The following is a 52,884-nucleotide window of genomic DNA, read 5'->3' on the forward strand; positions in this document are numbered from 1 at the left end:
ACGAAGATGGAAACTATGAAATGGGGAGGGTTTTCGGTGGGATTGAAGATGAAGACTTAGAGAGTGTGAAGGAAGAATTTGAGACAAACAAGGATTTAGAAAGATATGAAGACTTCCATAATCCATCAGAAGGAAAAGGGTATGACGGACAATGGTATACAACAATTAAAACAGGTAGTGAGTTGTTAAAACAATATTTTAATTAGGCAGTTACATAAAAAGAGAGATGGGATCATTTTAAAAAACTTTATCATCAACATAAAGATGATGGGTTCTAGTGCAAAAACTTCAAGGTAATTACAAGTAATCTGTAAAACTTGGACATACTGATACCTCTAGAAGCAGTAGCCAAAAATACAGACTTCACAAAATATCCTACAGGTTTTGATGAGGTTATTAAATATGTAAAAGAACATAAAAAATTACCGGATAATTATATTACCAAAGAACAAGCTAAATTTTTAGGGTGGAAGCGTCGGGAAGGTAATTTACATGAAGTAGCTCCTGAGAAAAGTATGGGTGGCGATATTTTTTGAAATAAATACAAAGGAAGGCTACATGAACCGGCATTTTTTCTCACATATCTCAAAAATCAAGAATACTCTTTGTTTTGAGATATGAGACATTTTTAGCTTAGAATTAAAACTTTCTACCTATTAATATATTAATTTAATAATGTAAATCTTAAATAACAGAAGTGAATTTTTTTTAGTAAAAGATTCTGTGACCATCCTAGATCGATTTACTGCATTACGCTATCCATAACATAAACCTGAAAATGAGCAAATTCCCATTTCCCGTCTCAATGACACAAGATTACTATTCATTTTGAGATAAAGATTTGATGAGATTCTCAACTACCGATAATATATGTTATGTAAACTAGAAAATTATCACCATTTGTTCATCCAATATCGGATTTGCTTTTCCTTCCCTTACAAGTTGTTTAAAGTCTGGAGTAAATATTTGCCCAATCCCCCTGCTCCTAATTGCGGATTTGCATGTGTCATTCCTCGAGCTGAAGGTAAATCATCAAGCTTTTTAAAACCAATAATTGTATAGGTGTACTTTCTTAATATAGATGAGTACTGTCTATGAACACATAAAAAAGGAAGAGAACTTTAAAAATTCTCTTCCTTTTTTATGTTCATTAGCCGTTTAGTATATCGAAAAATGCTGTAGAATTTACCTCTTCTATTATAACAGTATAAAACATGATTTTAAGATGTAATATTGCATATTAAAATGTATTGATGCAAATTAATACACTTAATATAATGAGAGTATAAGATTTACTACATCATAATATTAAAAAAGGAGGAAATGATTATGGAAATCGCAATGGCAGTTTTAAAATTCGTAGGTGGAGCAATTCCATTAGTTCAAGAACTTTTAAAAGCATTTATGTAAGTTTATTACGCCGCAATTATTTATATAAAATTATCAGACAAATGATCTGTATATCAAAAATAAATTGATATGCAGATCATTTGTCTGATAAAATTTAAAAAAAGAAAGAGAATCCCAGAAATCATAAGGGATTCTTTTTCTTTATGTGTAATTATAGCTGTACCCCATGCCCATTAACTTAAGAAAACAAGTTACCCCAAAAAAGAGAAAAATAAACTTGGATGCTATAAAAACACAAAATTTCCATTAAGGGGATACTTTAAAATCTTAGCTTGATGGGTATGTGTTATAACCCCCTCTTTTATTTTATCGCTTTCAACTTTTTATCTACTTCAAGTAGTAATTTAGAAACTTTATCCATTGATTCCGAACCCTTTTGAACTAAAGTTTCGTCTTTTAGGTTTAATCCTTGACCTATTAAAATTGTACCAGTCTTCGCATTATACATAGCATCCTGTACAGTACTTTGTACGTCTTTATACTTCTCGCCAGGGTCTAATTCACTTAATTTATCTGCTGTTTCTTGCATAGGTTCAGACTTCTCTCTGTACGCATCTGCTTTTTCAATTATTGGTTTATCACTAGTCAAAATATCACTTAATTCTAATGCTTGCTTCGTTATATCCTCTAATAAAGAGTTTAATTTTGAATTGTACTCTTTCTCTGCTTTAGTCTCTGATACGTCTTTGTTACCTGATTTTTCTTTACCTTTTGATACTTCTTGACTATCTGCTTCTGCTACTTGCAGACTATCAGTCTTCTTATCTTCTGCAACGTCTTTATTTGAACATCCTACCCCTGCTACTAACATAATTGGTAACACTACTGCTAATAGTTTCCGTTTCATTGTTATATACCCCTTTGTTTGTGATCCTTGTTTCTTTGCTTTCATTTTGAATACCCTTTAATATATTGTTTCTTGTATGTAAACAGGCTACCTTTTGACCAGTAACCTGTTACAACCTATTGTTTACATTACTTCGTTCTGTTCCAAGCACCTTTATAATGACTTATACTATATTATTTACGTTTTTGTACATCAATTCTGTTACCTTTTGCGTCTACCATATTTAAGTAATCAGCAAAGAAAATTTCTACTGTATAGCTTACTGATTCTTTCATTTGACTCACATCCACCTTTTGACCGTCTTTTACATACTCCCCAATTGTCATTGTGAATTGTTTTGAGTCTGGTTTGTAAGACCATTTACCTGTCATATGGTTGTCTTCGAATGAGGTTTTACCTTTATCATCGAATATTATATATGTACCATCTTCCTTAAAGTCTAAAGCCTTAACAAAGTTAGAACCTTCCAAATGACCCCATTCTCCTACAAATGGTTTACCGTCTGTGGGGAATTCGGATGGTTTCTGATTCTTTTGCTGTTCTTCTAGTTTCTTCGCTGATGATTTTGTTAATGCATCAGACAGTTGGTCGTCATACCCCTCTTTGAAGTAATCATTTCCTTTTAGCATTAAGTCTTTCGACTTTTCAACCTTTTCTTTCGTAATAGAACCACTCTTAGCTGATTTAAATTGTGATTCAAATGCTTCGCTATAACAGTCTACTCCTTTTAGAATTGTTTTATGCTCTTTCTCAAACTCTTTAGGAGGTTCAATTTTACGGAAATTAGAAACTATTTTCTGTATCTCTTCTCCTTTTTCAAACATTTCTTTGTTTAACTCTTTGATGTCATTACTCTTATCTTTCGTTTTACCTGCTATTACTTTTAGGTCATCAATTGTAAGTTCTAACTCACTCTTTAACTTGTACATATGGTCAGGATACTTGTCTAACTCTATCTTTTCCTTTGTTACTGCTTTTTCTTCTACTTTATCCTTTGCTTTCGTCTCTGCTTTATCTGTAGCACAACCACCTAGTAACATGATTGGTAATGCTAACGTTATCAGTCTCTTAGATTTCATTTAAAACTACCCCTTATAATGATTTTATTGTGATAATACTTTACCGTATTCTTTACCCAGTCTTTCAGATGTTTCTACCCAAAAGTTACCTGCTTCTGTTATAACCTCTATAGCTTTATTTGTATCTTTAGGGTTTGGATGTTTTACATAGTCTATTTGATATTGAAAACCCTTACTGTACATCTGCATAGCTTTATCAACGTCTTTATGTATCTCCGCAAACTCTTTCGGTACTTTTAACTCCCTAGCTTGTACTGACAAGTCTATTAATTCTTCTGCTAATTTTAAATACTTATGCTTGTTATGGAATGGAAGGTCTTCTCCTACAAGTAAGTTATCCATCTCATTTACCTTATCCTCCATCGTTAAAGCTATGTCTGAAAGAGAATTAATATACTCTTCTACTGAATAGTTACCTACATCCATAGGTTTCACTTTATCTACCTTACTTTCTTGTAGTGGTTTGCTCTCTGACTTAGTGTTTACTTTGTCAGAGGAACAACCACCAAACAATAAAAGGACTGGTAGGGTAACACCTATTAGTCTTTTTATTCTCATTTCCGAATACCCCTTTTTGATTGACTCTGAATTGTTATCTTGTTTTTCTATCAATACTGTTTATTGCATCCATCCAGTACTTATTACCTTCTTGTACTTCAATTATGGCTTTATCTACCTTTGTTTCATCCATATCATTTAATGCATCTATCATTAATTGGAAACCTTTACCGTATAAATCCATTGCTTTTACGATGTTCTTTTGGTCTCCCTCAAATCCAGTTGGTGCTTTTAGGTCTCTTAGTTTACCTAAGTGAACTTTTGCCCCTCCTAGACTTAAAGTCAACTCACTTTTCTTTTGTTGATAATCTTTCGAACTTGAGTTTGCAATCTTATCTACAAGGTCTAATGTATTCGCAACTTCAGTAGAATAAGTTATAATGTTTGACATGTACTTCTTCGTTTCTGAATTAACTGGACTAGAAGTTTTAAAGTTAGGTGCATAATTCGAGTTTATTCTTAATGACTCACCGTTTTCCCCTCTTAGTAAAGAATTAGGTTCTTCAAAATTACTACTACCACTACTAGAGTTACTTGAAGAACTGTTTGAGTTACTGTTAGAAGAACTATCAGAGTCTATTCTTAACGATTCACCGTTTTCCCCTTTCAATAAAGGATTATCCTCTTTTGAAGAACTACTTGAATGACTCTTCTTGTCTTCCCCTTTTGCTACTGTTAAGCTATCTTCTTTCTTAGTATCCTTTTCAGTAGTCTTACTTTCTTTTTCTACCTTACTCGTTTCTTCCTTCTTTGGTTCTTCTTTCTTACTTGTTTCAATTGTTACACAACCACCTAACAACATAATTGGTAATGCTAACGTTACTAGTTTCTTTGCTTTCATTTCCATCTTCCCCTTTACTATTTTATATTTATTTAGAAACAGGTTACCTTTTACAAGCAACCTGTCATACCCCTTACACTATTCTTATTTTCTTCTTTCTGCTTCTATCTTGTTTCCTTTATCGTCTACCATATGTAAAGAACCTGCTCTTAGGAACTCAACCTTATAGTCTACTGCTACTTTCATTTGTTTTGCATCTATTTTCTGACCATCTTTTACAAATTCTGTTGGCATGATTGTCACTTTCTGCGTTTCAGGATTATAATGCCATGCACCCTCCATATGGTTGTTTTCATAGTCTGTTTTACCAGAATCATCATAGAATGTGAATGTTTCATCTTCACGGAAGTCTAAACCTTTGTGGAATTCAGAACCTCTGTAACTACCCCATTCACCCATTAACTCTTTGCCGTTTTGCGATATTTGAACATTACTATCTTCAGATGTAGAAGTTGAAGGGCTATCGAATTTTACCCCTGTTTTATCACTAAGAGAGTTTGCTTGTTTTACAGTAGCGTCTTCAATTGGCTTATACCCTGTTTTCCAATATCCGTTACCTTCTTTGATTAACTCCATAGACTCTTTTACTTTGTCTTTATCCGTATCTTTGCTTTCATTATGCATACTCCTTCTTAACAGTGTTGTAATTGACTAACATATGGAACTGTAACATAAAATAAATAAACAAATATAAGCTCATTTTTTTGTCCTTAAAGGAAATTTTAGGAATTTTAATAATATGATAACATGTATTACGGTTGTAGAGAATCCCCCCTCTGCATGCTTCTCTTCCCAATTTACCCTTATTCGACCTCTAATGTTTAGCGTTTGGAGGCTTTTTTATGCGGTTCTGGTGCAATGATTGCATCTATTCTTATGCAGCTATTCCGAATAGTTGATGAATAAACCTCATTACATTTTGGACACACTTGTCCCGTAAAATAAGTTGGCCTTTTTTAATGATATGCATTGCTTCTATTCCTGAAAGAATAGATTTAGCTGTATGAAAAGATTTCAATCCTAACATTGAACGAACTCTCTTTTTAATAAAACGATGATCTTGCTCTACAATGTTATTAAGGTATTTTATCTGCCTTATTTGGATGCCTACAGGCATCTTTTTCTCTTTCTTCAACTCTTCAATCGCTATAGGATAGGCCGGATTTTCGTCTACTGTAATCACACGGGGCTTTGAAACATGAAAAGGCTGCAAAGCTTTCTTGAAAAAACACTTTGCAGCCCTGTGATCTCTTGTTTTGCTTAAATGAGAATCAATTGTATTTCCTTTTGAATCAACAGCACGATATAAGTACATCCATTGACCTTTGACTTTCACATACGTCTCATCGACTCGCCAAGAATCATTGGTTGATTTAAGATGACGTCGTACGCGCTTATCTAATTCGGGACCATATTGATGAACCCATCGCATAATCGTTGTATGAGCAAGGGATAGCCCACGTTCTTCCATCATTTCGACTAAATCACGAAAACTGGGGTTGTACCGTAGGTACCATCTCACGATTAATAAAATAATATCCGGTTGATAATGTTTCCACTTGAATAGATTTTGCTTTTCCATACCAATCACATCCTTTTTTAGAGTACTAGTATCAATTTCTATTTAGTATTACTGATAGCAGTTAAACTAACTGGGAGCTACTGTTAACTAAGTGAAAATCTAACTTTAACAGAATTCATATAAAAAAGGTGTTTTCAGGCATGGAAAGCACCTTTTCAGTCTACAACTATTTTTTAATAGTCTAATACTTTTTTCTATAGGTTAAAACATTTTTTTAATGGAACAATATGAGTCGTATCGCCAAGATTTTAACGAAAACATACGCTAAGCAAAAAATATAATAGCTGCCCATATGGACAGCTTATTTACATAATTTTCGTTAGCGGAAGTCAATTAAAGTGTTACAGATGTATTAAGATGTGTAGTATCTCCTTCTAGTTGTATGGTGTAACCTTCATCTTTAATTTCTAAAATAGTTAAACTAGTACCATGTATGAAGGGCGGATCCCATAAGTTTGTAATAGATTCCCCTTTAACATGCATAAGCAATGTTTTTAAAAAAATTGCATGGGTAACAATTAAAATATTTCCTTCTTGATGAGTTGAGATAATGGTATTAAATACTGAAACAACTCGGTCTACAAATTGTTTAAGCGTTTCCCCTCCAATTGGTTCATAGTAAATTGGATTTTCCCAAAAATTTTTGTACTGTGCTGGGTGAGCTTTTTTTATTTCTTCATGTGTTTTCCCTTCCCAAGCACCCATATTGATTTCTCTTAAATCTGGATTTAATATCAAACTAGTATCGTTTTGTTTACTAAGTAATTTTGCTGTATTTACAGCTCTATTACTTGTACTTGTATAGATTGCATTAAATTCTATGTTTTTTAGTGAATTCCCTAAAGAAATAGCATTGTTTATTCCTTCGGGAGTTAATGCTGAATCTTTCCAACCTTGCATTCTATTTTCTATATTCCATTCTGTTTGTCCATGTCGGGTTAAGTAAATTCTCATTATTCTGGACCACCTTAATTTTTTCTTTATTGTATCATTTAGAATAATTGATTTGTTGTAAAAATTAGATGTATATTCCATTCATGTGAGGTTAACATAACGTCTCATTAGCGGAAGTTAATATATGTAATTTACCTACAAAAATTATCATTGTCAGACTGAAATTATGCCTTCTAACTCGGTAATTTCCTCATTAATTAACTGTTTTATTTTTTTTATAAAATCATCAATTTGATTAAGTTCCGTAAGAATAAACAGATTTGAACGCATCCAATAAGGCTTTGATTGCTTATTGTCAGCTACTACCTCTATACCCACAATTCCTCTTCTATCATGTAAGAAGAATCTCATGGATAAGAAATGGGTTATATTGTCTATATCCTTACCTGAAACCCATTGAAACTCATGTAATTTAAAAGTGGAAAACTTGATTATTCCCTTTTTTAAATCCTCGAGTTCTTCATTGGTGGTATATATGTTAATGCTCGCAGTGCCATAAAATCCAGTAAAGTCAAAATTCAATTCATAGAAATCGGTATCTTCCCATATCTTTTTTATTTTTATATTTGGTTCAGGCATTGTGGTCTATCCTCCCATAAATTGCACTTTCCAATTGAGAATATTATAAGGGGTACCGTTCCTTCTTTTTCATATGCATAAATAGGATTTGCTTCTGTGCTTGTGTTACCATCTCCAAAGTCCCAAAGGTAAGAAATAATTTTTCGATCTTCAGCTTTTGAACTATCGCTCTTAAACTGAATTGCGTTATTTGCTTCCCCGTAATATGCTTCTTTTCTCTCTACAATCATTCCTTCATTTGAGCCTTCATCTGTTGCAATGCCGTGGAAAACAATATCATACTCAAACTGATTTTCATTATTTACACGATAATTTACAAAATATGCTGTTACTGTTTTATAACCGCTCCATCCTTTTTGTGACAGCTTTTCTAATGCTTCGTTCACTTGTTTACTCATCGTTTTCCAGTCTTCAGATTCACCTTTCGTTGTACCGCCTGTGTACGTACCTTCAACTGTAAATGTATTAAAGAATTGAGACTTATGCTTTGTAATTTTTGCATCTTTTACATTCGCAACATCTGCAATCTCTTGTTTCACTTCCGCTAGTGCCTTCTGTGCATGACTTACTACATAATCATCTGATACTTGCAGCACATTATATTTATCTATATTATCAATTAATTGCTGCATATATGTTTGATATTCTTTATTCAATTGTGCATCTTTACTTAACGCCTCTCGGTATGCATCATAACCTTTCACATCATTTGCACTAATTAAATCTTGTATTTTATCGAACTCATCAAATTTGTTAGTATACATATAAGACTGCAATGCATAGGAATAGTGATAAAATCCCATGATCCATATTTTGAAAACAATGTTTTTTCTGCTGTAAAGCGATCTGCTGGTTCGTTTGATAAACCACTTATCATACTCTTACGCGGTACTACATTATTTGTACGTGTCGATCCGGCAAATAATTCCGCATTTTCTTCTTGATACCATGTCAAACGTTCATTTTGCTGTATATCTCCTCTCCAAAATAATCCAGGCACTTCATATCTTCCTTGCAAATAGTGCGTAAATTCATGACGGAACAACTCTTCTAAACTATAAATACTTTGCTGCGGTGTACGTTCGTATGTAAAGAATGTTCCGATTTGTTCAATATACATACCACCATTATCTGTTCCATATCCGTACAACTGCTGGTTAAATTTATATTCACTTGGCGTATTATAAATCACGACTGTTAATACATCATCGGGATTCCCTTGTTCTAATGCTTTATCATTTCCAATTACACGATGATATTGTGCTTTTACTTCTTTCGCAGCCCAGTACATTCTTTGGATCTTTTCCTCTGTCACTTTATCTCCCGTTTTAAAGACAATTGCTCCGTCATCAAACGTATACGTTTTCGGTAAAAGTTTCTTCTTACCCTCTTCTCGAAGTTGATCTAAATTTACTGCTTTTCCATTTGCATCTACTCCGCCGTAATTTGTAGCAATCTGTGCTGCCGCACCAAAATATTGCTCTCCTAAATATGGATACATCTGCATCGCTTGGGTAACAACGTCTAACCCCTTCTTCGGATTGCTATGAAATTTCCCTAAACGTCCTGTATAGTAAATCCCATTATTAATGAGCCAACTATTTTCATCCTTCACATTACGGATAAGTGCCATTTTATTGATTTCATTTATATAACTAAAACAAAATAACATATTATTTAAATGATCCAAATTAAATATGCAAAATTGCATACTATTGTTGGGGTACGACAACGATTCTTTCTTTTTGGAGCCACTCACAAAATAAAAACAAGAGGAAAAGCGATATTTACTATTTAACCTTCTTGTTTTTTTATTAATTTATCAATCTACCTGAAGTAGATATTTTTAAGGTCTCTTCACCATTTTCTGTGGTTTACATATAATCCTGGGTGTGTTTAACGTTAAGTCAATCCTTTGAATCGTCTATAAAAGTATACTTTTATAGACATAACAAACGTTCTTCACTTCTTTGAATACGTAGTGATAGAAACTAAACCACAAGGTGTACCTTTTGAAGTGATGAGATGTATTTTAGGGGTATTAAAGTTTCTTAAGTTGATTGCATGTATAAGTGCTCTCTTTTTTTAAAAATATATATTAATAAAATCAGGTAATACTTTAGAAATTCTTTAAATTTATTTAACTTTACTTATCCTTATATATTATTTAATATATTTAAAGTAAAAGTATTGGATTTAATATTATTAAAGCGGAGGTTTACATGAGCAAAGGAAAGCCTAATAAAACAAAGAAAGATAAAGTTACTTTTAGATTAAACGCACTGTTTTTTTGTGTGTTTTTACTATTTTCAACTATTATTCTTCAGTTAGGAAAAGTACAAATCGTTGATGGAGAATCTTATAAAAATATAGTTGAAAAACAAGAAAACGAAACCATTAGTGTCCCCGTTCCACGTGGACAGATTTTTGATCGAGAAGGTGAAAAGGTTGTTAACAATAACGCTATTCGTGTCATAACGTATACAAGAATGAAAGGTATACAATCCGATGATATTCTGAAAGTAGCTAAAGACCTTTCAAATATAATTGAAATATCCGAAGAAGATATAAATAAATTAACTGAAACAGATAGAAAAGATTTTTGGATGCAAATGAATAAAGAACAGGCCCAAAAAAAAATAACGAAACAAGACGAGGAAAAACTTAGAGCAAAAAATATTGAGGGAAAAGGGTTTGATAATAAAATAGAAAAATTGAGACGAGAACGTGTCACTGATGAAGAACTAAGTAAATTAACGCCAGAAGACCTAAAAGTATTAGCTATTAAAAGTAAAATGAGTTCAGGATATCAAATGACACCTCAAGTTATAAAAAAGAACGCAACCGAGAAAGAATACGCAATAATAAGTGAGAATTTAGAAAGATTCCCAGGGGTAGATGCAACAACAGACTGGGATCGTAATTATGTAAATGGGGATTTATTCCGTTCGGTATTAGGAAATATTACAAGTGCTGAAGAAGGGCTTCCAAAAGAAAATTTAGACTCTTATTTAGTGCGTGGTTACAATCGTAATGATCGCATTGGAAAAAGTTATATTGAACAACGGTATGAAGACGTATTACATGGAGAAAAAGCTGAAGTTCGAAATATTACTGACAAAGAAAAAAATATTACTCAAACAGAAATGATTTCCAACGGGAAGAACGGAAAAAATTTAACATTAACAATCAATATGAAATTACAGAAGCAGGTTGAAGAGATTATTGAAAAGCGTTTAAAAGAGTTTAAAGGTTCAGAACCACTATTAGACCGAGCGTTTGTGGTAATGATGGATCCAAAAACAGGTCAACTTTTATCCATGGCTGGAAAAAAATTAGTGAAAAAAGATGGGAATATAAAAGTAGAAGATTATGCTTTAGGTACATTGACTAGCTCTTATGAGCTTGGATCTACCGTAAAAGGAGCTACACTTTTAACAGGATTTGAGACAGGTTCCATAACGCCAGGAACATATTTTCATGATGCACCAATGTATTTTAAAGGAACAAAACCCAAAAAATCTTGGAAGGATTTTGGAAGTATTGATGACCTACGAGCGTTACAAGTTTCATCAAATGTTTACATGTTCAATACAGCTTTAAAAATTGCAGGCATAAATTATGTACCTAATGGCTCATTAAATATTACAGCAGCTACATTTGATAAAATGAGATATTATTTTGGACAATTTGGTTTAGGTGTTCCAACAGGTATAGATTTACCAAATGAAGATATTGGACAAATGAGTAAAGAAAATTATCAGCCAGGTTTCTTACTAGATTTAGCTATTGGACAGTATGATACGTATTCACCATTGCAGTTAGCACAATACATTTCTACTATTGCAAATGGGGGATATCGAATGAAACCACAGATTGTGCAAGAAATTCGAGAGCATACAGTGAAAGAAGAAGAGATTGGAAAAGTTGTACAATCCATGGAGCCAGTTGTATTGAACCGTGTAGATATGAAAAAAGAATATATTGATCGAGTACAAGAAGGTTTCAGAAGAGTATTTCAAGAAGGTGATGGAACAGGTGTGCATTATTTCCAAAAAGCTTCTTATAAACCGGCTGGTAAAACAGGAACAGCACAAACAGTTTATGGAGGAGATGATCCTGTTGGTAGAGATGAACAAGGGAAAAGAATCCGTTGTTATAATTTAACTTTAGCAGGATATGCTCCATATGATAACCCGGAAGTCGCATTTTCTGTTGTTGTACCATGGGTATATGATGATAAAGGTGGAATTAATTCAATGATTGGTAGAGACATTTTAGATGCATACTTTGAATTAAAAAAGGATACAGGGGATAATACCCCTTCTCAAACAAACTAAATAAAGCGAATGAAGATAATAAAAAAATGCCCCCTGCATTAAAACTTAGTAGGCGGCATTTTTTATGAAATTATTAATAAGGAATGGAACCATATGTTATCTGAAGAACAAGAATATAATCTTAATTTAAAGTTTTTTCTATTTGGTATGTTGATGTTTTTGTTGTTATTTTTCAATTTTGATTTTTATAAAGTAAAAGGAAATTCCATGTACCCCACTGTACAAGATCAAGAATATATATTAGTAAATAGAGCAGCTACAACAATCTGCCCATTATATCATGGGCAGATTGTTGTTATAAAAATACCGAACGATTCCAATTATTACATAAAAAGGATAATTGGTTTGCCCAATGAAACAGTTAAAATGGTTAACGATTCCGTTTATATAGATGGGGAGAAACAAGAAGAACCTTATGTTTACAAAGATTTAATTAATAAAACTGAATTTTTCTCCAACTTTAGCGAGAGGAAAGTGCCTTCAGGCAAATTATTTGTAATGGGAGATAATCGTTATAAAAGTATGGATAGTCGAAACGGTCTAGGGTATATAGATAAAACTAGTATAGTAGGAGTGTTAGCTTGCAATTTTTGGCTTTTATAAAAAGTACATGGTGTTCCCAGAAAAAAACAGGGGTTTAAATAGTATAAATCTTGGGTGAATAAATGAATCCTTGCTAATATACATGAAGACAACAACAATAGCAGCACCCTGTTAATATAGTTAAATTATTATTAATATTGAATTTGAAAATAAAAAGAACTTGTAGGTATCTCTACAAGTTCTTTTTTAGATAATGAAAAAAAGTGAAATAAACTATCTCATAACTTGAATCGGAGCAAACACTCTAACCACGGGTTGATTTTATTATATATCAAATCTTAACATATCCACTTTTGATATTTGAAAATTATGTTAATTATGACTGTATGGTTTCAACTAACTGCAACTTTTTAATCAATTCTTCAGTTGATAAAACTGTGGCAAACTCATCATCTAAAGTTGCTAATGATACATTATGTATTTGTTCAGCTGAATAATATGTGTCGTCTGCGCCTTTTATTGCAAATGCAGCTGTTGCATCAGATACTAGGTAAGTTTCAAAGCCTAAATTACCACTCATTCGAGTAGTAGTTGATACACAGTGAGGAGTTGTTAATCCTACTATTACGGCTTTTTTTATTTTATTTTCTTTCAAATGTTCTTCAAGTCCAGTTCCTATAAATGCGCTGTTTACTTTCTTCTTAAAAATCGTTTCATCTTTGATTGGAACTACAATATCTTTAAAACCTGAACTTTGTTTACTAGGGTGGAAAATAGATTGATCGTTATCAGATAAGTGCTGAATATGTATAATTGGATATTCTATTTCTCTCCACATATTTAAAAGAATTAGAATATTCTCTTCAGCATTAGGGTTATTTCTAGTACCCCATTTCTCCTCTTCAAAAGCTTTTTGAACATCAATTATAATTAATGCTGTATTGCTGAAATCTTCTCTCATATGCATTTCTCCTTAAATCTTTTTGTATATTTTAACATTTTCGTTAGATTGGTGTATTAAAAGTAGGGATTTTATTTAAATTTCCTACAATGAATTTTATTTCGTCAATCCTTATAATAAAGCTGATTTTTATGTTTTCAACTTAGGCAGGCATCGTAATCAAAATAAGAAATTCATTGTTCCCTAAAACAAAAACAGATTGGATCCTTACAAATAACTAATTATAGAAAAGTAAAATTTCGTTTAGGGGATGCTTTAAAATCTTAGCTTGCTGGCGATGGGGTACCGCCAGCATTTTGAAAAAAACCCACGCTAAGTAAAAAAACAATAAGCTGCCAATATGGACAGCTCATTTACATAATTATCGAAAGCGGAAGTTAAAAGTTTTTAGTTTCTTGCTCAATTAAAGCACCCGTTAGTTAAAGATTATGGATAAATAATTTGAAAGTGTTTTTATCTAAATACACCTTTTCTTTTGGAAAGCCAATCTTCTAAGGCATCTTCGTGTAGTTTTGTGAATAATTTCGGTATTTGATCTATTGGGAAGTATTTTAAATCTAAAGTCTCAATACCATCTACAGTAAGTTCCCCGCCAATTGGCTTGCATTGAAAACAATGAGTGATAGTCTGAGCTTTATCTCCGTTCGGAAACTCACCAGAATATTTAGAGTAGACACCTATAAGATGTTCAACCTCAACATTTAATCCTGTCTCCTCAAGTATTTCTCGTTTAGCGGTGTCTTCAAGAGATTCTCCAAGTTCCATAGCACCACCTGGAAGACCCCACTCATTTCTATCTCCCCGTTTTTGTAAAAGGATTTCATTTCGTTCGTTATAAACAATACCTCCAGCAAAATTAAGAAATATTAAATCGTGCCCTACTTTTTCCCGAATATAACGAATGTAGTCTTTATTTGAAGTCATAAATTTCCTCCTATTTATATATAAAATACAAATTAATTATATATAAAAATAGAATAAAATGGTAATAAAAATGATATTATTCCTTATTCAACTAGCCTGCCATTTAATTGAATAAGGAACAGTATATATCCTATACATGTTAGGTTGACATAACGCATCATTATCGGTAGCAAGAAAAAGGCGGATTCTTACTCTCACAAGGAATCCCTTTTTTCTTTTTCTATAACTCTATTCATTTTTTATACATTCCTATCCTGGCGTGGGTTTTAGGGTTCCTATTTGTTACTGAATTAACTGGAAAACTGTGTAAAATCTCGCATGCTCTTAGCGGTTCCGGGGCAAAAACTTTGAAGTATATGAAAATGGTCTATCAAACTTGGACATACTGATACTAGTACTCTAAAAAAGGATGTGATTGGTATGGAAAAGCAAAATCTAATCAAGTGGAAACATTATCAACCAGATATTATTTTATTAACCGTGAGATGGTACCTACGGTACAACCTCAGTTTTCGTGATTTAGTCAAAATGATGGAAGAGCGTGGGCTATCTCTTGCTCATGCTACGATCATGCATATGGTCCCGAATTAGATAAGCGCGTACGACGTCATCTTAAATCAACCAATGATTCTTGGTGAGCCGATGAGACGTATGTGAAAGTCAAAGGTCAATGGATGTACCTATATCGTGCTGTTGAGTCAAAAGGAAATACAATTGATTTTCATTTAAGCAAAACAAAAAATCATAGGGCTGCAAAGCGTTTTTTCAAGAAAGCTTTGCAGTCTTTTCATGTTTCAAAGCCCCGTTTGATTACAGTAGAAAAAAATTCGGCCTATCCTATAGCAATTGAAGAGTTGAAGAAAGAGAAAAAGATGCCTGTAGGCATCCAAATAAGGTAGATAAAATACCTTAATAACATTGTAGAGCAAGATCATCGTTTTATTAAAAAGAGAGTTCGTTCAATGTTAGGATTGAAATCTTTTCATAAAGCTAAATCTATTCTTTCAGGAATAGAAGCGATGCATATCATTAAAAAAGGCCAACTTATTTTACGGGACAAGTGTGTCCAAAATGAAATGAAGTTTATTCGGAATGGCTGCATAAGAATAGATTCCATTAGGAATCTATATACCTCTTTCAAATAGATGCAATCTTTGCATCAGAACAGGTTCATGAATATGGAAATCTCATCTATCAAATTTGGAACTAACTTCTTCCGAAGCATTGTTCCTCATTTACCAACCTGTTTATGTTTTTTTCAAACTTTGCAACAGAGCCACATTGTTTTAATTGAATTTCATGTTATACTTCTATAGGCATCTGATTTTTATTCTATATAAAAGTATGTGAAAAGCCCTTATCAATTCGATAATGGCTTTTCTATTTTTCATGAAGATCGATTATATGGTATGAGCAATAAATTTAAAGGAGAATTATAAAATGATTTTTCCAAGTAACATCAATACGTCTTATGAGTATTCAATTATAGAAATTCAATGTTTACCTTGTATTTCTACAGCACCCGATTTTTATGATAATTTTGTACTTATTTGTAGTACTTATCTTAACAAAAATGATAAAGCACATGGTCATACTACATTTGAAATTCAATCTATAAAAGAACTGTCTTATAATAATCCAAATGTAAAAAATGCTAAGAAGTTTGTATACCAAGGTGGGTCTTTGAAAATAAATGATTTTGTAACAATTACTCAAGCGGAATCAGACTATGATACGAAATTCATAGCGAGACTTTCCTATCAATATCATAGCGATCAAGAGAGGGAATATATACAAGAGCAAGATTTACTCTTATTTTCCATTTCTGAAGGGCCAAAGGGGCAATTGTCTAATATTCCTTATTTATATCTTCCTCCAGATTTTAAGAAGTATATAGAATATTATCAGGCTAAGCACGATTCTGAAGTTCTTCACACTGCTTACTCAATATTAGAACATTTCATAAAAGAACATGATTGTTCAGAATCTTTCATTAATCAATTTGAAATTTTAAAAGAAAAACAAAAGAATAAATCTCTTATCTTGTATGATAGCCTTTTACGGAATCAATATAGGAAAATTTAATTTATTTTCATAGAAACATCAAAAACCCTTTAAATATTATACAAAATATGCCTATTGGTTTAAAAAAATGAAGAAAATGCATAAATGCATAAAACTATATATGTATTTTATAGTATCCTAGACTGTATCTGTCTAAAAGTCTTTCATAGTACATTTTTGACACTCCCACCCCTAAAGGGGCAAGCTGACATACGTCAGTGGGATTCTTGCTACCAAAGGCGAAGTCCATTTCTGGTATCGCTGACGTGCAAGATTGCAATTTGCTATCACCACTCCCAGGACAGACCGTATAGGTTCATGGGTTAAGGTGCTGTTGCCATACCGTACAGATTGTTTGGTTCTCCTTATGTTTTAGAGTCTTTTGCAGGACTTTGAGGCCATTTTAATATGTTTTGCTACGCAAAAGCGATACTTTCATCCCATGCTTAAAGGTGGACTTAAGTTCTGCAGGGGCTTTCTCGTATCGTAAATCTGTAAATTTTAATTAAAAGATACCAATTGTTTAATAAACTTAGTGAAGTAAAGTTAATTACTTTAATATATTATTAGGAGAGAATTTATGAGTAAAAAACTATTAAAATCAATAACATCATTAACGATGGTAGGAGGTGCATTGTTAGGAACAAGTAGTGATCCCGTAAAAGCTGAAGTCCAGTCAGGGGGAAATTCAGTTGTATTTAATGATGTTCCCAAAAACCATTGGGCAAATAATGCCATTACGAGCTTAGCTAATCGTAATATTATCGGAGGATATGGAAATGGAATGTTTGGCCTGGGAGATAATGCTACTCGTGAACAGGTGGCAGCTTTAATTTATCGTGTGCTAGCTCCTGCTAAAAAAGGAGGCACTCTTAATAAGGACAACTCTTTTTATATTATGCAAGATGGGTCTCAGCTTAAAAATCCATATAAGGACATTAATAAAAACTCAACAATGTTCCTAGAAGAGATTCTATTTTTGACAGACATAGGAGTCTTTAAAGGGGATCAAAATGGGGAATTTCGACCAAAAGAATCGTTAAGTCGTGCAGAAATGGCACAGGTCATCAAGACTGCTTTTAAAGTTCCTGTGTTAAGTAAACATACTTTTAATGATGTACCAGATAATTCATGGGCAAAGGACGCTATTAGTGCCGTACAGTCGAATAAAATTGCATCAGGTACAGGTAATGGAGGTTTTGAACCAAATAAAACTGTAACTCGTGAACAGTATGCACAGTTTTTATTTAATGCATTAAATTATAGGGAACAATTAAATACACAAAATCCTGATGTGACGAAACCAAATAATGAAGATACGAGTGTACAAACTGAGGTACAACTATTAGAAGCTTATAAAAAAGACATGAAAAATTATATTAATAATCATGAAGAAGATATAACTATAACATATAAATCTAAACAATCTAATATTAGAGAAGTTATGGATACGCTTGTTAAAGCATATGATGAGACAGTTGATTCAAATGAATACATGAAATATAACATCTCAAATACACAATATTCTATTCGTGGTATTCCAGGAGATTATGTATTTACATTAAAAATTACATACCGTGAATCAAAAGAGCAAATGAACTATGTAAAGACACAAGCAAAATCAGTTATCACTTCTATTGTTAAAGCTGGTATGGATGAACATGAAAAAGTAAAAGCGATTCATGATTATGTCGTAAAACATGTTTCGTATGATACTTCTTTCCAGGCTTATACGGCATATGAAGCTTTAGCAAACCGTTCTGCTGTTTGTCAAGGCTATGCATTATTAACTTATCAATTATTAAAAGAGGCAGGAGTAGAAGGTCATATTGTAACAGGGACTGGAAATGGACAACCTCATGCTTGGAATCTAGTGAAAATTGAGGGGAAATGGTACCATCTTGATACAACCTTCGATGATCCAATTCCAGATGTAGAAGGACGTGTAACTTATTCATACTATAATTTATCTGATGAACAAATTGCTAAAGATCACCAATGGGATCGTAATCAATTTGCGAAAGCAACAACAATCTATAATAATGAGTTAACAAATAAAATTCAGATCGGTAGCCCGAAAGCAATGGGATATCAGAAAATATTAACGGATATCAAACGCTAAAATGAATCTATGTAGTTTATTAATAAAATAAAACAATGCACAAACAATTAATTGAGGTCTGTGTAACAATGGACCAGTACTAGATGAAAAAAGAATCCCATAAACATATATGATATGGGATTCTTTTTTTTATTTTAGTTGTTTTGTTCATCTGATGTGTATATTTACAGCATGTAATCATTTTAACTAAATTTAGGTAATTCCTCTCTCTCTTCAATTTGTATGTAGGCACATGGCACCAACAAATAGGTGGGAGATGAATTACTTTTTTTCATAATAAAACATACGTTTTATTGTTATCATCTAGTTATGAAGTGTCCTTAACAAGTGATTATATAAGGTTGAGTAGACAAAGAAACTGCGAAAACCAAGAAAATTCTTCCACTCGTAAAATAATCAAGGTATCTAAAGAATCTCCATTCGTTGAATATCTAAGGCAGGAATAGTCCGAAGTAACGCCCAGCCAGATGAAAGAGTACTTTCGTCATGGAACTGAGTGTCACTTTATCTATAAATTGGCCTTAAGTTAATTATTAACCCATAAGCTGACCGTGAATTTCACAAAACAATATAAAATGTGCTTTATATATCATTTTCGTTTTTGGTAAAATAAAATAAAGTCCCTTTGTTATTCGATTGTAGAATATATTTTACATTAAGCATTCTAGATATATCTTCAATTATTTTTAATCCAAGCCCCACATTTTTACTATTAGTTTCAAAACCAATTCCATTATCCCTAATGGAAACAACACTATTTTCAATGGTTACCTCAAGCTTTTTAGCCTTTGAATGTTTTAACGTATTCTGAAAAATGTTATCAAATAACCTTTGAATCCATAAATCGTTACTAATCCATATCAAGTCTTTATTTAGTGGATTATATATTAATTCAATATCATGAATACTATACAAATAATCCCACTTTTTAACCATAGCTTCTAATAAATCATGTATATTCACCTCGTGATTTAAAATATAAGAATTCTCTAATGTATTAGTGTATTCTAAATTTAACTCACTGGTTAATTCAGCAATATACTGTATTTGTTGATATAACGATTCTAATATTGGTGCTTGGTCATTATTATATTGACCTTCTAAGTAAAATAATTGTAACCTGACAGCTGTTAAAGGCGTATTAATATCATGCCTTAATTTATTTAAAAGCTCCTTCTTCATTTCCTCTTGCTGTTTAAGTTCTAATTCTCGATATGTAGTTCTTTCAATTAATAAATTTACTGACCTGATTAGTTCTCCTATTTCATCATCACTTTTAACGTCTAATTTATTCGGAATCTTTTTATCACTAGCTAAATTTCGAATGGTTTTATTTAATATATCTATTTTATTTAATAGTGAGTTAATCGATTTTGAAAATAAAAAGGCTAATAACAATATTGATAAAAAAAATACAACTAGCATTGTAGGATACGCAAAAGACTCATGAAAAGGAATGTCATTATTTTCTGCCTTAAAGGCACTATTATAAATTATTGACATAAAGATACTAATCAACAGTAATAAAAATGGTACGCTTATAGCAGCAGAAAATAACAATAACTGATATTTTTTCTTTAATTTCATTTCTTTATATAGGTATTTAATCTATACCCTTCTCCATATATATTTTGGATAATTTCACCCGTTTTATCATTGATTTTTGTTCTTATTTTTTTTATGTGCACATTCAAGATATTTTGATCTCTATCTTCGAATTTCCATAAATAATCAAAGAAATGTCCTTTCGTTAAAATACGATCCCTATTTTCATATAAATAGAAGAATATTTTACGCTCAATCGCAGTAAAGACCACTTCATTATGCAAGTTATTATTGAAAACTTTTTTATGCTCAGCATCAATATATAAGTGTTTGATTTGCGTAAAAGTACCATATCGATTATCTAACATTTTCTGCATCCTTAGTAACAACTCTCTAGGATCAAAAGGCTTTATCATATAATCCTCCCCGATTGTCAAACCTTGGAGTTTGCTGTCCATATCACTTCGGGCGGATAGAAAAATAATTGGAATATTTAATCCTAGATTTTTTATTTTCTTTGTTATTTGATAGCCATCTTTACCTGGTAACATCACATCCATTATAACTAAGTCCATTTTATGGATGATTCCAAACACTTCTTTTCCGTCTGTTTTCCAAATTACATTGTATCCTTCGCGCTGCAAAATTTTTTGCAACAGATCACCAATCATTACATCGTCTTCAACTATTAAAATATGATATCCCTTCATCATGCAAACCTTCATTTCACTTTTTTATTGATAAATTCCTTAGAAAGCTTATATATTTCATCAGCCTGGTATAAATAAATGCTGTGTGTCCCCCTCAATTTTATAACATCTGCTATTTCAAGTTGTTCTGCAAATTCTTTATAATCTTTGTAATGTTGTTTTGTATATTTCGAGTTTTTATTTTGATCAGCAACTGCATCTAAAAATAATATAGGTGTTTCTTTTGGTATCGGAAGGTTAACGGATTTTTTACTGTTTTCGTAAGAATGTAAGAGCTCTTGTTTCATATCAACATTAAAAAACTGTTTATACGATATTGCTTTATAAATTTCTTTTTCATGTTTAGTTAAAAAAGATTGTCGAATCACTTCAGGATTATAAGTAGTAGAAGGTAGAAGTCGATGAACACCCATTTCCGTTAAAATATTCATTCCTCTTATTTTTAATGTTGACTTATCCACTTCGCTTTTATATTTCACATACTGCTGAGGTAAACCAATATCTAACGCAATAATTCCTTTGATTTCCTCCGGATATTTTTGTGCCCAATAAATAGCCTCTATTCCCGATATTGAATGCGGAACTAAAATATAAGGAGGTTTATGTCCACTTTTAATAAGTGCTTCTCTCGTTTGTTCTAATATTGTATCAATATCCCTTCCATCGTTAAAAACATCACTGTTCCCATAACCAGCTCTTTCTACAACAGCAATCTTATTTTCTTTTGAAAACTTACTATATACTCCTTTCATTTCATAAACAGGAGCAGCAATCCCAGAGCCAGCCATAAATACATATGTATCCTTACCGTTTCCCTCACTATAAACATTCATTTTTTTATTATTAATCTTAACGATTGTTCCCTTACTTTTAATAAGATCTGATTCCTTACTTAATTGATAGTTATGGTATATAAAAACAGATACTAATATAAGTAAGATAACCGCAATAAACATAATAAATATATTCTTTAATACTCTAAATAATTTTCTCATAGGGTTCTCCTTTCAAGTTATATTGAAAGGATACGATATAAAAATAAATTTCTAATAAATTTTATAGTAAATAATTTTTTCTCTTTGTTTCTAAATAGAATTCAATTGTTCAGCTCGAATGGTTGAGATAATATTCTTTTTAATTAGAGATTTAATCACTTTTCAATTTCAGATGTTCCTTTTTGAACACCCCCTATGATAATCATAACCAAATGAGGTGAAGCATCACAACTTTTTTACAAACGTCATGACTTTATTTCAAAGAAGCATAAGTTGACGGTAAACTAAAAGAAGCATAAGTTGGCCAAAACGGCCATCTTATGCTTCTTGTTACACTGAGAAGCTCCCAACTCTAAGCGTTAGCATAGGTGGTGAGTAGTTCACCGAACTATATAAACTAACGAGATAGCCTAATCCATGATTAGTTCTTGCACTTGTATAGAAATAAACACGCAAGATAGGTGAATTTAGGAAGCGATCACTTCTAAACAAGCTGGAAGTGGGGATAGTTTACGAAATTCATTTAGTCCTTATATGTATTTTGTAAATAACGATCATATAAATCTTTTTCTAAAATACTTTGTTTATCTTGTAGTTCCTTAAATTGTTCAATGAATTCACTATCTTCTTTTGTGCTTCGACACAAAGTATAAAAAGCATCATGGAGAATTTTAGATTCTTGATGAGCATCATAGTAGTCCATGTAGGTCTTAAATTCTGGTGGTAGATAAAGATAAGGGACGTTAGAAAAAGAACCTTTGATTCCTACTGAAGTAGAAAATAGGAGTAAGTCTTTATTTTGTATATATTCCATCTCTTGATCTTTAGAATATTGGTAAGAAAGGTTTGCTATAACCTTTGTATCATAATCAGTTTTCACCTCAATTATGTTTACAAAATCATTAATCCTTAAAGTACCACCTTTGAATGCAAACTTTTTGGCTTCTTTAACGTGTGAATTATTATAAGATAATTCTTTTACAGATTGGATTTCAAATGTAGTATGACCATGTGCTTTATCATTTTTATTAAGATATGTACTACAAATAAGAACAAAGTCGTTTTGAAATTTTATTGTTTCAGAATTATAGGGTAAGCATCTAATTTCTATTATTGAATACTCACACATACCGTTAACATTATTGGGAAAAGTCATTATTATTATAATTCTCCTTTATATTTATTTCAGGTGAAGAGTAGTTACTCTTCACTACCTTTATTTTAAATAAATTATAGATTAATAGTAACCCTCAATTCCAAAAAATTATGAGGGTTTATAAAAAAGCAGTCTAACTCCTAATACTCCAGTTAAAAGGTTCTGGTGCAAAAATAAAACAAAAGAGAATAAAGCATATATATTCCTAACGAAATCGTATCTTATGTTGCAAGTCCAAACGGGAACGTGACGGTATCTTATATGAATCAAAGGGAAATCCTTCATGGGAGGTACATTTACATGGTCCATAGCAGGCTGATAAGATGCCCCTTACTCAACCATATTACAATTACCTCCCAAACTTATACTTCTGTATGACTAAGTCTTTATCGTCATATCTAGGGTCTAACTTAACTTCACCTTTGTACTCAATGATTCGTAACCTGTCAGTCGGATATACCTTATCGTAAAGTTCCTGTTTCACCCATATCTTTTTCATTTTGTTATTGTCAAACAACTCTAAAGTAGGGTGTTTCAGTATGATATACTCTTCTTCAATGTGTTTCCCAAGAACCATAACCTCTTTTGCTTTGCCGTTTTTAACTAATTCATCGTTTTGATACCCCTCTATAACTGACAAGACCAAACAGAATAAGACGAAAATACCTACATACATCCAAGCCTTCTTCCTTCTCTTTTTCTTGTATGCTTCAAGTTTCATGATATACTCTTCAAGTTCATACTCTGTATACTCTTTCACAGATGAATCTAAGTAGTAGGTTTTTCCAAACTTTGTACTCTTAAATACAACATAGTCGTCTACATACTCTGGGTCTTTCTCTAAGTTTATGAATTTCTTTTCACTCATAACATACCCCTTTATTTGTTTCCTATTATCACTACCCCAACTAAGATGAAAACAATAACACTTATAACCACAAGAGTTGCCTTTTTACTTAATTTTCCCCCAGAACCTTCTAATACTGCCCATATAATAATTGGGAAAAGAAGAATACCAAGGAGAATGTCAACAAACTTGTTACTCTGCTCCTCTTTCAGTTTCTCTTCTTTTCCTATGCGTTCTACCCTATTTGGTACTTTTTCTACGTGTATTGGATTCTTCTTTTTCTTACGTCTATGATTCACTATTCATACCCCTTACTTTGAATCGTAACTTTCAAATAGCATAGTCTTTCCTTTGTACTCAATAACCTCAATGCGAGAACCAATGTCTAAACGTTTGTATACTTTCTTACTTACGCTACCTGTGTGCGTTTCACCATCTACTTTGTACTTGATTTCATAAGTCTTAAACCCTTTAGGTGTGTACTCTTTCATGTCTACGACTTCCGCTATACTTGACTTACCATGTTGTCTGACTTGTATCTCGTCGTACGTTCCTACCCCTATGAGTAGGAACGTACACACTAGAAACACTACAATACAACCAATTCTAAACCGTTTCTTTTTCAATATAATCCCCCTTACTTTACATCGTAACTATCATACATGATTGTCTTTCCTTTGTATTCTAGTACTTCTATTTTAGTGCCTTTGTCTAACTTCTTGTATAACTCTTTATCTATATTACCTAAGTAAGTCTTATCTTTTATTTTGTACTTGATTTCATAGGAGTTACCTCGCATAGTTGAATATTCTTTCTTATCCACTACTTCTACTATTACTGGTTTACCATACTGTCTGACTTGAAACTCTTCTATTGTATGTTTACCTACAAAGATGATAGCACCAATGATAAATACTGAAATATAGATAACTATTAACCGTTTACAAATATAAAGTACACAACAGTCAAGGTAAGACATACTATGTAACAGTGAACGAAGTCTATGTATATATGAGATAAGGAAATGCAAAAAGGAGGCGGGACTCAAGTGTGAGTTCTACCTCCTTTTTTTGCTGAATTTATAACTCTTTTAAGTTTTATCTAATAAAGCATTTACTTTATTGTTATTTATGTAGCAAGAGTAAGATTTTATTAAAAATTCTAAAGTTGTATTGGTTTATACGCTAGTGCTATATCTACTATTTGTTCTGGAGTAAGATTTTCATCATTCCAATATATTAGATCGCTTACTTCTGGATGTGAAACATTTCTTTCTACAACTTCTATCATTTCATCAATCTCCTCTTCAGTTCCTTCACATTCTACAATTTTGCTTACTAGATTTATCAGTTCCTCTCTTGTTAATTTCGCTGTACTTCTATTCATATAATATCTTTTATTGTAAATCTTCGAACTCCAACAAAAGTAAATATAATAACGAATAAGCAACTTAAGACATAAAAACTACTAAACTGAAAGAAAGTCTGCAAGCCTTCTAGATGAATAGGGTCCATTGCTAATCCTGGTTGCGCAAATGGCCATATATACCCGATATTTAAGTAATGAAATATCATTCCTATACATGTAAAACCAAAACTCATTCCAACGGGAACAGCAAAACTTTTTATAGCAGATGAAAGAAATAATTGTAGTGCAGCAATTGAAAATGTACCAATCCATCCATTGAATGACCAATTTAATAATGAATTCCAAGGAATAGGACTTGTAATACCTAGTAGCTTACCAATTAAGATATAAGCAATTAAAAAAAATACTTGTGTCAATAAAGTTAACATAACGATTACTAATAACTTTGCCATGTACACATATCGAAATGGAATTGGTAAAGAGATGATTTTTTTCCAGTTTCCCTCGCTATGTTCAAAGCGGCATACAAACGCACAATAAATACTTACTACGACAGGAAATAAAAATAATCCATAAATTAATCCAACTTGTGTCCAAGCCTTCTCCCACTCATTTGTTGAGACTTTCATTAAGACATCGTAGTTTACTTGAAAATTTATGAGTCCAAGCGCAATACAAATAAGCGGAATGAATGTCATTACAATCCATATTTTTGAACGTTTTAATTTTAATAATTCACATCGAAATGAGCTTAATAACATATCTGCATCCTCCTAATGAATATCTTTTTGCGAAAAATGAGCAGTGCTAAGAACGATAAATAATAAACTAACTCCTAAACTTAACAAAAGATTCATCATGACTCCTTGGTTTGGGAAAAACACTATTTTCCCATTGGAAAATGCCCAAGAAATTGGATTTGTCAGAGATGAATAGGTCCAAATTATCCATGTTTTCCAAGGTAACATCTGCCCGAAATACCCAAGAAATGAGCCGATTACACCTGCCGTTAAAGCAAATACTTGATTTTTCACTACCAAAGATATCCAGAGTTGCAAAATAACCATTGGAATACATCCTATAATGGTAAAACAACCATATTTCAGTAATAATGTCACCGGAATTCCACTTTCAAAATTAAAAATTTTTCCTATTAATATAATTGCAGAAATAGAAATTATACCTGCGTATACAAGAAAAAAGAGACTAAAGATAATTTTAGTTATATATACTAGCTGCCTGGATGTAGGAATTGCACACAATAGCTTCCAGGTGTTCCCCTTATTTTCAAAATCAATTATTCGAGATGTAATTGTCGCTATCATTATAGGTAAAAATAATGCATTTATCATACTTACTCTTGAAAGAAGCGACTCCCAATTTAGAAATTCCTTTTTTTCTTGTGACACAATAGCAAATAACCAAAGTAATGCTAAAGACTGTATCAAAAATACAACTAAAAATAATTTCTTTCTTTTTAATTTCAATAATTCACTTCTTAAGGCAGCAATCACTATAAAACACCACCTTTTTCTGTTAAGCTTAGAAATATTTCTTCCAACGTATGCTTCTCTTCTTCAATTCGATAAACTGATATATTTTGCTTTACTAATAAATGATTTATGTGAGAAATAAGGTGATCTTCTTGTTGATGCGTAACAAGACAATCACCTTCAAGCCCGAGATGAATTTGATGCTGTTCTAAAATTTGATGTGCCTTTACTACATCATTTACACGTATTTTCATTAATGCCTGACTTTTTTTGCGTAACACTTCAATTTTGTCTTGAAAAATTAGCTGTCCACTATTAATAATACCCACTTGTGTTGCAATTTGATCCATCTCATTTAGCAAATGACTAGAAATAACAACTGTCATATCATATTGCTTTGGCAGTTGTTTGATGAGTTCACGAATTTCTTGAATCCCGGCAGGGTCTAATCCGTTTGTAGGTTCATCTAAAATTAACAATTTTGGATTTCCAAGTAGTGCCATTGCTATGCCAAGGCGTTGCTTCATTCCAAGTGAGTATTGTTTAACTAGTTTATCTTTTTGTTTCTCTAATCGAACGATACGTAATACCTCATCAATATTCTTTTTTGGTACTTGTAACATTTGCTGAATTACTTCTAGATTTTCATGACCTGTTAAATGTCCATAATAAGATGGCGACTCAACAAGAGAGCCAACCTCTCTTAAAATATCTATTCGATTTGTTTTTAAATCTCGATTGAATACTTTAATATTACCTGTAGTCGGTTTTATTAATCCCAGTAACATTCTAATTGTCGTTGTTTTCCCAGCCCCATTTGGGCCTAGAAAGCCATAAATTTCACCTTTACCAACTTGCATTTGTAATTGATTCACACTATTTACAGCTCCATATGTCTTTGTTAAATTTTCTGTTTCAATGATGTATGTTCCCATTATTGGCACCTCTTTTTCTTAATTAAGCTATCATTTATTATAAAAGTTCTTGCTTAATCTTGAATTGAGCTGACCTTAAGTTTAGCTTAATTTTCTAACGGAAGCTGAAATGTAATTTTAGTACCGTTTCCTTTGATGCTTTCAACTGCAATTTCTCCACCGTGAGCTACGATGATTTCCTTTACAATTGCCATTCCTAAACCTGAACCACTTTTTGAATCTGTATTTGTACCACGGAAGTATCGATCAAAAATATGTGGTAAATCATTTTTATTTATTCCGTCACCATTGTCCTCAATCGTAACTATGGTGTATCCGGATGTTTGTTTTATACGAACTTGTATTAATGTTTTAACATCAGTATGAATGAGCGCATTATTCAATAGGTTTACTGTGGCACGTTGAATTAATCCCTGATCTGCTTTTATAATTAGTTCTTCCTGAGGGCATTCAAATTCAATTAATCGATTCTCATATTGAGGCATATTCATAAATTCAATAATTGTTTCTCGGGTGAGATTCACAATATCTACTGTAGTTTTATGGATAGGTAACAACGCATTCTTCAATTGATATGTAAGTTTTAAATCATCAATCAACTTTTCAATATAAGTTGATTTACTTTGAATTACTTCTGCATATTGGTACATTTCTTGTGCAGTAATTTTATACTCCCGATTCCCTATAACTTCACTATAGCCTTTAATAGAAGAAAGCGGTGTCTTTAAATCATGAGAGATGTTTATAATCCATTCTGCTCGCATCGTATCTAGTCTTTTTCTTTGAACGTTAATATCCTTTAGTTGATGTGATAACTGATTCAGATTTGTATACACCTCTGCATAGATTCCCTTTTCTTCCGGTACTTGTTTATATTGTCCTTGTTTTAATTTATTAATATGTTCAATTATCATGACAACAGGTTTTGACATATACCTTGCCACAATGTAAGCAAATAATAAAATACAAACCACTGTTACTCCTATCAACATTAAAATCCCATATGGATAGAAGCTAGATAAATTATTGAAGTTCAAATAGACAGATTTTCGCAATGCTTGTTTTGACGGGAAAGCGACAATGTAGCTTTCTACTTGTGTACTTTTATCTAACTTGCCTACAAACGTTGTATAATTCCCAATATCGTACTTATAGCGTAAAATCAACTCACTAGGAGTATAGTGAGTTGGTGTATTTTTAGGCTTATACATTTGAAATACTTCATCACTATTATGATTTAATACTTGTAACCATGCGCCATGTTCTTGTAAAAATTTTTTTCCTTTATTTGTTATAGAAATACTTCCATTTTCTACTGTGATTTCTTTTTGAAAAGCTAATACTGAGCCCTCTGGATCGTCCATTCCCTCACGGTTATAAGTAAATACTAAATAACTAAAAGCAAAAAATTGAACGATTAGGATAAACATAATTAATCCTATTAATGAGGTAATATATAGTCTCGTGACCTTCCACTTCATCTTGCATCACCTTTTGTATTAAGTTTATATCCTAGTCCCCTTACTGTTACAAGGTAATGAGGTTTGGAAGGGTTATCCTCTATTTTTTCTCTTAAATGTCTCATATGTACCATCATAATATTGTCATTACCCAGATACGTTTCGCCCCAGACAGCTTCATATAAGCGAGCCTTACTAAAAATTTGATTTGGGTTTTTTATTAAAAATAGTAATATATTAAATTCTTTTGCTGTTAAAGTTAGTAATGTATCAGCCCTTAACACTGTCCCTTGTGCCTCATCTATCGTAATGTCTCCAAACTGATACATATTCCGAGCCTTTTCTTGATATTGATTGCGTCGAAAAAATGCTTTCATCTTATATGCTACTTCTTTCGGACTAAAAGGTTTTGTAATATAATCATCGCCACCTATACTTAATCCAAGTATTTTATCTAAATCTTCATTTTTCGCCGATAAGAAGAATATCGGAACGAATGTAAACTGTCGAATTTGCTGACAAACACTATATCCATCTAAATCTGGAAGCATAATATCTAATATGATAAGATCTGGCTGTACTTGCCTACATATGCGTATTCCTTCTTCTCCTGTTGTACACGTATAAATATGTTGAAATCCCTCTTTCTTTAAAACTGCTTCCAACAAATTTAAAATCTCTTTTTCATCATCTACTATAAGAATTTTTTTCGTATAAATATCTGGGATATTATGTATCATCTATTGCACCTCAATATCTTTCTATGTAATTTAGAATTAAATAGTGAACAGTATTACCTTAATTATTAATGTATCATTTTCCTTCTACAGTAGAATAGCAATTTGAAAGTTTTCCCACTTATTTTAGGGGGAGATTATCATTTTTTCGGGTTCTGGTGCAAAAATAACAAAGAATAAAGCGCATATATTCTTAACGGAATCTTATCTTATGCTGCAAGTCCAAACAATTGATGGATGAATTCTTTCTGGTTTTGGACAGACTGGTCCCGTAAATCAATCTGTTCTTTTTTCATCATATGCATGGCTTCAACACCACTCAATATAGAGGTTGCTGTTTTAAATGACTTGAATCCAAACATAGAACGCACGCGTTTCTTAATCAAACGATGATCTTGTTCCACTATATTATTGAGATATCTAACTTTCCTTAGTTGGCCCAGTACCAGCGTTACTGTAACCAGGGGCAAAGTAGCAAATAATGATATATTATTTCTACTCTGTCCCTTTCATTTGTATTGCTAATTATCTTTTTGTTGTATTTTACGATACAGTGTCATGCGAGAGATACCAGCTTTTTCTGCAGCATCCGTACGATTCATTCCTTGATCTATAAGATATAAAGCATAATTTACCTTTTCCTCATCAGTTTTTGGTCTTCCGGGATGTTTCCCACGTTTCTTGGCTGCTATGATGCCTTCTTTTGTTCGTTCAGAGGTTAAATCTCTTTCAAATTGAGCAATCCCTGCAAAAACAGTAAAGAGCATTTTTCCGTGTGCTGTTGTTGTATCAAGCCAAGCTTCTTTTAGACTTTTCAAGTTTACTCCTTTTTGAGAAATGAGTTCGGCAATTTCAATCAAATCTTTTGTAGAACGAGAAAGACGAGTCAAATCTGTTACTATTACTGTATCTCCTTGGCGTAGAAATTCTAACATACGATTCAACTCAGGACGATCTCGTTTAACTCCTGTTATTTTTTCAAAAAAAATACGTTCACAACCGGCTTCTTTTAATTGTTGTTCTTGGCGATCTAATTTTTGATCAATCGTAGACACTCGCATATATCCAAATTTCATGTAATTCTTCCTTTTTTATTTTTATTGTATCAAAAATGTCTTTTAATAGATATTGTTACAAATAATTTTGTTACATATTTTTGTTACAGATAGATTGCTGGTTTACTTGGATTTATATTTTGGTACAAACCGTTGTAACAAAAATGGTCGTTTTTGTTACGAAAAAAACTACTTTGCTCTAAACGTAGCTACGCTGGTAGTAGGTCTCTTTAGAGATGGCTTTGCTATCAGCTTCTGTTACTTGCATACAAATGAAACCTGTTAAAATAAATAAGGAAATGAGTGAGCTTCGCACGGGAATTTTGCCGCGAACTCGTTTAACTTCCGACTTCGTTTCCAGTGTAATGAAAAATGGTTCTTAAGCTCTTTTGGTGACGATTTAAAAATTGTACGTATTAAAGAAAAGATAGAGTCTTGCTTGAACACATTTTCACTCTGAAGTTTCATAAAAAATGAACGATTGTATTGTCAATTAAAAATTCTTTCGTTGTTTCGCTAAATATGCGTAAGAACCACTTTTGTTTTGCAGAAAACATGTGATTATAAAAGGAAAAAGTAATCAAATTTGTTTTGATCACTTTTTTCAGAATTATAATAAAGGGGAAATTAGACGCATTAGGGATTCCAGTATTCGTTTTCGAATACTACGTTTTTGAAATGATTTCCATCGAATTTCAGTTGAATGGTTAAAGTCCTCTTCAAAATCACGTTTAATATCAAGAACTGTCTTAGATTCATAAAGTACGCTAATGATTTCATAATTTAGTTCAAAGCTACGGACATCCATATTTGCTGTGCCAATTGTTGCAATTTTATCATCTACAAGTACAATTTTAGCGTGAACAAAACCATCTTTATAGCTGTAAATTGAAGCACCGGCTTTTAGCAGTGGTGTGAAGTATGATTGAGATGCTAGATCACTAATGATTCTATCTCTCTTACCTGGATATAGAATGCGGACATCTATTCCAGCCATTGCACTTAAACGTAGTAATGTTAATGTTTCTTGATCCGGAATGAAGTAGGGTGTTGCGATCCAAATTGATTTCTTAGCAGAACCCATAACAGCAAGTAAAGTATTACGAATGTTTGTATCACCTGAACTTGGTCCACTTGCTACAATTTGAACAGCACCTTCTGCATGAGAATTTTCTCTACCTGGAAAGTATTTTGTATTCATAAATTGATTCCAAGAATAACTATTTAAACCATTAGTGGCATAGAGCCAATCCTCAAGGAATATTGCCTGTAATTTGTACAATGCTTTTCCTTCTATTCTTAAGTGGCTGTCACGCCAAATTGGGAATTTTTTAGAACGACTAAGATACTCATCGCCAACGTTGAGCCCACCTGTAAAACCAATCTCTCCATCTACAATGACAATTTTACGATGGTTACGATAATTTACTGTTTCAAGTGGCCATGACGAAAGAATAGGATCAAATGCCACAACCTCAATTCCTACATCTTTCATGGGTTGTAAGAAACGATTTCGTAATGAATTGCTTCCGATTCCATCATAAAGAAAGCGTACAATTATACCAGATTTTGCTTTCTTTATTAATGCATCGCGAATTTTTGTACCAATTTCATCTGCTCGATAAATAAAGTATTGAATATGTATATGATGTGTAGCATTTTCAATAGCTTGTATAATGTTTGTAAATGTTTGATCCCCATTTGTTAAGAGTTTTGTTGTGGTATTATTGGCAACAGGACCGCCACCGAATTTTTGTACAACCTGTGTTAAATAAGTAGAGCGCTCACTTAATGAGGAAGTGAATGATAAATCTAGGCGTTTTCCTTCTAAAATCTCACGGAATAATTTTCTTTGCTCTTCTGAACGATATAGATGCTTCTTTCTTCTCCAACGACTTCGGCCAAAAAGAGCGTACAAAGGTACACCAACAACAGGAAGAAGTGCTAATACTAAAAACCATGCTAAAGTACTTTGTGGGGAACGGTTTTCGATAAAAATAATGACGGCAATTCCTACTATTGTGATAGACCATAGTACGTCGACAAAGTTGTATAGCGAGATAATGGATGTATCCAACAGAAAGAGAATGATAGAGACAAGTGTAAATACAAATAATAATTGAACTTTAGGATTTTTCATCTTTATAAAATTCACCTATTCTTTCTTAAATATAGGATTCGTATATGGAAGCTGTAACCTAACATTTTTACTAGGGATAATCACAGGGTTGCTGCCCTAGTCCGTCATATTCACTACATAAAATGTAATAGATTACTAAATTATGGAGTTTCTAAGACTCGTTTCTTCAAGTTTTCGCTAATGTGTTGTCCGATAAATGGAATTTTGTGATATTCCAGTTCCTTTTTAATGATGCTGAATAAAGTCGAGCGCATGAAAGCCAAAGAGATACAAGGGAAATCCCTTGTATCTCTTTGGCTATAGATTTACTCCCTCTACACTGACTCAGTAGATAAAGAGCCTTTTTGTTTATCTTTTCGTTTGAATACAGCCAGTACCATAATTATAAGAGATACAAGTCCAAGAAGCCCCATCGTCTGAACATATGAGCCTACCCTGTACCCTCCAAAGAAGAAGCTGCTACGAAATGCTTCTACACTGTACTTAAAAGGAGTCCAAGAATACAGCCAATGTTTTGTCACATCCGGAAGAAATTCGTGTGCCAGTGATAAGACCGGCATAGAAAAGAAGAAGACTACCATTAATATTGGTACCCCGACACGCCCAATCCAGTTGAGTACTGCACTTTGCAGAAGGAAGAACATGAAACCAAAGAAAAGTAACAATAAGAAAATTTCTCCTTCGTTCGGTATATATACATCGAGTATAGTATGAGCAATGAAAAGGGTTAAACTTGCAATTACTGTCATGAAAACAGAACCTGCAAGGACCTGTGATAAGACTGATTTTCCTGTAACGCGTCCGTTTGTAAACTTTTGGACAGCTATAAATAAGACTAAAGAACTGATAAGAGTAGTAATCCATAAGATTTGCGTCAGCATAATAGGGATATTTCCATTACCTGTGTGTGCTTGAACTGGATGAATCAACTCCGTTTTAATAATAAATGGGTTGGCTAATAACTTTGCTTGTTCAGTTGTTAGTGTCATATTGCTTTGTGAAATCTGATTAAATAAGGTATTACGGACATTTTCGTTTATCCCTCCAATGAACTTATCAATCATTTGGCTCGAAACCGTTGCCGCAGTATAGTTCATTCCTTGATTCACCAAGACTTGTACCTCAGGTTGTTCTCCCTTAGGTGTGGTCAGCGATACAAGTTGCTGGGACATTTCTGGTGGAAACATAATGGCAGCGTAATACTTCTTATCCTTCATCCCTTGCAATACATCTTCTTGTGTTTGTAAGAACGTCCATTTAACTTGGCTTTGCTTATTTTGTAGAATTTGCTTTTTTATTTCATCTCCTAAATTTACACTTCCTTGTCCTGGTAAGTTCACACCTGTATCCTGTATTACTATAGCGATTGGCAAGTCTTTAGGTACAGGGTTAACAGTTGATCCCATAAAAGCAAAACTAGCGATGATAACAGCAACCATAATGCCGAACAAGCCACCTAGAACCATCTTTTGTTTGAAAAATTGCTTTATTGTAAGCATTTAAAATTATTCCTCCTAGTATTTATTTAACAAAATGATAGATAACAAACAATATGTAGTTTATAATAAATTCATGTTGTTTATAGTGTAATTATATCGTTTTTATTAAACAATTCAATTTACATTTAAGACAGGAATGTACGATAAAAAACAAAAGAATGAAATCTGTTGTTTATAATGACAATAACGAACAGGGAGGTATAAGGTGTTGAAAAAAGCGGATCTGCGGATTATTCGGACAAAGAAATTTATATATGATGCTTTTATTAAACTGATAGCGGAAAAGGGATACGATGCTATTACCATTCAAGACATCACAGATGAGGCACTCATTAATCGGGCGACATTTTACTCACATTACAGGGATAAACAAGATTTGTTAACAAAGCTTAGTGAAAATGTACTAGGAGAATTGACAAGTAAGATGGTTCTATATACTCATGTGCAGGGACAGCAAATAGATTTTTCGGAATTCGAGAGAATTTTACAATCCATATTTGAGTGTATATTAAAACATGCAGACTTTTATAAAAGCATGCTTGGACCTCATGGCATTCATGATTTTAACCTGAAAATGCAGCAGACTATTATGGATAATCTTGAACAAAATTTCATTGAGCTTAAAATTGAAGATCGCGACTTAGATATTCCAAAGGATATGGTATTCCATTTCATCACTTCATGCGTTGTTGGGATGGCAATTTGGTGGCTTCAAAATGACATGAAATATTCACCGAAATATACTGCAAAACAATTAGTGAAGCTTATGACGAAAGGTCCCTTGTATGCAGTTGGTTTTACTTTGTTTAATGAGGACTAGACGGAGAAACTGTACCGGGAAGTGCAAAGTGGTTTCTAATAAATATAGTAAAGAAGAAACACGAAGTTTTTTACTTCTGTGTTTCTTCAAATTTTCGCAAACGGATTGCTCGATAAAGAGAACCTTACAAAGAAAGGAATAAAATATTCTCCTCGTAGTAAACAACTCAGTGGTATCAATGTATATATGGTGCCCCCTACTACTACCATAAGGAAGTTGCTTTTTTGAAAAATCTTAAGAAGATCTCTGGAGTGTTAGACGTTCTTTCATATTTAATTTGAATGTCCCATATGGATTTACGTGGGCATAGATTAGTGGTGTTAAAGCTCTAAAATCTTCTGGGACTAATTTTTGCAGTAAAGATTTATTTTTGTCTAAGAGTACTTCTTGAATCATTAAAGTATTGATTAATACTAAACAATTTTGGAGGAGATGAAGAGAAAGTACGGCAATCTCTTGATCTTCTATACGATTCGTTTGAATTTCTCCTCCTTTTCCATAAAAAATGAAGCTGTTAGCAGAGTTCCAATTCTCAACTACATTTAATCCTTCGTGGATTTCTCTCCGGATCTCTTCTGATGATAAATACTCACAGAGAAAAATGGTTTTTAATGCTTTTCCTAATTCACTTAGTGCTCGATAAGTTGGATGCCCACTGTTACGGGTAAATCGTTTAAGAACCGCCTCCGTTTCAGCTGTACCAAGCCGTAAGGCCGTAGCATTCTTAATCATTTGATCATACTGTTGTTCAATTAAATTCCAATTGATTGGTCGAGTTAAAACTGGCTGCAAGTTTGGATATGATTCTTGCATACCTATATCCGGACGATACAACTTTTGTGCTTGAATGGCTTTGAACCTTGGCATCAGTTGAAAGCCTAGCAAATGACAAAAAGCAAAAGCCACTTCACTTTGTCCATGTGTATCTACATAGTTCTTCTCTACTTCCATATTTGTACAATGCCGCAGCAATCCTTCAATCATAGAAGCTACTTCTGAAGAAGAACAAGATTTGAGTTGCGAATAAATACACGTAGAATTCTTTTCTACATGCCAATAAATCATTACTCCCCGACCTCTATATCGAATATGCCATTCTGTCAGTAAGTTTTGATCCCATGCTCCAAACTTTTTACTATCAGATGCACATGCCGTCGTTCCTTCTCCCCATATTTCGGTTACACGAGAGGCTAGAATAGCATTGGTTACTTTTGAAATGGCTTGTCGTAAATTTTCTTTATGAATAAATTTACGGCGCACATAAAGCAACTCTTTATAACTTTCTCCATGGTCCCCGGCAGCAACACGTTTTAATCCTGTGTTCGATATAGACAAAGGATAAGTCTACGTTGAAGTGTCTCCTTATCGAGAATCTCTCGATTCCCTAATGTTTGAAATGTATCTGTTAAATGGACACGTAAATCCGCTTCTTTTAAAATATCTAAAAGATTGGTCATTGGCCAGCGATTCATAACCTCTGCTTTTACGAGATTGAGATTAACTGGTTCAGCCTGTGCCTGCAAAGGAGACACAGAAATCCATCCGTTTCCTTTACTCAAAATGCGTACTTTATTATCGTTCTTCACATGTTTATTTAATTTTTCCAAAGCCGTATTCATATTATTTTTTAATTCTTGAATAAGTGTTTGTACTTCAAGGGGTTTCCGTAGTGCTTCGTAATGTTTTTCCCTGTTTTGTTCAAAGTCCTCTGGTAAATCTTCCTCTGGATTTCTATATCGGTCTGCTTCGACTACCCATACTTCTTTACAACGCAATCGATCTCGTAAAGCTTGAAGAACACAGATTTCATAATTCACTCGGTTGATACGATTTGTTTCTTTATCAATTACTGTATCAATCCATACTGGTTTTACAACTCCTTCTATCGGGATGTAATCCGCTTTATTGTATGTATACTGATTGGTAAGCTTATATTGTTTGATTAAATCAATTGCATCTATTACAGGACGATGTACATCATTATTCGATCGAAACTCTAAAATATCCAGTAAAGCGGGAACCATTCTCCTATAATGAGTACCGTAGGAAGATCTCATTACTGTATGAACCTTTTGTCTGTAAGCTGGACCTGTATGCTTCATTTCTTTCACAATGTCTTTTAATGTACCTTCACCTACGACAGGAAATAAAACATCTCGTATAATGCCATCCGGTTGTTCTACTGCTTTTTCGGCCATGCGAAACAATACGTTTGTCTTACCACTTACTTTACGAAAATCACGTAAAAACTCCTTTTCAACTTTTCGTTCTGCACGAGCCCCAATACGGTGAACAATTTGAATAATGAGTTCAACTAAATTATCCGTAATTTCTCTACCTCTACACCAAAAGAAAGCTGCTAATAACGTGTAACGGATAGAGTCTGGGTGCCTACGTAACTCTCTAAGATCTTCAGAAACCGCACGCTGTCTGTACGTTCGAATCATCTTAGGGGAAACACCGTAAAATAAATCTGATGGAAGCTGTATTTCCCGTACAATTCGGAGCTTTTCTATTTCTTGTAATAAACTATCTAATCCAATCCTTCCAGGATCAGATACAAGTTCCCGAAAACTAAGGATAGTTTGATCCTCTTCAAGTTGTTCTGTCTGGAACCAAGTACGTATAAATGCATCTAATTTGGATTTTGAATGCTCTGAAAGCTGTGTGAAAATGGATCGTGAAATATGTTCTTCATATTGACGAATAGCTGATTTGATATTTCTCTCTAGTTGATCTTGAGTTGGAGGAATAAGCTGTTGTTGTCTGAGATAGTGTAGAACATATTCTCGTACACGATCTATTTGTAGTTCTTGTGGTAGAATGTTAGCTTGTAGCCATAGTTTTATTTGTTCCATATCTTCGGAAGTACTCTCTCGAAATCCCATATATTCACGGATTTGTGCTCGATGATATTTAATGGAGCGTCCGTTCCAATCATATTCCTGAAAGGAATCTGCAGGTACTCCTACTTGTTTTGCAACATACTCAATCAGCTGTTTATTAATTTCTTGTTTTCCTTTGGGAAAGCGACCCTGGTACTGAAAAAGTTTTAGGGAAACAGCAAATCCAAGTCGTGTGCTTCCGTATTTATTTCCAATTAAGCGTATCTCTTCGGGGATAACTGTAAAATGTTCAATAAGTTCCTCTAGCTCCCAGTTTTGCTTCACCTTATTATGCCTCCCTATTGGATCTATCAAGAAAATTTTAGCATATTAAAAAAGTTCTGGAAGCCAGAACTCTATTGTTTAAAATATTTACTTTGCCCCTGGTTACAGCAACGCTGGTACTGGGCCTAGTTGTATGCCTTCAGGCATATGCTTCTCTTCTTTCAACTCTTGCATCGCTTCAGGATAGGCAGGGTTCTTATCTACTGCTATCACGCGAGGTTTAGAAACATACGAAAAAGCCAAGGCTTTCTTGAAAAAGCGCTTGGCTGCTTGTTTATCTCTTGATTTACTTAGATAAAAATCAATTGTATACCCTTCTGAATCGACTGCACGATATAAATACATCCATTGCCCTTTTACTTTGATATATGTTTCATCGACTCTCCACGAGTCATTTGTTGGCTTAAGATGATGCCGTACTTTCTCTTCTAGTTGAGGTCCATATTGATGAACCCAGCGCATAACCGTTGTGTGAACAATTGATAATCCTCTTTCCTCCATCATTTCCACCAGGTTACGAAAGCTCAAATTGTACCGCAGGTACCATCTTACTGTTAATAAGATTGGCTCAGGCTGATAATGCTTCCATTTGAATACATTTTCCTTTTACATACCAATTACACATTCTTTAGATTAGTAGTATCAGTATGTCCAAGATTTATAGATTCATTGCAATTATCCTGTAGTTTTTGCACCAGAACCGTTTTTTTTCGTACATTGTAAAAAATGAATTCTCAGATTCATTTTTAAGAGGCTTTATTAGCCTATTAAATAGAATAGTACTTACGGTTAACAATGTTGATTCTAAGTCCATATGAGAGATATTCCATGAGTTTGATGGGTAGATTTTTAGCGTTTATACAACATATGTTGATTAATTTTATCTCGGATTGCGCTTGCAATAAATTCTTCAATAGAACTGTTCGTTTCTTTTACAATTTTTGTGATTGTATGGAATTCGTTACTTGTAATGGTTATTGGCTTAGTCACACTGCTACTGTCTAAATATATACTATTATTGACACGCTGAGTTAGCTTTCCTTCTATTATATACGGCGTTAGGCTTTCAATCCATTCTAATTGCATCTGCATTGGTAATTGAATAACAGATTGGCGAATATCGAAATACCAGAATCCATCTTCTTCAGATATTTTTATATTGCGTGGTGAAACATACTGTAGTATTAAATCAATCAAATAAAAGATATTATTACGTAATTGATTTGATTTTGGAAAACGGAATTTTACAAACTTTTGATGATGACTTCTTGGTTTATCGGATAAAACATATGATGGCTCATACCCCATAATTATTGCATCTTCTAGTGTCATATTATTTCCAAATTCATCAAGAAGTACAATATCTCCACGCTTTGGAATGGATATAATGCGTGCTAATTTATTACCCTGCATAAATTTTTGGAACAATACTACATTATGTTTTTGTGAGAATGTATAGAGGGCATTTGTCTGATCTAATTGTTGCACCAATCCGTGAATTTCTTCCTCTTTTACAAATTTCGTTTCACGATTACGATGTTTCTGTATAGTGCAAGTCAAATCCCCATCTTCTATCCACTTTTCAAGTTGATACATACTCACATTATAATCTTTGGTTGCCTGATATAAGGTAATTCCTTCTGTTTCACGTTCTTCTTTCAATTTTTCTATATCTTCTCGCTTAAATAAAAAACTGCCATCTAAACGCCAGGTATCTCTATTAATTGGATTTAATTGACCTTTCTTCATAAGAGTATTGAAAATGAAGCCACTAATTTCTAAATAAGCCTTTACTTCATTCGTATTCATATTCATTTCTTGCATTTCAAACATTATCTTTCCTCCTACGAGTAAACTGCTTTTATGGGAATGCATAATATTATTATGTAAAGTTAAATTAATAAAATATGTGATTTAAATTAATTATAACACAATTAACACTTAAATTATTTTTAAAAATATATAAAAGATAAATATATTTTCTAATTAAATTACCTTTTATATGATAAGAAATCATATAAAAGGTAATGTTAAATAAAAATTAATCTATAACCATAGAAAATGTGAGATTTTCTATAGTTATTATCCATTTACTAATAATTAAAGTTTAATTTCTTTATATAACTAGTTTTACATGAATATAGGTTATAATGTTATTAGATTATAATTCCGTTAGGAGTTGATATATAATGAAATTTGAAATGAATACACTACAAAAAGATAGTTCATTAAAAGTTATTGAAAAACAAAAACAAGAATTTGCAAATATAATTGCAATATGGAATCGTGATTATATAAATGAAGCTGAATTTAAAAAGGAAAATAACGAAAGAGAAGATTCATATACATATGAGGGGTTTTCAGATGAGGAAATATTGTACTACTACTTAAATCGGCAAACACATTTTGACCAAGAAAAACGTATAAAGGATGCATCCAGGACTCTATATGCACGTGATCTAAGCCAGTTCTATTTTTTCATCAAACAAAGCACAGAATTTCTACAGCAAGATGTAAGAGATTATGTAATTGGCCAAGTTTGGAGGAACTTAAGAAAACGACATATCCGAAACTATCAAAAGTGGTTATCCCAGGAGGCAATCTCCTATCAATCAAAAGAAAAGTACAAAGCATCTACGATTAGTAGAAAACTTGGTGTAATCCGCTCTTACTTGAAATGGTTGTATGAAATTCAATATATCCAGGAACCTCTTCATGTAGAGATTCTAAGTACGACCGTTAATAAACAACATAAACCAAAGCGCGAGTTATCATATGAGGAAGTGAAGCATTTGCTTCATTACTATAAGGACAATGAAATCAATTACGCTTTATTATCGCTCCTGGCTACTACGGGATTACGTGTTGCAGAAGTCGCTCATGCCAAATGGAAAGATCTTGAGTATGACGCTATACGTGGACGTTACTATTTAACAGTTGATACAAAGGGAGATAATGAACGGATTGTTTCTATTAATAAGGATATTTTTAATCGTATTGTTGCATTTCGAATCCGGAGAAGGTTACCTGTAAACATTGGGAATAAAAATGGTGGGACTATATTTCAAACAAAGAACCATACTGCTTATAGAGAGAATTACTTGTCACAATATATTTCTAAAATTATTAAGGATACCAAGTTACCTTTTACAGAGAATATACGAATTACCCCTCACTTCTTTAGACATTTTTATGTACAGTACTTATATGATTACAAGGGGCTAGCACCTCATGTCATAGCAGCTGCAGTTGGCCATAAAAATGATAGAACTACAAAAGAAAATTACTTAAAGCAAAGACTTACTAAGGATAATGATGTAGGAAAATTAATTGGTGATGATGAATTTTAATATGTAATTAATATATAATAAATTCGAAACAGGACAAGATGAAACTGAATATCCGTTTCATCTTGTCCGTTTGAATTGCTTTAAATATTTACACTGCATAGACTTCAATTTTTGTAGGATTAGAAAAACGGCGTTCTAATTCTTTTTTGATTTTTTCAATAGCAAAGAACGCTGAAGATGCATATACAGTAATCACTTTTTTTATAAAAGTATTACCTGTTATCAAAATGTATCTTACTGAATATGATGAAATCATGCTCTCACCCTTTCATATATCTATTGTGTTTAAGATATATGCCGATAGGTGTGGATTTATTCTCAAAAAATATAAAGTGATATTGTAAGCAGAATGAAAAATAACAAAAAGTTGATTTAGAAAAAGCACTGCCAAAGTCTTCAGCAATGCTTTTCAATTAGACGTACTACGATAATGAACGTCTACTTTCTTCTATACGTTTGCTCATGAATAGAATACAAATTTGTATTTAACATAGTTTCTGTATGTTCTTATATATTTACTTTAATTTCAAGATACGTTCTATTTCCTCCACACTTAACTTACTTGCTTTTGCAATAGTTTCAAGCGGTACGCCAATTTCATGCATCCCTCGAATCATTTGCATCTTACCTTGCTCAATGCCTTTTTCTATACCCTCTTGTTCTGCATGCGCTAGCTTAGCTTGTTCATCTAGAAGTAATTTCTCTCGAGCTTCATATGCTGTTCGGAAAGAAGAATCATGGCTCATATTTTCCCATTTATTTATTGCCTTTTGTAAAATTGGATCTTGATTCATCGCAATCTCCTCCAATGTTTGAGTTAAATGTTCGTCTTCATGTGCTGGTAATAATAACATCCAACGAACAAATGTATTTTCCCACGGGTTTACTTTTTCTTCACGCCATTGTTTTACCAATTTCGGTATCTCTACAAAATGAATTTCAATGTCGTCACTTAATAGTTGCTGCATTTTTGTATTCCATAATTGTCCGATGGTATGAAATGCGTCATCCTGAGAAAACAAAATAAAGTCTAATAAGTTAATGGTGATTGTTTTCCGAAGTGAACGATATGGCATCCCTTCTTGCATTTGGGATGTATAAAGTTTACTCCAATAATATAAAGATCGCTTCACCATATCATGTGTATTCCGAAGCTGAATTTCGATATTTACTTGCGTCCCATTATCTAGTGTTGCTAATAGGTCTAAAATCGATAACTTATCATCCTCATAAGATTTATGGAGATGTGGATCTTCTAGTTGTAGCGTTGTAATAGGTGTATCTAAAGATTCCTCTAGAATTGCATTTAAGAAACCCATTAGAATTTCCTCATTTCCTTTCGTCCCAAATAACTGTTTAAAAGCAAAATCAATGCGTAAATTTACTAATTTAGTGGACATGGATTTCCTCTCCCTGTCTATATCATCTCTTGTTCTTATTGTACATAAAAAAAGGTAGAACATGCAAACAAGCTCTTATGCTATCGCACATAAGAGCTTGCCTGAATCCATAAAAAATTGGTGGTTCTGGTGCAAAATATACACAAAAATATGAGAGTAATTACGAACGTTCAATCTTTATAGAGTATAAAAATACGGATTTTTATATTGATTTCCGAACAACTCATTCTCATGAGAATATAACATTCATGTCGGAGTATCTACATAATCATTTTTGCACCAGAACCCAAAATACAGAGATACAGGTACAGAAAAAGTACACATATTATTGTTAGCGTGAGGTAGAGAATGAAATGATTCTGTTATTCACCTTGGCCGAGCATCTTTAAAACCAATGAAAGACTTTTGTAACATTTTTGAAAGATTTTTGAAAGATGTTTAAGGTAAGATAAGCTTATCGCTAATAAATATGCAAAACACTCTATATTTTATTTTTCTAATACAAGATGTGTTAGAAAAATAAAATTGATCAAACCAAGCTTCCCCAAAGCTTCTTTGAAATAAACAAAACCCACAGAAAACATTCTTGTTCTCTGTGGGTTTTGTTTATTTTATTTTGATCTAAGAAAGTTCCTTCATGCAAGAGTCAATCTACATTCTGAACAAGGGATAGGAAAAAACAAGAAAAATAGCAACTAGATAAACTCTCTAAACAGACCCTTTAGATTAACATACGTATTTCTGCGTTTAATGTATTTCCTTCTACCTTCATAAAGATCTGTACTGGTACATCATTCGTATTTTCAAACACTAAATCGAAATAGGGATACGCTATAGTTGCATCTCTGCCTATAGGTACATAGCCAACTGGTTTTGAATGACTATACCTTTCTATCATTTTTAATCCTGATTGATCCGCTGCATTATATAGTGTAGAAGAAGTTTGACAAACCCCTCCTCCATAAGCATCTACTAATTTTCCTGCAACAATTTCTTTCCCTAGCTGGTATCCTTTATCAGGTGTTGTATCTCCTATTAAAGCATTAAAGGAAAAACGATCACCTTTCCCTAGTATGACACCATTAATAGTACTTGCGGACAAACGAATGTTTTCCATCTTACCATTAGTTGTACCAACTATATTCGTTGTATATTTCCCAATTACTTTGCTATTGTTATTTGTATCTGTTAATTGAGCAACAGGTTGTTTCTTAGAAATTGGTAATTCATAGGAACGATCCCATATTCCCACATCCATTAAATCCTCTACTAATTCTTTTTCAAATAATTCATATGAGGGCTTTCCTTCTTCCCATCTTCCCTCACTAGTCATACGAGATGGTGTCATTTTTTGATCAATCTGTTTTCCTATTTCATTAGCGATTTTTTTAATATGTAATTTATATTGTTTTTCATCTTTAAAATATCCTAATGAAGTTAAATTTATTTGTTTGACTATTTTTCCACTAGTAGGATCTACTAAATTTATCTTCCTATCACCAATGTCTTTTATTCCCATAGATTTTTCACCTATATCACTTACTAAAGAGACTTCTTTAATCTGAGATTTACATCCAACTATTGTAATGGTGCAGAGAGCACTAAGCACATACAAATGTTTTTTACGTAACAATGGGTTCCCTCCTTTGATTATAATGTTTTCTTATTTTTTGTATTTTGTCTGTTCATCGGTTCATTCTATCCGTTTATTCATTGAAAATTCAGATGTGTTGATAATATATTTTAATAAACCCAACCTTTTAACTTTTGGACGTAAATGCTATAAAAGATTGTGTATTATATAAAGAAACCCTCAAGGGCACTTTCTTCCAAATATTTTCACGAGAACCAAAAATAATACAACTACATATCACAATAAGAAATAAAATCACTAAAATTAATGAGAAATGTTTCATAAGAAACTCCTTTTTGAGAAGATACGCAAAATGTTTTATCCTATATTAAGTCAGAGAATAACAACAAAAAATAATCATTTTGCAATATTCTTACGGGTAAAGTCCTATTCGATTTGATTTAAAAAATAATACAAAGAATAGAACTTTTAGACAGGGGAAATAATTAAAAGTTAATGTAGTATAAGCGGACAAAAAACATGCGAATCAACTTAAGTGTAAGAAAAATCAATTATAACGTTATTAGTGCAATATCTTCTAACGAATCAATTCCCTAGGTACCTCTTTTCTTTAAATGTTTTTTGTATTGTTTAAATACTTGTTTATCAACTCTAAATTTTTCACCAGTATCCTTGTTTTTTACTAAAACTGTTTTAGCGGTATATTCCTTTATTGAAAAATAAAAAAAATATGCCCAAAAAGATAAAGTGAAAGTCGGAAGAACTAAGAGTAATCCTGTAATAAACATTACAATCTCCAAATCTGAATTTACTCGTTTTAAAACAAATTTTTGTCCTGTTGACACTTCATATCGCTGTAGCCGTTGAATTAATTGTAAAGGTGCAACAGTATCATAGCTCATGAAAAAACCTCCTTGAAGCGAAACACTATTTAGAACTTTGGTTTATCTTTAGGTATGAGAGATCCAAGATACTTAAATTGATAATTATTTTTCTTGCTGGATCTCTTTTATTTTAATTTTAGCTTCTTTATAGAATGCTAGTTTTCCTACATTATAGCTTTTTGTATATTGATTGAACTTTTCTTTTTCTTTTAGTATCTCTTCATTCAATATATTGAAAGCTGTAACTGTCTCATTAATCTCTTTTAGTTTTGTATCTTTATCTTTTAACTTTCCATAAAGTTCTTTTTCAATCTTCAATGATTTTGTATAGTTTTCACTTATTTTCTGAAAAGCTTCATAACGCTTTTTATAGGACTCTTCTACTTGTTTTGCCTGCATTTGTAATTTTTCATCCTCGATTTTATTTATATAACTATGCACTGCTGTTACTTCTTTTTGAGCCTTTTCTAGTACCACTTTTTCATCTTCCAATAATCCTCCACGTGCATCTATACCTGCAATAGCCTGTTCGATTTCTTGCATTACTGGCTCGTTATGCACTTTTCCTTCTTCTATAATTTGATTGTACAATTCCTGTCCTCTTATTTCTAACTTCTCTAATATTTTTACATTATCAAATAATGGTTTTTCTTGATTTGCTGCATTTTCAAAAGCAATATATAATTCTTCTTCTGGCTTTGCTCCCAAACACCCCCCTAGCAATCCAATTGATAAGATTGTTATTAATGCCACTTTCCTATAAATCAATGTCAATCCCTCCTTTGGTGTTATAAACGTTTATCATGCCAAAAATTCACGGAAAAATGCTCCTCTTCATGATATGCTTCAAGTGCATATCCTTTTTCTTTTAATCCCTTTATAATAGCTGGTACGGCAGCAAGGGATTGTGGGTGAATGTCATGCATTAAAATAACTTCTCGTGATTCTGTTGCACCTGCCAATACATTTTGAGCAATCTGAGCGGATGCGGCATCAACTGGCATATTATTATACTTCCAATCTAAGGAGTCAATTGTCCAATCCCATACTTTAAAACCAGCATCTACCACTTTATTTCGAAGCGACTCATTTAAGCCAGGCATAGACCCATATGGAGGACGTGTTAATGTTGGAGATTCTCCAAGAATATTTGCTATTAAACCTTGATCTTCTTTCATTTCATTCACATACTCGCCATTGGTGTATAATTTCTTAAAGTCATGTGTCATACTATGCATTCCAACATAATGACCTTCTTCTTTCTCACGTTTTATTAATTCCGGAAACTGTTTTACATTATTACCAATTAAGAAGAATGTGGCTTTTGCACCATTTTGTTGTAAAATGTTTAACAACTCAGCTGTATATTTACCTGGTCCATCATCAAAAGTAAGATAAGCCACTTTTCTTTCTTGACCATTAAAATGTTTCGGTGCTATTTTCTTAATTTCAGTTTTTGATTGTTCACTAGCTAGCTGTACTGGATTTTCTTGTTTAGCTACAGCTTTTGCTGGAGAGGTAATTGATTGAAATGTAAAATATCCAGCTATAAGTACTATGATTAAAATTACTATAAGCTGTATATTAGTATTATTTCTCATGATAGAACGTCCTTTCTTACCTACATACATTAATCTGTTTGTATATTTTACGTTGATGTATTTTATTACAGCTACAAGTACCAAATGTTATATAAATTAAAATGTTCATTAAAACTATTCATCATATCGGCACTACTGCAATAATGCGTAATTGTTTTTACTGTGCTGACCTTTACAAATAACATCTTTGAAGTAGACAAAGTAAAAAAAGCTTACCACTAAATTGATTTTAAAGATGCTCTAACAAATATGACAACGATTCCAGTTATGTTTCTCCAATTTTTGAGGCAACATAAGAAGATTGGATAATAAATTCATCCAATCTTCTTATGTCAGTATGGTAGTGCACTTTCTTCTCTAATATGAAACCAGCATCTTAAGGGAATGCTTTAGAATAAGAAATATCTAAAATTCGTAGTCCTAATGTTTTATCTAAAAAGAGTCACAATTGGTTGCATTTTTTCGGAAATAAATCATCTATGGAGATACAATTGTAACCGAGTTCCTTTGCAACCACTTCACATGTAATTTCACCATTCAACGTATTTACGCCAAGTTTTAAAGCTTCGTTTTCTAATATTGCTGTTTGTAAGCCTTTGTTAGCAATTTGTAGCGCACACGGAATTGTTACATTTGTTAAGGCAATAGTGGATGTTCTTGGAACTGCACCAGGCATGTTCGCAACAGCATAGTGAAGCACTCCATATTTTTCAAATGTTGGGTTATCATGTGTCGTTACATGATCACATGTTTCTACAGCTCCACCTTGATCAATCGCTACATCCACAATTACAGATCCAGGTTTCATTGTTTTCACCATTTCTTCTGTAACAAGCTTAGGAGCTTTAGCACCAGGAATTAATACGGCACTAATTAAAAGGTCTGCTTGTTTTACTGCTTCCGCAATATTGAATGGATTGGACATCAATGTTTTGATTTGTGTACCGAAAATGTCATCTAGTTGGCGTAAACGGTCTGCGTTTAAATCAATGATTGTTACGTCTGCCCCAAGACCAATCGCCATTTTCGCAGCGTTTGTACCGACAATACCTCCACCGATGATAGCAATTTTACCACGATTTACACCAGGCACTCCTGCAAGAAGAATACCTTGGCCACCGTTTGATTTTTGTAGAAATTGTGCTCCTATTTGTACAGACATGCGTCCAGCTACCTCACTCATTGGTGTAAGAAGAGGGCGTGTATGGTTTACTTCTACTGTTTCGTATGCAATGGAGGTAACTCTTTTATTTTTAAGGGCTTGAGCTAAATTAGGTTCAGCAGCCAAATGTAAGTATGTGAATAAAATTAAATTTGGACGAAAGTGAATATATTCACTTTCGAGAGGTTCTTTTACTTTCATAATCATTTCTGATTGATTCCATACTTCAGCAGCACTTTTAACAATTTCAGCACCAGCATATACATAATCTACATTGCTAAAGCCACTACCAACACCTGCATTTGTTTCAACTAATACCTTATGGCCAGCTGTCACAAATGGAATAACTCCTGCAGGCGTAAGTGCGACACGATTTTCATGATTTTTTATTTCCTTCGGTACACCAATAATCATAAAATTCCCCCCATTACTTAATCTTTGATCTGCCATATTGTAAGTATAGGGTAATAAAAATGTCTTTTCATCGTTGAAAAAAAACAAAAATACAGCATCCTTTTGTGGAATTCCACAAAAGGATGCTGTTACATAAACTTTTTCAACTTGAGATCCAAGTACAAAATCATTTTTTGGTTTGGATCTTTTAAATCAATCTCACTAATTTCATAAATACGCTTAAGTCTATAGCTAAGTGTATTAGCATGAATATTCAAAGCTTTTATTACCTCGCTAATATTACTGTCTTTGTTTAAATAGATTTCCAACGTTTCAACAAGATTGGAATTATGCTTATTGTCATATTCATATAGCTTGTGCAACGCCTGGTTTTCATACTCTTCATGTTTTCTTTTCTCAAGTAAAAGATCAATTAATTGATAAATCCCCATGTTTTGGTAGCTGTGAATATTTACTGTATCAGAAGGAAATTTTTCTTTTATAGATAAAACAGTTAGTGTCTCTTTGTAAGCTTTACTGATTTTTTGGTAGTCACTATATATACTGCTAAAAGCTGGTTTGATAGATTTAATGCCATATCGCTTTTCCATCTTATTCACAAAACTATCCGCAAAGTCATTGATTTCATGAAAAGGACGTTTTACATTATCTAATGAAGTAAGAAGAATCAATTGATTACGGTCAATGGTATAAAGTAAAACCTTCAAATGTTGACTTGTTTTTAACAAATAAGAAATTTGTTTCTCTTTTTCATTTGTGATTTTTTGTTCAAAATGGAATGCGGCGACAGTAAATAAAGATGCTGGAGTTATTTGGAGGTCGTAGAAATTTTCCATAACTTCTGAGTTTACCTGCATATGATTAGTTAGCAGTTTCCAAAAAAACTCTTGTGATCTTTCTTCTTTTTGGTTTTTTCGGGCTTGAAGTTGCAAAAGCTTACTTTTTACAGCATCCGCGTACTTTTTTAACAAGGCAAAATCTTGTTCCGTTAAAGATTTTTCAATTTCTAAAGCCCAAATGAATCCTAAGGCTTCTTCTTTGTTCCAAATAGATACCGCGACTCTATCACCAAGACCAATATCATCTATCTTTTTTATACGAATAGGCTCCCGATTTTTTAATAAAGCAGGAATAATCCCCTCTTTCCACAGGTTATTGATTACTTTTTCAGGTACACGACGCCCCATAATAGTGCCAATTCTCGCTGGGTCTGTCCTTTCGTCATGGGTACTATATGCGAGAAGTCGATGATTTACATCCTCAATAGTAATCGGACATTGTAAAATCTCACTGACTATATCAGCAAATTCCTCCAAACTATCGAAGGTAACTCTAAGAGAATCATTTTTCATATATGCCAAGGCTCCTCCATCCTAAGTTAATTTAAATTTTTGTATTCACTGGAAGAAAAATATCCTTCTTGTAAATTAACAAAATGATATCACAATTTTATTAATCCTGTTGCAAACTAATAAATTTTAGAAAGTTTAAAATCATACTTCGGCAACAACATTACTTTCTAAAAGCATGGTATTATCATATCTAAGTGTTAGAAGTTACTTGTATTAGCAAACTTTTTATGTTATTTTATCTTATTTTATATAGAAAGGATGAATTAAAAAGTAATATGGTGTTTCGAAAAATAGAAATTTTATTTCACAAGGTAAAGTAATATTCATCGGAATATTCTTACCTTTATCATTTTAGCCAAGAAGACTCCTTCCTCAAGGAACGTGAAGGGTCGCAGCCCAGTGAGTGCTTCGGACAAGGGATGGCATGAAGCCATCTTAATTGTTCGACATATGTAAAGTGTTACTGGATAATTTGTCATTATCACTTCACTACCTATCGAATGTTTGATCGCCAATTCTAACACTATTCTTATTTACCCATTCAATATATGGATCCGTATCTGGATAGTTCCAATATATATTTTCCACTGAATCTGTATCAAGGTTAACTAATTCACATCTAACAGCATCCGCACTTAATGATTCTGTATTATGAAAATAAGTTTACGGAATATATTTCAAAGTTTTTTTACAAGTGGCTCAAAAAAGAATGAATCGTTGCTATTCCCTATTTTCAGAAAATTTGATATAATATTTTCATGAAGGGAATATTTTACATTTTAGGAGGATGAAATGGAGAAAAAAACAGATTTTTCGTTGTCACTTTTGTTTTTTTGGATTAAAGGGTTTGTTTCAGTTGATTCCAGATTTGTAAAGGTATCAACAGGAAACACTATATTAGGGTTTATTCCTGCTGGAAAAGATAATCAAAGCATTCCTTTGAAAAATATTAGTTCTTCAATGATTTCTTCTCAGTATAGAATAAAACCTATTATATTAGGATTGATTATTCTTCTTTTTTCCTTTAATACCATAGGAAATAACTTTGTGTTCGGACTCATTTTACTATTAATTGGAATTGGTATTTTAGGTAGTGGTATGCAAAATGTATTGATTATTCAAAGGGCAGGATCAGATTATATTGTTTCAGTACCATTCTTTGAAAAAGCTAAATTGGAAATTATTCAAGATTGTATTGCTGAAGCATTAGCTTATGATACAGATAAAACTGATTTAAATTTATTTTTTAATAGAAAATAAAAAAGACGATGGGATTTCCTATCGTCTTTTTTGGGATTTAAACCAGGCTAAGCAAAAAATACAATAAGCCGTCCATTTGGGCAGCTCATTTACATAATTATCGTTATTGGAAGTAAAAAAATAAGCTTTCATCTAGAAAAAAGTAAGCCATACATTGAAATGTATATACTAGGAGAATTTCTATATTTTATTTTGCATGTCGTAAACTTGGTTCAGAAACAATCATGTATTCTAAACCAGATATAAAAAGGAGATTAACCATGGATCTTTCATTTATCATTTTAGCCAAGAAGACTCCTTCCTCAAGGAACGTGAAGGGCCGCAACCCAGTGAGTAGGTGGGAGATGAATTGGCTTCGGACAAGGGATGGCATGAAGCCATCTTAATTGTTCGACATATGTAAAGTGTTATTGGATAATTTGTCATTATCACTTCACTACCTATCGAATGTATGTTTGTTGTATAATAGACATATGTCGAACTGGAGGTGAAACGAATGATTATCAATAAAGCATATAAATTTCGTATATATCCAAATAAAGCACAAGCAACGCTAATCAATAAAACGATTGGTTGTTCTCGTTTTGTATTCAATCATTTCCTATCTCTATGGGATAACGCATACGAAGAAACAGGAAAAGGTTTGACATATGGTACATGCTCTGCCAAACTTCCTGCCATGAAGAAAGAGTTTGTTTGGTTAAAAGAAGTAGATAGCATTGCTATTCAGTCGTCTGTTCGCAACCTTGCGGATGCTTATACACGTTTTTTCAAAAAACAAAACAGTGCCCCGCGTTTCAAATCTAAGAAGAATACCGTACAATCTTACACCACAAAACAAACAAATGAAAACATTGCCGTTGTAGGAAATAAAATTAAATTGCCAAAACTAGGTCTTGTTCGATTTGCCAAAAGTCGTGAAGTAAATGGACGTATTTTAAATGCTACGGTTAGACGGAACCCTTCTGGCAGATACTTTGTGTCATTGTTAGTGGAAACAGAAGTGCAAGAACTTCCGAAAACACATTCTTACATTGGAATGGATGTAGGACTAAAAGATTTTGCCATTTTGTCAGATGGAACAACCTATAAAAATCCGAAGTTTTTTCGATCATTAGAAGAGAAGTTAGCCA

The 52,884-nt window shown here is 32.7% G+C and carries 44 protein-coding genes and 7 pseudogenes; 11 read left to right on the forward strand and 40 right to left on the reverse strand.

Translation table 11 applies throughout. The annotated features are described in order from the left end of the window. Positions 1–206 (forward strand): annotated as a pseudogene (locus tag MR109_RS24530) (hypothetical protein); the annotation flags it as partial. 111 nt (positions 207–317) lie between these two features. Beyond that, positions 318–536 (forward strand): hypothetical protein, encoded by a 219-nt coding sequence (locus MR109_RS24535; RefSeq protein WP_242274178.1) that lies wholly within the window; start codon positions 318–320, stop codon positions 534–536. A gap of 1,175 nt (positions 537–1,711) precedes the next feature. On the opposite strand, the gene MR109_RS24540 is transcribed toward MR109_RS24535, so the two are convergent. From MR109_RS24540 to MR109_RS24580, 9 genes and pseudogenes are all read right to left on the reverse strand, one after another. Continuing rightward, positions 1,712–2,257: a DUF7018 domain-containing (lipo)protein gene (locus tag MR109_RS24540; protein WP_048372027.1), complete on the reverse strand. Its 546-nt coding sequence runs from the start codon at positions 2,255–2,257 to the stop codon at positions 1,712–1,714. A 173-nt stretch (positions 2,258–2,430) separates the two neighbouring features. After that, positions 2,431–3,336: a DUF3994 domain-containing protein gene (locus MR109_RS24545; RefSeq protein ID WP_242274179.1), complete on the reverse strand. Its 906-nt coding sequence runs from the start codon at positions 3,334–3,336 to the stop codon at positions 2,431–2,433. Positions 3,337–3,360: 24 nt separating this feature from the next. Then, positions 3,361–3,894: a DUF7018 domain-containing (lipo)protein gene (locus tag MR109_RS24550; RefSeq protein WP_025151030.1), complete on the reverse strand. Its 534-nt coding sequence runs from the start codon at positions 3,892–3,894 to the stop codon at positions 3,361–3,363. Positions 3,895–3,928: 34 nt separating this feature from the next. Further along, positions 3,929–4,735, reverse strand: a complete 807-nt coding sequence (locus MR109_RS24555) for a DUF7018 domain-containing (lipo)protein (protein ID WP_242274181.1) — start codon at positions 4,733–4,735, stop codon at positions 3,929–3,931. 84 nt (positions 4,736–4,819) lie between these two features. Continuing rightward, positions 4,820–5,359 carry a DUF3994 domain-containing protein gene (locus tag MR109_RS24560; RefSeq protein ID WP_472926448.1) on the reverse strand — a complete coding sequence of 180 codons (540 nt, stop codon included), beginning with the start codon at positions 5,357–5,359 and terminating at the stop codon, positions 4,820–4,822. 250 nt (positions 5,360–5,609) lie between these two features. After that, positions 5,610–6,317, reverse strand: coding sequence for an IS6 family transposase (locus tag MR109_RS24565; RefSeq protein WP_242274182.1), 708 nt, complete (start codon positions 6,315–6,317; stop codon positions 5,610–5,612). 333 nt (positions 6,318–6,650) lie between these two features. After that, the gene (locus tag MR109_RS24570; RefSeq protein ID WP_242274184.1) at positions 6,651–7,271 is read right to left on the reverse strand and encodes a histidine phosphatase family protein; all 621 of its coding nucleotides are present in this window, start codon (positions 7,269–7,271) and stop codon (positions 6,651–6,653) included. A gap of 153 nt (positions 7,272–7,424) precedes the next feature. Beyond that, positions 7,425–7,850, reverse strand: a complete 426-nt coding sequence (locus tag MR109_RS24575; protein WP_242274186.1) for a hypothetical protein — start codon at positions 7,848–7,850, stop codon at positions 7,425–7,427. A gap of 56 nt (positions 7,851–7,906) precedes the next feature. Then, positions 7,907–9,504: pseudogene (locus MR109_RS24580) on the reverse strand (collagenase); the annotation flags it as partial. Positions 9,505–10,072: 568 nt separating this feature from the next. Here MR109_RS24580 and MR109_RS24585 point away from each other — a divergent pair. Further along, complete coding sequence (locus MR109_RS24585; protein WP_098308527.1) at positions 10,073–12,190, forward strand: peptidoglycan D,D-transpeptidase FtsI family protein; 2,118 nt, start codon at positions 10,073–10,075, stop codon at positions 12,188–12,190. 93 nt (positions 12,191–12,283) lie between these two features. Then, positions 12,284–12,793, forward strand: a complete 510-nt coding sequence (gene lepB / locus MR109_RS24590) for a signal peptidase I (protein ID WP_002187936.1) — start codon at positions 12,284–12,286, stop codon at positions 12,791–12,793. Positions 12,794–13,109: 316 nt separating this feature from the next. Here the strand turns inward: lepB and MR109_RS24595 are convergent, their stop codons facing one another. Next, entirely contained in the window at positions 13,110–13,694 is a 585-nt protein-coding gene (locus tag MR109_RS24595; RefSeq protein ID WP_242274187.1) for a cysteine hydrolase family protein, read from the reverse strand. Positions 13,695–14,147: 453 nt separating this feature from the next. After that, positions 14,148–14,618, reverse strand: a complete 471-nt coding sequence (locus MR109_RS24600) for an NUDIX hydrolase (protein WP_242274188.1) — start codon at positions 14,616–14,618, stop codon at positions 14,148–14,150. 420 nt (positions 14,619–15,038) lie between these two features. Between MR109_RS24600 and MR109_RS24605 the strand changes: the two are divergent. The 3 genes and pseudogenes from MR109_RS24605 (at position 15,039) to MR109_RS24615 (ending at position 18,804) form a co-directional block, all read left to right on the forward strand. After that, positions 15,039–15,763 (forward strand): annotated as a pseudogene (locus MR109_RS24605) (IS6 family transposase). 295 nt (positions 15,764–16,058) lie between these two features. Then, complete coding sequence (locus MR109_RS24610) at positions 16,059–16,703, forward strand: hypothetical protein (RefSeq protein ID WP_242274190.1); 645 nt, start codon at positions 16,059–16,061, stop codon at positions 16,701–16,703. A 559-nt stretch (positions 16,704–17,262) separates the two neighbouring features. Then, the gene (locus MR109_RS24615) at positions 17,263–18,804 is read left to right on the forward strand and encodes an S-layer homology domain-containing protein (RefSeq protein ID WP_242274192.1); all 1,542 of its coding nucleotides are present in this window, start codon (positions 17,263–17,265) and stop codon (positions 18,802–18,804) included. Between the two features lie 582 nt (positions 18,805–19,386). Here the strand turns inward: MR109_RS24615 and MR109_RS24620 are convergent. From MR109_RS24620 to MR109_RS24705, 17 genes and pseudogenes are all read right to left on the reverse strand, one after another. Then, positions 19,387–20,391 carry a sensor histidine kinase gene (locus MR109_RS24620; RefSeq protein ID WP_242274193.1) on the reverse strand — a complete coding sequence of 335 codons (1,005 nt, stop codon included), beginning with the start codon at positions 20,389–20,391 and terminating at the stop codon, positions 19,387–19,389. Further along, positions 20,388–21,059, reverse strand: a complete 672-nt coding sequence (locus tag MR109_RS24625) for a response regulator transcription factor (protein WP_242274194.1) — start codon at positions 21,057–21,059, stop codon at positions 20,388–20,390. Before MR109_RS24625 ends, MR109_RS24620 begins: the two co-directional genes overlap by 4 nt. Before the next feature lie 11 nt (positions 21,060–21,070). Beyond that, the gene (locus MR109_RS24630) at positions 21,071–22,054 is read right to left on the reverse strand and encodes an alpha/beta fold hydrolase (protein WP_242274195.1); all 984 of its coding nucleotides are present in this window, start codon (positions 22,052–22,054) and stop codon (positions 21,071–21,073) included. A 523-nt stretch (positions 22,055–22,577) separates the two neighbouring features. Continuing rightward, positions 22,578–23,210, reverse strand: a complete 633-nt coding sequence (locus MR109_RS24635; RefSeq protein ID WP_242274197.1) for a hypothetical protein — start codon at positions 23,208–23,210, stop codon at positions 22,578–22,580. Between the two features lie 349 nt (positions 23,211–23,559). Beyond that, positions 23,560–24,078, reverse strand: a complete 519-nt coding sequence (locus MR109_RS24640) for a hypothetical protein (protein ID WP_048375725.1) — start codon at positions 24,076–24,078, stop codon at positions 23,560–23,562. A gap of 11 nt (positions 24,079–24,089) precedes the next feature. After that, entirely contained in the window at positions 24,090–24,356 is a 267-nt protein-coding gene (locus tag MR109_RS24645; protein WP_242274198.1) for a hypothetical protein, read from the reverse strand. 12 nt (positions 24,357–24,368) lie between these two features. Continuing rightward, positions 24,369–24,683, reverse strand: a complete 315-nt coding sequence (locus MR109_RS24650) for a hypothetical protein (RefSeq protein WP_025147335.1) — start codon at positions 24,681–24,683, stop codon at positions 24,369–24,371. Between the two features lie 535 nt (positions 24,684–25,218). Beyond that, a complete protein-coding gene (locus MR109_RS24655) occupies positions 25,219–25,443 on the reverse strand; it encodes a bacteriocin immunity protein (RefSeq protein ID WP_048375720.1) in 225 nt (74 codons plus the stop codon). Further along, positions 25,440–26,186 carry an ABC transporter permease gene (locus tag MR109_RS24660; RefSeq protein ID WP_048375718.1) on the reverse strand — a complete coding sequence of 249 codons (747 nt, stop codon included), beginning with the start codon at positions 26,184–26,186 and terminating at the stop codon, positions 25,440–25,442. Before MR109_RS24660 ends, MR109_RS24655 begins: the two co-directional genes overlap by 4 nt. Positions 26,187–26,198: 12 nt before the next feature. Further along, positions 26,199–26,939, reverse strand: a complete 741-nt coding sequence (locus tag MR109_RS24665; RefSeq protein WP_242274200.1) for an ABC transporter permease — start codon at positions 26,937–26,939, stop codon at positions 26,199–26,201. Continuing rightward, positions 26,939–27,853: an ABC transporter ATP-binding protein gene (locus MR109_RS24670; protein WP_242274201.1), complete on the reverse strand. Its 915-nt coding sequence runs from the start codon at positions 27,851–27,853 to the stop codon at positions 26,939–26,941. The genes MR109_RS24665 and MR109_RS24670 overlap by 1 nt, the downstream gene beginning before the upstream one ends. 86 nt (positions 27,854–27,939) lie before the next feature. Beyond that, on the reverse strand, positions 27,940–29,334 hold the full coding sequence (locus MR109_RS24675; RefSeq protein ID WP_242274202.1) for a sensor histidine kinase: 1,395 nt from the start codon (positions 29,332–29,334) through the stop codon (positions 27,940–27,942). Continuing rightward, entirely contained in the window at positions 29,331–30,053 is a 723-nt protein-coding gene (locus MR109_RS24680; RefSeq protein WP_242274204.1) for a response regulator transcription factor, read from the reverse strand. Before MR109_RS24680 ends, MR109_RS24675 begins: the two co-directional genes overlap by 4 nt. 206 nt (positions 30,054–30,259) lie before the next feature. Then, positions 30,260–30,487: pseudogene (locus tag MR109_RS24685) on the reverse strand (DDE-type integrase/transposase/recombinase); the annotation flags it as partial. An 84-nt stretch (positions 30,488–30,571) separates the two neighbouring features. After that, positions 30,572–31,126 carry a recombinase family protein gene (locus MR109_RS24690; protein ID WP_242274206.1) on the reverse strand — a complete coding sequence of 185 codons (555 nt, stop codon included), beginning with the start codon at positions 31,124–31,126 and terminating at the stop codon, positions 30,572–30,574. A 589-nt stretch (positions 31,127–31,715) separates the two neighbouring features. Continuing rightward, a complete protein-coding gene (locus tag MR109_RS24700; protein ID WP_242274208.1) occupies positions 31,716–33,245 on the reverse strand; it encodes a cardiolipin synthase in 1,530 nt (509 codons plus the stop codon). Between the two features lie 314 nt (positions 33,246–33,559). Then, positions 33,560–34,744, reverse strand: a complete 1,185-nt coding sequence (locus tag MR109_RS24705; RefSeq protein WP_242274210.1) for a YhgE/Pip domain-containing protein — start codon at positions 34,742–34,744, stop codon at positions 33,560–33,562. A 205-nt stretch (positions 34,745–34,949) separates the two neighbouring features. Between MR109_RS24705 and MR109_RS24710 the strand changes: the two genes are divergently transcribed. Further along, positions 34,950–35,564: a TetR/AcrR family transcriptional regulator gene (locus MR109_RS24710; RefSeq protein ID WP_242274212.1), complete on the forward strand. Its 615-nt coding sequence runs from the start codon at positions 34,950–34,952 to the stop codon at positions 35,562–35,564. Positions 35,565–35,798: 234 nt separating this feature from the next. Here MR109_RS24710 and MR109_RS24715 read toward each other — a convergent pair. The 3 genes and pseudogenes from MR109_RS24715 to MR109_RS24725 all read right to left on the reverse strand — a co-directional run bounded on the left by MR109_RS24715 (position 35,799) and on the right by MR109_RS24725 (position 40,567). Then, a pseudogene (locus MR109_RS24715) lies at positions 35,799–38,734 on the reverse strand (Tn3 family transposase). 117 nt (positions 38,735–38,851) lie between these two features. After that, a pseudogene (locus tag MR109_RS24720) lies at positions 38,852–39,298 on the reverse strand (IS6 family transposase); the annotation flags it as partial. A 285-nt stretch (positions 39,299–39,583) separates the two neighbouring features. Continuing rightward, positions 39,584–40,567 carry a DNA-binding protein gene (locus tag MR109_RS24725; protein ID WP_242274214.1) on the reverse strand — a complete coding sequence of 328 codons (984 nt, stop codon included), beginning with the start codon at positions 40,565–40,567 and terminating at the stop codon, positions 39,584–39,586. 356 nt (positions 40,568–40,923) lie between these two features. On the opposite strand from MR109_RS24725, the gene MR109_RS24730 reads away from it, so the two are divergent. After that, a complete protein-coding gene (locus MR109_RS24730; RefSeq protein WP_242274215.1) occupies positions 40,924–42,084 on the forward strand; it encodes a tyrosine-type recombinase/integrase in 1,161 nt (386 codons plus the stop codon). Positions 42,085–42,172: 88 nt separating this feature from the next. On the opposite strand, the gene MR109_RS24735 is transcribed toward MR109_RS24730, so the two are convergent. The 9 genes and pseudogenes from MR109_RS24735 to MR109_RS24775 form a co-directional block, all read right to left on the reverse strand. After that, the gene (locus MR109_RS24735; RefSeq protein ID WP_000625960.1) at positions 42,173–42,340 is read right to left on the reverse strand and encodes a hypothetical protein; all 168 of its coding nucleotides are present in this window, start codon (positions 42,338–42,340) and stop codon (positions 42,173–42,175) included. Between the two features lie 259 nt (positions 42,341–42,599). Then, positions 42,600–43,484 carry an Rpn family recombination-promoting nuclease/putative transposase gene (locus tag MR109_RS24740; RefSeq protein ID WP_242274216.1) on the reverse strand — a complete coding sequence of 295 codons (885 nt, stop codon included), beginning with the start codon at positions 43,482–43,484 and terminating at the stop codon, positions 42,600–42,602. Positions 43,485–44,205: 721 nt separating this feature from the next. Continuing rightward, positions 44,206–45,117, reverse strand: coding sequence for a VanW family protein (locus MR109_RS24745; RefSeq protein ID WP_242274218.1), 912 nt, complete (start codon positions 45,115–45,117; stop codon positions 44,206–44,208). Between the two features lie 554 nt (positions 45,118–45,671). Then, the gene (locus MR109_RS24750; protein ID WP_242274220.1) at positions 45,672–45,980 is read right to left on the reverse strand and encodes a hypothetical protein; all 309 of its coding nucleotides are present in this window, start codon (positions 45,978–45,980) and stop codon (positions 45,672–45,674) included. A gap of 84 nt (positions 45,981–46,064) precedes the next feature. Continuing rightward, on the reverse strand, positions 46,065–46,730 hold the full coding sequence (locus MR109_RS24755; protein ID WP_242274222.1) for a YkyA family protein: 666 nt from the start codon (positions 46,728–46,730) through the stop codon (positions 46,065–46,067). 20 nt (positions 46,731–46,750) lie between these two features. Further along, on the reverse strand, positions 46,751–47,563 hold the full coding sequence (locus MR109_RS24760; RefSeq protein ID WP_242274223.1) for a peptidoglycan-N-acetylglucosamine deacetylase: 813 nt from the start codon (positions 47,561–47,563) through the stop codon (positions 46,751–46,753). A gap of 442 nt (positions 47,564–48,005) precedes the next feature. Continuing rightward, positions 48,006–49,139, reverse strand: coding sequence for an alanine dehydrogenase (gene ald / locus MR109_RS24765; RefSeq protein WP_242274225.1), 1,134 nt, complete (start codon positions 49,137–49,139; stop codon positions 48,006–48,008). A 128-nt stretch (positions 49,140–49,267) separates the two neighbouring features. After that, on the reverse strand, positions 49,268–50,491 hold the full coding sequence (locus MR109_RS24770) for a PucR family transcriptional regulator (RefSeq protein ID WP_242274227.1): 1,224 nt from the start codon (positions 50,489–50,491) through the stop codon (positions 49,268–49,270). A gap of 495 nt (positions 50,492–50,986) precedes the next feature. Beyond that, positions 50,987–51,154, reverse strand: a pseudogene (locus MR109_RS24775) (DUF5412 family protein); the annotation flags it as partial. Between the two features lie 129 nt (positions 51,155–51,283). Between MR109_RS24775 and MR109_RS24780 the strand changes: the two are divergent. Together MR109_RS24780 and MR109_RS24785 are read left to right on the forward strand one after the other, a co-directional pair. After that, positions 51,284–51,751 carry a hypothetical protein gene (locus MR109_RS24780; RefSeq protein ID WP_242274228.1) on the forward strand — a complete coding sequence of 156 codons (468 nt, stop codon included), beginning with the start codon at positions 51,284–51,286 and terminating at the stop codon, positions 51,749–51,751. Between the two features lie 496 nt (positions 51,752–52,247). Beyond that, a partial coding sequence (locus MR109_RS24785; RefSeq protein WP_242274230.1) for a transposase occupies positions 52,248–52,884 on the forward strand: 637 nt, incomplete at its 3' end.

Origin of the sequence: Bacillus cereus group sp. BfR-BA-01310 (assembly GCF_022664325.1) — a bacterium.
GTDB lineage: Bacteria > Bacillota > Bacilli > Bacillales > Bacillaceae_G > Bacillus_A > Bacillus_A paramycoides.

Bases quoted from the DNA above. Each gene is read 5' to 3' on its own strand.
- MR109_RS24675 (WP_242274202.1), bottom strand. From the start codon at position 29,334: ATGAAGTGGAAGGTCACGAGACTATATATTACCTCATTAATAGGATTA.
- MR109_RS24760 (WP_242274223.1), bottom strand. From the start codon at position 47,563: ATGAGAAATAATACTAATATACAGCTTATAGTAATTTTAATCATAGTA.
- MR109_RS24655 (WP_048375720.1), bottom strand. From the start codon at position 25,443: ATGAATAGAAGTACAGCGAAATTAACAAGAGAGGAACTGATAAATCTA.
- MR109_RS24750 (WP_242274220.1), bottom strand. From the start codon at position 45,980: ATGAGCTATGATACTGTTGCACCTTTACAATTAATTCAACGGCTACAG.
- MR109_RS24540 (WP_048372027.1), bottom strand. From the start codon at position 2,257: ATGAAACGGAAACTATTAGCAGTAGTGTTACCAATTATGTTAGTAGCA.
- MR109_RS24555 (WP_242274181.1), bottom strand. From the start codon at position 4,735: ATGAAAGCAAAGAAACTAGTAACGTTAGCATTACCAATTATGTTGTTA.
- MR109_RS24730 (WP_242274215.1), top strand. From the start codon at position 40,924: ATGAAATTTGAAATGAATACACTACAAAAAGATAGTTCATTAAAAGTT.
- MR109_RS24735 (WP_000625960.1), bottom strand. From the start codon at position 42,340: ATGATTTCATCATATTCAGTAAGATACATTTTGATAACAGGTAATACT.
- MR109_RS24780 (WP_242274228.1), top strand. From the start codon at position 51,284: ATGGAGAAAAAAACAGATTTTTCGTTGTCACTTTTGTTTTTTTGGATT.
- MR109_RS24565 (WP_242274182.1), bottom strand. From the start codon at position 6,317: ATGGAAAAGCAAAATCTATTCAAGTGGAAACATTATCAACCGGATATT.
- MR109_RS24625 (WP_242274194.1), bottom strand. From the start codon at position 21,059: ATGAAGGGATATCATATTTTAATAGTTGAAGACGATGTAATGATTGGT.
- MR109_RS24545 (WP_242274179.1), bottom strand. From the start codon at position 3,336: ATGAAATCTAAGAGACTGATAACGTTAGCATTACCAATCATGTTACTA.
- MR109_RS24660 (WP_048375718.1), bottom strand. From the start codon at position 26,186: ATGTTATTAAGCTCATTTCGATGTGAATTATTAAAATTAAAACGTTCA.
- MR109_RS24725 (WP_242274214.1), bottom strand. From the start codon at position 40,567: ATGTTTGAAATGCAAGAAATGAATATGAATACGAATGAAGTAAAGGCT.
- MR109_RS24600 (WP_242274188.1), bottom strand. From the start codon at position 14,618: ATGACTTCAAATAAAGACTACATTCGTTATATTCGGGAAAAAGTAGGG.
- MR109_RS24700 (WP_242274208.1), bottom strand. From the start codon at position 33,245: ATGAAAAATCCTAAAGTTCAATTATTATTTGTATTTACACTTGTCTCT.
- MR109_RS24635 (WP_242274197.1), bottom strand. From the start codon at position 23,210: ATGACTTTTCCCAATAATGTTAACGGTATGTGTGAGTATTCAATAATA.
- MR109_RS24550 (WP_025151030.1), bottom strand. From the start codon at position 3,894: ATGAGAATAAAAAGACTAATAGGTGTTACCCTACCAGTCCTTTTATTG.
- MR109_RS24690 (WP_242274206.1), bottom strand. From the start codon at position 31,126: ATGAAATTTGGATATATGCGAGTGTCTACGATTGATCAAAAATTAGAT.
- MR109_RS24705 (WP_242274210.1), bottom strand. From the start codon at position 34,744: ATGCTTACAATAAAGCAATTTTTCAAACAAAAGATGGTTCTAGGTGGC.
- MR109_RS24615 (WP_242274192.1), top strand. From the start codon at position 17,263: ATGAGTAAAAAACTATTAAAATCAATAACATCATTAACGATGGTAGGA.
- MR109_RS24670 (WP_242274201.1), bottom strand. From the start codon at position 27,853: ATGGGAACATACATCATTGAAACAGAAAATTTAACAAAGACATATGGA.
- MR109_RS24640 (WP_048375725.1), bottom strand. From the start codon at position 24,078: ATGAGTGAAAAGAAATTCATAAACTTAGAGAAAGACCCAGAGTATGTA.
- MR109_RS24630 (WP_242274195.1), bottom strand. From the start codon at position 22,054: ATGAGAAAATTATTTAGAGTATTAAAGAATATATTTATTATGTTTATT.
- MR109_RS24770 (WP_242274227.1), bottom strand. From the start codon at position 50,491: ATGAAAAATGATTCTCTTAGAGTTACCTTCGATAGTTTGGAGGAATTT.
- MR109_RS24610 (WP_242274190.1), top strand. From the start codon at position 16,059: ATGATTTTTCCAAGTAACATCAATACGTCTTATGAGTATTCAATTATA.
- lepB (WP_002187936.1), top strand. From the start codon at position 12,284: ATGTTATCTGAAGAACAAGAATATAATCTTAATTTAAAGTTTTTTCTA.
- MR109_RS24575 (WP_242274186.1), bottom strand. From the start codon at position 7,850: ATGCCTGAACCAAATATAAAAATAAAAAAGATATGGGAAGATACCGAT.
- MR109_RS24595 (WP_242274187.1), bottom strand. From the start codon at position 13,694: ATGAGAGAAGATTTCAGCAATACAGCATTAATTATAATTGATGTTCAA.
- ald (WP_242274225.1), bottom strand. From the start codon at position 49,139: ATGATTATTGGTGTACCGAAGGAAATAAAAAATCATGAAAATCGTGTC.
- MR109_RS24740 (WP_242274216.1), bottom strand. From the start codon at position 43,484: ATGTCCACTAAATTAGTAAATTTACGCATTGATTTTGCTTTTAAACAG.
- MR109_RS24680 (WP_242274204.1), bottom strand. From the start codon at position 30,053: ATGATACATAATATCCCAGATATTTATACGAAAAAAATTCTTATAGTA.
- MR109_RS24570 (WP_242274184.1), bottom strand. From the start codon at position 7,271: ATGAGAATTTACTTAACCCGACATGGACAAACAGAATGGAATATAGAA.
- MR109_RS24620 (WP_242274193.1), bottom strand. From the start codon at position 20,391: ATGAAATTAAAGAAAAAATATCAGTTATTGTTATTTTCTGCTGCTATA.
- MR109_RS24560 (WP_472926448.1), bottom strand. From the start codon at position 5,359: ATGCATAATGAAAGCAAAGATACGGATAAAGACAAAGTAAAAGAGTCT.
- MR109_RS24585 (WP_098308527.1), top strand. From the start codon at position 10,073: ATGAGCAAAGGAAAGCCTAATAAAACAAAGAAAGATAAAGTTACTTTT.